General features: G+C 69.4%; 46 protein-coding genes and 1 riboswitch (1 of these 47 running past the window's edge). Of the genes, 33 read left to right on the plus strand and 13 right to left on the minus strand.

Annotated elements, in window-relative coordinates:
• The 3 genes from uvrA to VKV26_09895 form a co-directional block, all read left to right on the plus strand.
• Positions 1-2,881, plus strand: a 2,881-nt coding sequence (gene uvrA, locus VKV26_09885) for an excinuclease ABC subunit UvrA (GenBank protein ID HLZ70201.1), incomplete at its 5' end; no start/stop codon positions are given.
• Between the two features lie 38 nt (positions 2,882-2,919).
• Positions 2,920-3,942 (plus strand): phosphotransferase family protein, encoded by a 1,023-nt coding sequence (locus tag VKV26_09890; protein ID HLZ70202.1) that lies wholly within the window; start codon positions 2,920-2,922, stop codon positions 3,940-3,942.
• 89 nt (positions 3,943-4,031) lie between these two features.
• A complete protein-coding gene (locus VKV26_09895; protein HLZ70203.1) occupies positions 4,032-5,240 on the plus strand; it encodes a methyltransferase domain-containing protein in 1,209 nt (402 codons plus the stop codon).
• A gap of 25 nt (positions 5,241-5,265) precedes the next feature.
• Here the strand turns inward: VKV26_09895 and VKV26_09900 are convergent, their stop codons facing one another.
• The 4 genes from VKV26_09900 to aspS form a co-directional block, all read right to left on the minus strand.
• Complete coding sequence (locus VKV26_09900) at positions 5,266-6,261, minus strand: ABC transporter permease (protein ID HLZ70204.1); 996 nt, start codon at positions 6,259-6,261, stop codon at positions 5,266-5,268.
• A 23-nt stretch (positions 6,262-6,284) separates the two neighbouring features.
• Positions 6,285-7,229 (minus strand): ABC transporter permease, encoded by a 945-nt coding sequence (locus tag VKV26_09905; protein ID HLZ70205.1) that lies wholly within the window; start codon positions 7,227-7,229, stop codon positions 6,285-6,287.
• A 78-nt stretch (positions 7,230-7,307) separates the two neighbouring features.
• A complete protein-coding gene (locus tag VKV26_09910) occupies positions 7,308-9,017 on the minus strand; it encodes a peptide ABC transporter substrate-binding protein (GenBank protein HLZ70206.1) in 1,710 nt (569 codons plus the stop codon).
• Positions 9,018-9,088: 71 nt separating this feature from the next.
• Positions 9,089-10,879, minus strand: a complete 1,791-nt coding sequence (gene aspS / locus VKV26_09915; protein HLZ70207.1) for an aspartate--tRNA ligase — start codon at positions 10,877-10,879, stop codon at positions 9,089-9,091.
• A gap of 85 nt (positions 10,880-10,964) precedes the next feature.
• Here aspS and hemW point away from each other — a divergent pair, with 85 nt between their 5' ends.
• The 8 genes from hemW (at position 10,965) to VKV26_09955 (ending at position 22,095) form a co-directional block, all read left to right on the plus strand.
• Positions 10,965-12,203, plus strand: coding sequence for a radical SAM family heme chaperone HemW (gene hemW / locus VKV26_09920; GenBank protein HLZ70208.1), 1,239 nt, complete (start codon positions 10,965-10,967; stop codon positions 12,201-12,203).
• A 184-nt stretch (positions 12,204-12,387) separates the two neighbouring features.
• A complete protein-coding gene (locus VKV26_09925; GenBank protein HLZ70209.1) occupies positions 12,388-13,083 on the plus strand; it encodes an acetate--CoA ligase family protein in 696 nt (231 codons plus the stop codon).
• Positions 13,084-13,145: 62 nt separating this feature from the next.
• Positions 13,146-14,576 carry a CoA-binding protein gene (locus tag VKV26_09930; GenBank protein HLZ70210.1) on the plus strand — a complete coding sequence of 477 codons (1,431 nt, stop codon included), beginning with the start codon at positions 13,146-13,148 and terminating at the stop codon, positions 14,574-14,576.
• A gap of 80 nt (positions 14,577-14,656) precedes the next feature.
• Positions 14,657-15,835, plus strand: coding sequence for a cysteine desulfurase family protein (locus VKV26_09935; protein ID HLZ70211.1), 1,179 nt, complete (start codon positions 14,657-14,659; stop codon positions 15,833-15,835).
• A gap of 48 nt (positions 15,836-15,883) precedes the next feature.
• Positions 15,884-16,564 (plus strand): aminoacyl-tRNA hydrolase, encoded by a 681-nt coding sequence (pth, locus tag VKV26_09940; protein HLZ70212.1) that lies wholly within the window; start codon positions 15,884-15,886, stop codon positions 16,562-16,564.
• Positions 16,565-16,578: 14 nt separating this feature from the next.
• Positions 16,579-20,304: a transcription-repair coupling factor gene (gene mfd / locus VKV26_09945; protein HLZ70213.1), complete on the plus strand. Its 3,726-nt coding sequence runs from the start codon at positions 16,579-16,581 to the stop codon at positions 20,302-20,304.
• Between the two features lie 92 nt (positions 20,305-20,396).
• Positions 20,397-21,287 (plus strand): amidohydrolase family protein, encoded by an 891-nt coding sequence (locus VKV26_09950; protein HLZ70214.1) that lies wholly within the window; start codon positions 20,397-20,399, stop codon positions 21,285-21,287.
• 13 nt (positions 21,288-21,300) lie between these two features.
• Positions 21,301-22,095, plus strand: coding sequence for a hypothetical protein (locus VKV26_09955; GenBank protein HLZ70215.1), 795 nt, complete (start codon positions 21,301-21,303; stop codon positions 22,093-22,095).
• 17 nt (positions 22,096-22,112) lie between these two features.
• Here VKV26_09955 and VKV26_09960 read toward each other — a convergent pair whose 3' ends face one another.
• From VKV26_09960 to VKV26_09970, 3 genes are all read right to left on the minus strand, one after another.
• Positions 22,113-23,663 (minus strand): phosphoesterase, encoded by a 1,551-nt coding sequence (locus VKV26_09960; GenBank protein HLZ70216.1) that lies wholly within the window; start codon positions 23,661-23,663, stop codon positions 22,113-22,115.
• 125 nt (positions 23,664-23,788) lie between these two features.
• Complete coding sequence (locus VKV26_09965) at positions 23,789-24,253, minus strand: hypothetical protein (protein ID HLZ70217.1); 465 nt, start codon at positions 24,251-24,253, stop codon at positions 23,789-23,791.
• Complete coding sequence (locus tag VKV26_09970; protein ID HLZ70218.1) at positions 24,254-24,640, minus strand: hypothetical protein; 387 nt, start codon at positions 24,638-24,640, stop codon at positions 24,254-24,256.
• Positions 24,641-24,773: 133 nt separating this feature from the next.
• On the opposite strand from VKV26_09970, the gene VKV26_09975 reads away from it, so the two are divergent.
• A complete protein-coding gene (locus tag VKV26_09975) occupies positions 24,774-26,042 on the plus strand; it encodes an ISNCY family transposase (protein HLZ70219.1) in 1,269 nt (422 codons plus the stop codon).
• 340 nt (positions 26,043-26,382) lie between these two features.
• Here the strand turns inward: VKV26_09975 and VKV26_09980 are convergent, their stop codons facing one another.
• On the minus strand, positions 26,383-27,480 hold the full coding sequence (locus tag VKV26_09980) for a hypothetical protein (GenBank protein ID HLZ70220.1): 1,098 nt from the start codon (positions 27,478-27,480) through the stop codon (positions 26,383-26,385).
• Between the two features lie 355 nt (positions 27,481-27,835).
• On the opposite strand from VKV26_09980, the gene VKV26_09985 reads away from it, so the two are divergent.
• Positions 27,836-30,154, plus strand: a complete 2,319-nt coding sequence (locus tag VKV26_09985) for a xanthine dehydrogenase family protein molybdopterin-binding subunit (GenBank protein HLZ70221.1) — start codon at positions 27,836-27,838, stop codon at positions 30,152-30,154.
• Positions 30,155-30,262: 108 nt separating this feature from the next.
• Here the strand turns inward: VKV26_09985 and VKV26_09990 are convergent, their stop codons facing one another.
• Positions 30,263-31,207, minus strand: a complete 945-nt coding sequence (locus VKV26_09990; GenBank protein ID HLZ70222.1) for a cytochrome c oxidase assembly protein — start codon at positions 31,205-31,207, stop codon at positions 30,263-30,265.
• A 300-nt stretch (positions 31,208-31,507) separates the two neighbouring features.
• On the opposite strand from VKV26_09990, the gene VKV26_09995 reads away from it, so the two are divergent.
• From VKV26_09995 to VKV26_10005, 3 genes are all read left to right on the plus strand, one after another.
• Positions 31,508-32,182 carry a hypothetical protein gene (locus tag VKV26_09995; protein ID HLZ70223.1) on the plus strand — a complete coding sequence of 225 codons (675 nt, stop codon included), beginning with the start codon at positions 31,508-31,510 and terminating at the stop codon, positions 32,180-32,182.
• 235 nt (positions 32,183-32,417) lie between these two features.
• The gene (locus VKV26_10000; GenBank protein ID HLZ70224.1) at positions 32,418-32,957 is read left to right on the plus strand and encodes a MarR family transcriptional regulator; all 540 of its coding nucleotides are present in this window, start codon (positions 32,418-32,420) and stop codon (positions 32,955-32,957) included.
• A 69-nt stretch (positions 32,958-33,026) separates the two neighbouring features.
• Positions 33,027-33,620, plus strand: coding sequence for a hypothetical protein (locus VKV26_10005; GenBank protein HLZ70225.1), 594 nt, complete (start codon positions 33,027-33,029; stop codon positions 33,618-33,620).
• A 29-nt stretch (positions 33,621-33,649) separates the two neighbouring features.
• Here VKV26_10005 and VKV26_10010 read toward each other — a convergent pair whose 3' ends face one another.
• The 3 genes from VKV26_10010 to VKV26_10020 are packed head-to-tail and all read right to left on the minus strand — an operon-like array spanning position 33,650 to position 35,632.
• On the minus strand, positions 33,650-34,417 hold the full coding sequence (locus VKV26_10010) for a methyltransferase domain-containing protein (GenBank protein HLZ70226.1): 768 nt from the start codon (positions 34,415-34,417) through the stop codon (positions 33,650-33,652).
• A 48-nt stretch (positions 34,418-34,465) separates the two neighbouring features.
• Positions 34,466-35,041, minus strand: coding sequence for a glycosyl hydrolase (locus tag VKV26_10015; protein HLZ70227.1), 576 nt, complete (start codon positions 35,039-35,041; stop codon positions 34,466-34,468).
• A gap of 9 nt (positions 35,042-35,050) precedes the next feature.
• Positions 35,051-35,632 (minus strand): hypothetical protein, encoded by a 582-nt coding sequence (locus VKV26_10020; protein HLZ70228.1) that lies wholly within the window; start codon positions 35,630-35,632, stop codon positions 35,051-35,053.
• 378 nt (positions 35,633-36,010) lie between these two features.
• A riboswitch (cyclic di-GMP riboswitch) is annotated at positions 36,011-36,105 on the plus strand.
• A 142-nt stretch (positions 36,106-36,247) separates the two neighbouring features.
• Between VKV26_10020 and VKV26_10025 the strand changes: the two genes are divergently transcribed.
• The 4 genes from VKV26_10025 to VKV26_10040 all read left to right on the plus strand — a co-directional run bounded on the left by VKV26_10025 (position 36,248) and on the right by VKV26_10040 (position 41,788).
• Positions 36,248-38,329, plus strand: coding sequence for a glycosyl hydrolase (locus VKV26_10025; protein ID HLZ70229.1), 2,082 nt, complete (start codon positions 36,248-36,250; stop codon positions 38,327-38,329).
• A gap of 211 nt (positions 38,330-38,540) precedes the next feature.
• Positions 38,541-38,783 carry a hypothetical protein gene (locus VKV26_10030; protein HLZ70230.1) on the plus strand — a complete coding sequence of 81 codons (243 nt, stop codon included), beginning with the start codon at positions 38,541-38,543 and terminating at the stop codon, positions 38,781-38,783.
• A gap of 295 nt (positions 38,784-39,078) precedes the next feature.
• Entirely contained in the window at positions 39,079-40,998 is a 1,920-nt protein-coding gene (locus tag VKV26_10035; protein HLZ70231.1) for a hypothetical protein, read from the plus strand.
• Positions 40,988-41,788, plus strand: coding sequence for a DUF1616 domain-containing protein (locus VKV26_10040; protein ID HLZ70232.1), 801 nt, complete (start codon positions 40,988-40,990; stop codon positions 41,786-41,788). The genes VKV26_10035 and VKV26_10040 overlap by 11 nt, the downstream gene beginning before the upstream one ends.
• Positions 41,789-41,808: 20 nt before the next feature.
• On the opposite strand, the gene VKV26_10045 is transcribed toward VKV26_10040, so the two are convergent.
• Complete coding sequence (locus VKV26_10045) at positions 41,809-42,504, minus strand: methyltransferase domain-containing protein (GenBank protein HLZ70233.1); 696 nt, start codon at positions 42,502-42,504, stop codon at positions 41,809-41,811.
• 270 nt (positions 42,505-42,774) lie between these two features.
• Between VKV26_10045 and VKV26_10050 the strand changes: the two genes are divergently transcribed.
• The 13 genes from VKV26_10050 to VKV26_10110 form a co-directional block, all read left to right on the plus strand.
• Entirely contained in the window at positions 42,775-43,752 is a 978-nt protein-coding gene (locus VKV26_10050) for a PIG-L family deacetylase (protein ID HLZ70234.1), read from the plus strand.
• Positions 43,753-44,427: 675 nt separating this feature from the next.
• Positions 44,428-45,144 carry a glycosyltransferase family 2 protein gene (locus tag VKV26_10055; GenBank protein ID HLZ70235.1) on the plus strand — a complete coding sequence of 239 codons (717 nt, stop codon included), beginning with the start codon at positions 44,428-44,430 and terminating at the stop codon, positions 45,142-45,144.
• Positions 45,145-45,217: 73 nt separating this feature from the next.
• Positions 45,218-46,213 carry a glycosyltransferase gene (locus tag VKV26_10060; GenBank protein HLZ70236.1) on the plus strand — a complete coding sequence of 332 codons (996 nt, stop codon included), beginning with the start codon at positions 45,218-45,220 and terminating at the stop codon, positions 46,211-46,213.
• Positions 46,213-47,370, plus strand: coding sequence for a glycosyltransferase family 4 protein (locus tag VKV26_10065; GenBank protein ID HLZ70237.1), 1,158 nt, complete (start codon positions 46,213-46,215; stop codon positions 47,368-47,370). Before VKV26_10060 ends, VKV26_10065 begins: the two co-directional genes overlap by 1 nt.
• The gene (locus VKV26_10070) at positions 47,358-48,623 is read left to right on the plus strand and encodes a glycosyltransferase family 4 protein (GenBank protein ID HLZ70238.1); all 1,266 of its coding nucleotides are present in this window, start codon (positions 47,358-47,360) and stop codon (positions 48,621-48,623) included. The genes VKV26_10065 and VKV26_10070 overlap by 13 nt, the downstream gene beginning before the upstream one ends.
• Positions 48,624-48,672: 49 nt before the next feature.
• Positions 48,673-49,524, plus strand: a complete 852-nt coding sequence (locus tag VKV26_10075; protein ID HLZ70239.1) for a glucose-1-phosphate cytidylyltransferase — start codon at positions 48,673-48,675, stop codon at positions 49,522-49,524.
• A gap of 98 nt (positions 49,525-49,622) precedes the next feature.
• Complete coding sequence (locus VKV26_10080) at positions 49,623-50,654, plus strand: SDR family oxidoreductase (GenBank protein HLZ70240.1); 1,032 nt, start codon at positions 49,623-49,625, stop codon at positions 50,652-50,654.
• 53 nt (positions 50,655-50,707) lie between these two features.
• Complete coding sequence (rfbC, locus tag VKV26_10085; GenBank protein HLZ70241.1) at positions 50,708-51,256, plus strand: dTDP-4-dehydrorhamnose 3,5-epimerase; 549 nt, start codon at positions 50,708-50,710, stop codon at positions 51,254-51,256.
• Positions 51,253-52,572, plus strand: coding sequence for an NAD(P)-dependent oxidoreductase (locus tag VKV26_10090; GenBank protein ID HLZ70242.1), 1,320 nt, complete (start codon positions 51,253-51,255; stop codon positions 52,570-52,572). Before rfbC ends, VKV26_10090 begins: the two co-directional genes overlap by 4 nt.
• A 64-nt stretch (positions 52,573-52,636) precedes the next feature.
• Positions 52,637-54,406 carry a carbamoyltransferase gene (locus VKV26_10095; protein HLZ70243.1) on the plus strand — a complete coding sequence of 590 codons (1,770 nt, stop codon included), beginning with the start codon at positions 52,637-52,639 and terminating at the stop codon, positions 54,404-54,406.
• A 52-nt stretch (positions 54,407-54,458) separates the two neighbouring features.
• Positions 54,459-55,619, plus strand: a complete 1,161-nt coding sequence (locus VKV26_10100; protein HLZ70244.1) for a glycosyltransferase family 2 protein — start codon at positions 54,459-54,461, stop codon at positions 55,617-55,619.
• Positions 55,613-57,304 (plus strand): GMC family oxidoreductase, encoded by a 1,692-nt coding sequence (locus tag VKV26_10105; protein HLZ70245.1) that lies wholly within the window; start codon positions 55,613-55,615, stop codon positions 57,302-57,304. The genes VKV26_10100 and VKV26_10105 overlap by 7 nt, the downstream gene beginning before the upstream one ends.
• Positions 57,301-57,671 carry the beginning of a hypothetical protein gene (locus tag VKV26_10110; protein HLZ70246.1) on the plus strand. The gene runs 952 nt beyond the window's last position, so only the first 371 of its 1,323 coding nucleotides appear in the window; its start codon is at positions 57,301-57,303; its stop codon lies beyond the right edge, outside the window. The genes VKV26_10105 and VKV26_10110 overlap by 4 nt, the downstream gene beginning before the upstream one ends.

Consider the following 57,671-nt stretch of genomic DNA (forward strand, 5'->3'; position numbering starts at 1 on the left):
CTCCGGCAAGAGCTCCCTGGCCTTTGATACTGTCTACGCCGAGGGCCAGCGCCGCTACGTCGAGTCGCTCTCCGCCTACGCCCGCCAGTTTTTGGGCCAGATGGAGAAGCCGGACGTCGACTACATAGAAGGACTCTCGCCGGCGATCTCGATCGACCAGAAGGGCACCAGCCGCAACCCCCGGAGTACGGTCGGCACGGTCACCGAGATCTACGACTATCTGCGCCTGCTCTTCGCCCGCATCGGCGTGCCGCACTGCCCCAACTGCGGCCGCGTGATCGAGCGCCAGACCGTGCAGCAGATCGTGGACGCAATCCTTTCGATCGAGCCGGGCAAGCGGCTGATGATCCTCGCGCCCGTGATCCGCGACCGCAAGGGCGAGCACCAGCACGTTTTCGAAGACGCGCAGCAGGCCGGCTTTGTGCGGGTGCGCGTGGACGGCGTGGTGCGCGACGCCTCCGAAGGGATCGCGCTCAACAAGCAGAAGAAGCACTCGATCGAGGTCGTGGTCGACCGCATCGTCACCGAAGACCCGGCCGAGCGGCTGCCTGAAGAATCGTCGCGGCTGGCCGACTCGGTGGAGACGGCGCTGAAGCTCGGCGGCGGCATGGTCCTGGTCGCAATCGAGGGCGAGAGCGAGCGCATCTTCTCCGAGAACTTCGCCTGCCCCTACGACGGCTTCAGCATGGGCGAGATCGCGCCGCGCAACTTCAGCTTCAACAGCCCGCATGGCGCCTGCCCGGCCTGCACCGGCCTGGGCGTGAAGATGGAGCTGGACCCGGCGCTGGTGATTCCCAACCGCGAGCTGTCGATCAGCGAGGGCGCGGTGCAGCCCTGGGCGCGCTCCGGCACGATCAGCCCGTGGTACGGCAAGATCCTGGAAGCCGTGGCGCAGAGCGGCGGCTTCTCCGTCAACACGCCGGTCAAGGATCTGAATGAAGACCAGATCAGGCTGATCCTCTTCGGCAACGGCGGCAAGCCCGTGGCCGTGAAGTACACCAATCAGTACGGCCGCACCCACACCTACGAGACGCAGTTCGAGGGCGTGATCCCGAATTTAGACCGCCGCTACCGCGAGACGGACTCCGAGTGGTCGCGCGCCGAGATCGAGCGCTATATGGCGGCCACGCCCTGCCCCGTGTGCAAGGGCAAGCGACTGAAACCGGAAACGCTCGGTGTCACGATCGAAGCGATGAACATCGTCGACGTGACGGCGCTGGGCATCGTCGAGGCGCTGGCCTGGGCCGAGCGGCTGGCCGGGCCGGGCACGCCGCTCTCCGAGCGCGACCAGTTGATCGGCTACCAGATCTTCAAGGAGATCCGCGCCCGGCTGACGTTTTTGGTCGACGTCGGCCTCGACTACCTGGCACTGGACCGCGCCACGGGCTCACTCTCCGGCGGCGAGGCGCAGCGCATCCGCCTGGCGACGCAGATCGGCTCCAGCCTGATGGGCGTGCTCTACGTCTGCGACGAACCCTCGATCGGCCTGCACCCCGCCGACAGCTCGCGCCTGATCGCCACGCTGGAACGGTTGCGCGACCTGGGCAACACGGTGCTGGTGGTTGAGCACGACGAGGCGATGATGCGCGCCGCCGACCACATCATCGACATGGGGCCGGGCGCGGGCGAGAACGGCGGCTACGTCGTCGCCACGGGCGACATCGACGAGATCATGGCGAACGCCGCCTCGCTCACCGGCGACTATTTGAGCGGCCGTAAGCAGATCCCGATGCCCGCGGTGCGCCGTCCCGGCAACGGCAAGGCGATTACGATCCGCGACGCGCGGGAAAACAACCTCAAACACGTGGACGTCTCGATCCCGCTGGGCAAGTTCGTCTGCGTGACGGGCGTCTCCGGCTCGGGCAAGAGCACGCTGGTGGAGGAGATCCTCTACAAGAAGATCGCGCAGGTGCTGAACGGCGCCCGCGAGCGGGCGGGCGAGTCGGGCCCGATCGAAGGCTTGCAGCAGATCGACAAGGTCGTCGACATCGACCAGACGCCGATCGGCCGCACGCCGCGCTCGAACCCGGCGACCTACACCGGCCTGTTCACGCCGATCCGCGAGCTGTTTTCGACGATGCCGGAAGCGCGCATGCGCGGCTACACGGCGGGGCGCTTCAGCTTCAACGTCAAGGGCGGCCGCTGCGAGGCCTGCAAGGGGGAGGGCTACATCGAGATCGAGATGCAGTTCCTGCCCGACGTGACCGTGCCCTGCGAAGTCTGCAAGGGCAGCCGCTACAACCGCGAGGCGCTGGAAATCCATTTCAAGGGCAAGACGATCGCCGACGTGCTCAACATGACCGTGGACGAGGCGCTGGCCTTCTTCTCCGCCCAGCCGCGCATCCGCGTCAAGCTGGAGACGCTGGCCTCGGTGGGGCTGGGCTACATCCGCCTGGGCCAGCCGGCGACGCAGCTCTCCGGCGGCGAGGCGCAGCGCGTCAAGCTCAGCACGGAGCTCTCGCGCCGGTCTACGGGCCGCACCTTCTACATCCTCGATGAGCCGACCACGGGCCTCTCCTTCGAGGACGTGCGCCACCTGCTGGAGGTCCTGCAGCGGCTGGCGGACGGCGGCAACACGGTGCTGGTGATCGAGCACAATCTCGACGTGATCAAGGCCGCGGACTACATCATCGACATGGGGCCGCTGGGCGGCGACCGCGGCGGCCGTATCATCGCCACCGGTACGCCGGAGGAGGTGGCCGAGGTGCCCGGCAGCCTCACCGGCGATTACCTGCGTCCGCTGCTGGCGGCGGTGCACGCCGGCCGCAACGGGACAAACGGCTCTACCAACGGCCACAGCAACGGATATACTCGCCCCGCGCGGCTGCGCAAGGTCGCCGAGGAGCGCGGCGTGCCGGCCGGCGCGGCGGGCGCCGACTGAGGGCAATGCCCAGGCGCTGACTCCCCGCGGTGAGATCAATGCAGGCAGACGAGCTGCTGGCGCATCTGCCGGCCTTCCTGCGCGAGCAGACCGGCGCCGCCGAGGTGACGCTCGCCGACGTGCGGCTGATGACCGGCGGCGCCGTGCGCGAGACCTGGCGGCTGGACGCGGCGCTGCGCTTCTCCGACGGGCGCGAGCAGGCACAGCAGCTCGTGCTGATGAGCTACCGGCCCAGCGAGTCGCGCGCCTTCGGCGCCGCGGAAGAGTTCCGCCTGCTGCGGGCGGCGCGGGCGGCGGGCGTGCCCGTGCCCGAAGCCCTGTACGTGGGCGAGCACGCGCTCAGCCAGCCGTTCTATGTCATGCAACGGCTGCAGGGCGAATCGATCGGACGACGCATCGTCAAGGAGGCGTCGTTGGCCGGGGCGCGCGAAGCTCTGCCGCGGCAACTCGGTCGAACCCTGGCGGCGATTCACCGGGTCGAGTGGGACGTGCCGGAGCTGGCCTTCTTACGCCGTCCGCCCGCCGGCGCGTCGCCAGCGCTGTTCGAGCTGGACGCGATAGAGCAGACCTTCCGCGAGGCGGCGATCGAGCCGCACCCGGCCTTCGAACTGGCGATCCGCTGGCTGCGCCTCAACGCGCCGGCCGCGCCGGAGATCAGCTTCGTGCACGGGGACTTCCGCAACGGCAACGTGCTGGTGGGCGAGGAGGGCCTGCGCGCCGTGTTCGACTGGGAGCTGGCGCACGTGGGCGACCCGCTGGAAGATCTGGGCTGGATCTGCGTGCGCTCCTGGCGCTTCGGCGTGGACGCGCTGCCCGTGGGCGGCATCGGCCCGCGCGAGCCGTTCTACGACGCCTACGCCGAGGCCGCCGGCCGCGCCGTGGGCCGGGAGGCGGTGCGCTGGTGGGAGGTGTACGGCAACCTGCGCTGGGGCGTGTTCACCCTGCTGATGACGCGCCCCTTTCTGGACGGCCAGACGGCGAGCATCGAGCTGGCCAGCATCGGCCGCCGCACCGCCGAGACGGAGATCGAGCTGCTGGCGCTGATCGAAGAGCAGAGCTGAGCCCGATTCACGGCCCGGCACGGTGACGGTCACGACGGCCGGCGCTGCCGGCGCAGGCGGGCTGACCCGGTTCAGAATTGAGGGCGAGGATGGACACGGGACCGTGGATCGAGCGGCTGGCCGGCGCACTGAAGCAGGCCGGCGCCATCCGCACGCCGGCGGTGGAAGCGGCGTTCCGAAACGTGCCGCGGCATCGGTTTATTGAGACCTTTTACATGCGCGAGTCCCAGGGCGAAAACATCATTCCCGACGCAAACACGGACTGGACGGCCGTGCGCGTGGATCCGGCGAACCCCGAGGCGGAGCAACTGGACCGCATCTACTCCTCCGCGGCGCTGCCCACGCGCCTGACCGACGGCCGGCCAACCAGCGCGACCTCGGAGCCGGCCCTGATGGCCTACATGCTGGAGGAGCTGCAGGTCGCGCCAGGCATGCGTGTGCTGGAGATCGGCGCGGGCACCGGCTACAACGCGGCCCTGCTGGCAGAGCTTGTGGGAGAAGGCGGCCGCGTGACCTCCATCGACGTTCAGCCGGACGTGGCGGAGCAGGCACGGCGGCTGCTCGCTGGCTGGCGCCCGGGCGCTGCGACGGTGCTGGCGCAAGACGGCTTCGCAGGCGCGCCGGAGGCCGCGCCCTTCGATCGCGTGGTTGCCACGGTCGGATGCCCGGACCTTTCGCCGCGCTGGGTCGAGCAGCTGCGGCCCGCGGGCTTCATGCTGCTGCCGTTAACGCACGGCGGTTTCTGTCCGCTGACGCGCGTCTGGCGCGACGGTGAACGGCTGCTCGGCCGCGTGATCGGCTTCTCCGGCTTCATGCTGATGCAGGGCGCCCTTGCCATCGACGGCATGTCACACTTCGGACGGTTCCGTCCGCCGGCGGCGGGGGACGCCTCCGCACAGGGCCGTATGCTGCCGGCGCTGGCCGGGGTGGTGCCGCTGCCCGATGAGCGCAGCAATGCCGCCTCCAGCTCATCACGCGGTTTCTGGTACTTTCTCGCGCTGCGCGATGCACGGCCGTTCAACGCGGTCGGCCCCTGCACGACCGGCTACGGCCTGCACGACGATGCCCTGGGCGACGTATTCGTGGACACGCAGGGCGGGCGGGTTGTGCTGGACGGCGACGACGCCCTGTATCAGCAATTGCTCGCGCTGCACGCCGAGTGGCAGGCCGCCGGCTCACCTGGATTGGACGACTACCGGCTGGAGTTCACGCCCCGCGCACAGCGTGAGCACGGCCCACGTCCGGCGGGCTGGCAGGTGGAGCGCCGATTCTTCGACCAGTGGGTCACCGTCGCCTGAGTCTGCGGCCCCGCCTGCACGCCGCTCAGCGCGTGCGCGGGTTGAGGATGTCGTTCAGCGCGTCGCCGAACAGCGCGAACGAGATGAAGAAGAGAATCGCGATCGTACCCGGCACAAACAGCAGATGCGGGTGCGCCAGCACCTGTCTCGGCCCCGATCCGTCGTAGATCATGTCGCCGAAGCTCGGCGTGGGTGCGCGCACGCCGAGGCCGAAGAAGGTCAACGAGATCTCCGAGAGGGCGATGGCGCCGATGCTGGTGGTGATGCCGAGCACCACGAGAAAGCGAATGTTGGGGAAGATATGGTGCCAGAGAATGCGGGCGGTTGAGGCGCCCATCGACCGCGCCGCCAGCACGTACTCCTGCTGACGGACAGCGAGCACCTGTGAGCGGATCAACCGCTCATCGTCTACCCAGCCGATCAGCGTCAGGGCGAAGAAGACGAAGGTAATGTCGGCGATACCCGTACGCAATGGGCTCCCGATCAGCGGCCAGCCGTAGGCGTGCCGTATCCAGGCGTCGATGCGCGGCCGGACCGTCGCCGCGAGGAGCAGCAGTAATAACAATGCGGGAATGCTGCCCAGCGCTTCACCCAGGCGGTTGATCAACGAATCCACGATGCCGCGCCGGTAGCCGGCGAGCAACCCCAGGCCAACACCCAGAAATAGGCCACCGGTAATTGCCGTGGCCACCGTGATCAACATCGTCGTGCGCGTGGCGTAGACGACGCGGCTGAACAGGTCGCGGCCAAGCCGATCGGTGCCGAAGAGATGCTTCCAGCTCGGGCCTTGCAACACGTTCTCTTTGCGCAGATCGTGGCTGCTGCCCTCGTAGCTGTACGGGGCGATCGCCGGCGCGAAGATCGCGGTGCCGTAGAAGAGGACGATGTAACAGAGTGCAGCACAGGCCAGCTTGCGCTTCAACAGGCTGCGAGCGAACGCCCGCCACGCTGGAACGGGCGGTCGTTCCAGTGCGTACGTATCCGCTGCGGTGGGCAGCAGTGCGGCGGTATTGGCGGTCATGCTCTATCCGTGTTCGTGCAGCGCTACTGGGTAATCAGACGAATTCTTGGATCAATGAAGGTGTAGGCGATGTCCACCGCCATGTTCGCGATTACGAACGCGACGGTGCTCACGATCGTGATCGCCATGATCTCGTCATAGTCGCGTGCGCCAATCGTCGCGATCGACTCTGCACCAATTCCCGGAATGCCGAACAGCGTCTCGACGAAGAACGAGCCAGCGAACAGAAAGAACAGCGAACCCACGATCGCTGTTGTCATCGGCAGCAATGCGTTCCTGACGATGTGGCGCATGATGACGATTCGGTCCTGCAGACCCTTCGCCCTCGCGGTTCGCACAAAGTCGTCATCCATCACCTGTACCATGCTGATGCGCATCAGTCGAGCGATACCTGCCAACCCGGGCACCGTCAGGACCACGGTCGGCAGAACAATATTTCGGCTGAAGATACCATGCCAGCCGGAGACGGGCAGCAGCTTCCACTTCGCCGCGAACAGCACCTGGAGCGTCGGAATTAGAATCACGACCGGAATCGCGGTCAGCACCAGCAGTACCGTCGTGACCGCCGGATCTTGCCAATGACCACGGCGTAAGGCGAGATAGATGCCGATCGGCATTCCGATGAGAAAGGTGAGAAAGAACGGATAGAGGTTCTCCTGCAGCGAGATCCACATCTTGGGGAAGATGATGCTGGAGACGCTCTGATTTACGTGGCGCTGGCTGGTGCCGAAGTCGCCGCGCAGTACCTCGCCCATGTAGCGCACATACTGCACCGCCACGTTGTCGTCCAGGTGTAGCTGGTGCTTCAGCCGCGCGACGGTCTCTGGCGAGGCCTTGCCCTGCGTACGCGCGGTGATAGGGTCGCCGGGGGCGTAGCGGCCGAGATAGAACGTCGCGACCGTGACGAGGAAGATCACCGGAATCGCGGCCAGCAGGCGACGCACGATAAAGGGGAAGACACCGGTCACGGCAGCCTCGCGACGCGCAGCCGCGCGAGCGCGGCGCCGGCCCGACCGCAGGTGGCCGGCCGGCGCCCGGCGATCGCGTTACTTCTGGATCGAGACGTAGCGGTAGATCGGGATGATCATGCCCACGATGTCGAAGCCCTTCACATAGGGCTTCACCAGCAGGTTGTCCTGCTCATAGAAGAGCGGGATCCAGGGGGCGTCGTCGAGGATCATCTGCTCGGCCTGCTGGTAGTCCTGGTAGCGCTTGGTCGCGTCCTGCTCGGTGCGCGCCTGCCCCAGCAGGGTATCGACCTGTGGGTTGCTGTACTTGGCGTCATTGCCGTTGCTCTGACTGTAGAAATTGAGGTCCAGGAAGTTCTCGGGGTCGGGATAGTCGGCGGCCCAGCCCGCGTCCCAGAACTGGTAGGCGCCCTTCTTCACGTCGCTGAAGAAGGTCGCCGTCTCCACCTGCTGCACCTCGACCGTGACCCCGAGGTTGTCCTTCCACATCTGCAGGATCGCCTCGTCTACCGGGCCGACGTTGGCGCCCTGTCCCGAGGTCGTGAAGGTGATCGGCGGCAGCTTGCCCGCGTACTTCGACTGCTGCAGCAACTGCTTGGCGTCGTTGGCATCGAAGGGGATGCCCTTCACGTCTTTGTTGTAGCCGGGCATGCCCGGCGGTAAGATGCCGTTCGCCGCCGGCACCACATCCTTGAGAATCACGTCGACAAGCTGCTGTTTGTCGATCGCCTCGCCGAAGGCGCGACGCACCTTCGGATCGTCGAACGGCGCCTGCTTGGTGTTGAAGCCGATGTAGAAGGTCGAGAGTCCCGGCTTGGAGACGTACTCCTTGTTGAGCGGCTCGTTCTTGTCACGGATGCGCTCAATGTCGTTGATGCCGACGCCGGAGATATCGATCTCGCCGTTCTCGTACTGCGTCAGCGCTGAGCCGCCGGCGATATCGAACGTAATCTGGCCGAGCGGCGGCGCGCCGAGGTGGTAACGGTCGTTCGGAACGAGCGTCAGGCTCTCGCCGATCTTCCACTCTTTCAGCTTGAACGGCCCCGTGCCGTTAGGATGGCGTGTCCAGTTACGCTTGTCCTGGTCGATCTGCGTCTTATCCACGACGAAGGCCGTGGGGTAGGTCATCTTCGAGAGGAAGTAGGACTTGGGCGCGTCGATATCGATCTCCAGCGTCTGGTCGTCGATCACCTTGATGCCCGAGATCGAGCTGGCCTTGCCGCGGATCATGTCCTTCGCGCCGACGATGTCGCCCAGGTACTGGTCGGCCGTTGATGAGCCAGTGTCCTGGCTCGCCGCGCGCTCCATCGAGTACTTGAAGTCCTGCGCCGTGACCTTGCGGTTGCTGTTCTGGAAGACCACATCGTCGCGCAGCTTGAAGGTGTAGGCCTTGCCGTCCGGGCTGACCGTCGGCAGATCCTTGGCGATGTCGGGGATGATTTTCAGGTTCTTGTCGAGCTGCACCAGCCCGCCGAAGATCTCGACGATGTACTCGGCCGAGGTCGTGTCGAAGGCGAGCGCCGGGTCGAGCGTGAGCGGGTCATCGCCGGGCACACGCAGCTCGCCGCCCTTGATGTTACTGCTCGGCGCCCTGCCGCTATTGGTGTTGGTGTTGGCGCTGCCCTTGGCGCCAGGAGTGCTGTTGCCAGCGGCGCTCAGCTTCGCCGTGTTCTTCGAGCCGCTCGAGCTGCCGCCCGAACTGGCGACGATCGCCACGGCCAGCACGATAATGCCGATCACCAGCACACCAACGGCGCCGGCCAGTCCCGCGAGCAGTTTATTGCTCATCCCGCAACCTCCTCACCACCGCACCAGAACAGACCGGTCGACGGCAGCCATGCACCGTCAAAGCGGGGCGATCATACCAGATCGACCTTGATATGCAGATCGCGCAGCTGTTTCTCCTCGACGGGCGATGGGGCGCCGGTCATCGGATCGGCGGCGCTCTTCGTCTTGGGGAAGGCGATCACCTCGCGGATGTCCGTCTCGCCCTGCAGCAGCGCCACCATGCGGTCGATGCCGGGCGCGATGCCCCCGTGCGGCGGCGCGCCGTACTCGAACGCTTCCAGCATGTGGCCGAAGCGTTCTTGTTGCGCCTCCGGCGAAATGTTGAGCAAGTCGAAGACGCGCCGCTGCATGGCGCGGTCGTGGATGCGGATGCTGCCGCTGGCCAGCTCCCAGCCGTTGCAGACGAAGTCGTAGGCGCGGCTGCGCGCGGCGCCGGGGTCCGAGTCGAGCAGCGCCAGGTCTTCGTCCAGCGGCGCCGTGAAGGGATGATGCAGGGCGTCCCAGCGGCCTTCGTCCTCGTTCCACTCGAACATGGGAAACTCGGTGATGAAGGCGCCGGCCAGCACGTTCGCGTCTTCGAGGCCAAGCTGCTTCGCCAGCGTGCGCCGCAGCAGATCGAGCGCGGCGTTAACCGTGGCCGGCTTGTCGGCGGCGAGCAGGATCAGGTCGCCGCGGCCCGCGCCGCCGCGCCGCGCCAGCGCCTGCACTGCATCGACGCGCAGATAGCGGGCGGCGGACGAACGCACGTCGTCCATCGTCAGAGAGTCGAGGTGCCCATCGCCCTGCAGGGCGATGGGCACCAGCCCTTTGGCGCCGCGCGTCTTCACCAGCTCGATCAACTCGTCCGTCTGCCGGCGCGTGTAGCCCGCGCAGCCCGGCGCCACGATGCCGCGCACCTGGCCGCCGCTCTCGATGGCGGATCGGAAGACGCCGAACTCGCTCCCGCGCAGCAGGTCGGAGGCGTCGAACAGCTCAAGACCGTAGCGCAGGTCTGGCTTATCGGAGCCGAAGCGACGCATCGCCTCGGCGTAGGTGAGGCGTGGGAAGGGCGCCGGCACGGCCAGCCGCGGCGTCAGCTCGCGCGTGAGGCGCAGGAAGAGCGACTCGATCAGCTCGAAGATATCTTCCTCTTCCACGAAGCTCACTTCGAGGTCAAGCTGGGTGAACTCGGGCTGGCGGTCGCCGCGCAGGTCTTCGTCGCGGAAGCAGCGGGCGATCTGGAAGTAACGCTCCATGCCGGCGACCATCAGCAACTGCTTGAGCTGCTGCGGCGACTGCGGCAGCGCGTAGAAGTCGCCGGGATGCACGCGGCTGGGCACCAAATAGTCGCGGGCGCCCTCCGGCGTGCTCTTCAAGAGGATCGGCGTCTCGATCTCGATGAAGCCGCGCTCGGTCATGAAGTCGCGGATCAGCTTCACGGCGCGGTGGCGCATGACGATGTTCTCATGCATGCGCGGCCGGCGCAGGTCGAGGTAGCGGTACTGCAGGCGCAGCAGCTCGGAGACGTCGCTCTCCTCGTTGATGTAGAAGGGCGGCGTCTTCGAAACGTTGAGGATCTTCGCCGCGCTCACCGCGACCTCGACCTCGCCGGTGGCCAGCCTCGGATTGACCCAGCGGGCCTCACGCAGCGCCACGGCGCCCTGTACCTGCAGCACGTACTCCGGCCGCGCCTCGGCGGCAACGCTGTGCGCTTCGGGATGGGTGGAACGGTCGAATTTCACCTGCACAATGCCGCCGGCGTCGCGCAGGTCGATGAAGATCAGCCCGCCCTGATCGCGGCGATTGTGCACCCAGCCGGCCAGCGTGACCTCGGCGCCGTCGTCCTGCGGGCGCAGCTCGCCCGCGCTGCGCGTCTTGAGCACCGTCGCCTCCAGCGCCGCCGCGCATGCCGGCCGCAGCCGGGGCGCGACGCTGCAAAAATGCTAGCATGGGCGTACGGAAGGCTCCATGCGCGATCCGGCTTCTGCCTCGTCCTTGCGGCCGCTCGGCCTCTACCTGCACCTGCCTTTCTGCGACCACAAGTGCGCTTACTGCGACTTCAACTCGTACGCCGGGCTGGATCATCTGATTCCCGCGTACACCGAGGCGCTCGTGCGCGACATTGCCCTCTGGCGCGAGCTTGCGGCCGGCTACGAAGTCGTCACGGTCTTCTTCGGCGGCGGCACGCCCAGCCTCACGCCGCTGCCGCAGCTTGAGCGCATCTTCGCCGCGATCCACGGCTCGTTCGCGCTGGCCGCGGACGCCGAAATCACGCTGGAAGCGAACCCGGGCACGGTGGACCAGGCGTATCTGCGCGGCCTGCGCGGACTTGGCGTGAACCGCTTGAGCCTCGGCGTGCAGAGCTTCGACGACGGCGAGCTGCAGCGGCTCGACCGCATCCACAGTGCCGAGCAGGCGGTGGCGGCGTACGGCGCCGCGCGCACTTCAGGCTTCGAGAACATCAATCTTGACCTGATCTTCGGGCTGGAGGGCCAGGAGCTGGCAGGCTGGCAGGCAAATCTGCGCCGCGCCGTGGCGCTTGCGCCCGAGCACCTCTCCCTGTACGGCCTTACGGTCGAACCGGGCACGAAGCTCGCCTGGCAGGTGGAGCAGGGCGCAGCGCCGGCGCCCGACCCCGACCTGCAGGCGGATATGTACGAAGCGACGACCGAGCAGACGGCCGCCGCGGGCTACGCCCAGTACGAGATCTCGAACTGGAGCCGGCCGGGCCGCACCTGCGCCCACAACCTGATCTACTGGCGCAACCAGCCGTACCTGGGCCTCGGCGCGGGCGCCCACTCCTGCTTCGCCGGCCGTCGCTTCGCCATGATCCGGCCGCCCGCCGGCTACATCGCCCGTCTACGCACGGCTCCTGGCGGCATGCCGGTTCTGGGCGACAACCTGCAGACGATTTTCCCGCAGATTACGGAGGAGACGGCGATCGAGCCGCTGACCGACGCCTCCGACACGGCGGTCCTGGGACTGCGCCTGAACGAGGGACTCGACCTGGACGCCTTCGCCGCGCGGCACGGCATACGACTGGCAGCGTTCGCCGGCCCGGCGCTGGAGGAACTGGAAGGATGGGGGCTGCTGGAACACGCCGGTGGCCGCCTGCGCCTGACACCACGCGGCCGGCTGCTCTCCAATGAAGTGTTCCTGCGGCTCTTGCCCTCGGAGCTTGAGGCGCCGGGATTGCCGGGCGGCTGAAGCCGACCCTACGGCCTTTGCCCTACGCCCTGTGCTCTTCGTTGACACTGCTTTCGACGCGAACCTACCATAGCCACGCCCGCGGCGGGGTGACTCAGCCCGGCTGCCACCGCCGCGAAGCAAGCGCAATTGCACCTCCTATGCGACCGATACGACCTGTACGACCTGGACGGCGGAGCGAAGCATGACCAACGCGATCATCGACGCGGCGCGCGGCGAGGGCCGCACGCTGCTCAACGAAGTCGAGTCCAAGCAACTGCTGGAAGCGGCCGGGATCAGCACTACCCGCGCCCGGCTCGCCACCAGCCGCGAAGAGGCTGTGAGCGCGGCGCAGCAGATCGGCTTTCCCGTGGTGCTCAAGGTCGTCTCGCCGGAGATCGCCCACAAGAGCGACGTCGGCGGCGTGGCGCTGAACCTGCCCGACGCGGGCGCCGTGGGCGCCGCCTACGAGCGGATCATGGCCGCGGTGAAGGCGGCGCAGCCGCACGCACGCGTGCAGGGCGTGGCCGTGCAGACGATGGCGAAGCCGGGCACGGAAGTGATCGTCGGCATGACCAGGGACCCGCAGTTCGGGCCGGTGCTGATGTTCGGCCTGGGCGGCATCCTGGTCGAAGTGCTCAAGGACGTCTCCTTCCGCATCGTGCCCGTGAGCGAGCGCGACGCCGGCCAGATGATCCACGAAATCAAGGGCTTTCCCGTGCTGGAAGGCGTGCGCGGCCAGCAGGCGGCGGACCTGCCCGCGCTCCAGCACCTGATTGCGCGGGTCTCCGGCTTCGTCGAGCAGCACCCCGAGATCGAAGAGCTGGACCTGAACCCCGTCTTCGCCTATGCCGACGGCGTCCTGGCCGTTGATGCGCGCATCGTGCTCGGTGCGGCGTAGCGCCGGCCGGTGGCGGGGATCGCGGCCCGTCCTTCCTTCAGCGCTCTGCAAGGTTCGAATTCATGAAGAACGTCGTCGCGCGGCTCGAACGCGTGCTCAATCCGAAGGTTATGGCCGTGGTCGGCGACAAGCGGGCCGGCGGCGGCTACATGTGGCTCAACAACATGAAGCCGTTCACCGGCAAGCTCTACTCGGTGCAGGTCGATCCCAAGGAGATCCCCGGCATCGAGGCGCTGGGCGTCAAGAACTACACCAGCCTGCTGGACATTCCCGAGCCGGTCGACCTGGTCGTCTGCGCCGTGCCGCGCCAGGTCTCGCCGCGCGTGATCGCCGACTGCATCAAGAAGCAGGTCGGGGGCGTCGAGATGTTCACCAGCGGCTTCGCCGAGACCGGCGAAGAGCTGGGCATCCGCCTCCAGGACGAGCTAACGCGCACCGCGCGCGACAACGATCTGCTGATCGTCGGTCCCAACTGCATGGGTATCTACAATCCCAAAGTCGGCGTGCGCTTCAACGCCGAGCAGCCGGCCGGCGTCTCCGGGCAGATCGGCTTCATCTCGCAGAGCGGCACGCACGGCATGAACTTCTCGCTGCTGGCCGCGGCGAACGGCATGCTGATGAGCAAGGCGATCAGCATCGGCAACTCGATCGTGCTCGACGCCTCGGACTACCTCGAATACTTCGCGCAGGACGCGGAGACCGAGGCGATCGCGATGTACGTCGAGGGCGTGAAGGACGGCCCCCGCTTCGTGCGCGTCCTGCGCGAGACGGCGGCGAAGAAGCCGGTGATCGTCTGGAAGGGCGGACGCACCGTCGCCGGCGGCCGCGCCACGATGTCGCACACCGGCTCGCTGGCATCGTCGCAGCGGGTGTGGGACGCGCTGGTGAAGCAGGCCAATGCCATCCCCTCGCGCAGCCTGGATGAAACGGCCGATCTCTGCCAGGTGCTGCTGCGGGCGAAGCCGAGCGCCGGCACTCGCGTCGGCCTGATGGCGATGACCGGCGGCCAGTCCGTCGTCTTCACCGACGCCTTCGAGAGCGAGGGCATGGAGGTGCCGCTGCTGACGGAGAAGTCGTACACGGAGCTGGCGAGCTTCTTCAACATCGTCGGCGGCAGCTATCGCAACCCGTTCGATATGGCCGGCACGATCGGCGGCGATCAGAAGAACCTCGACCGTCTCTTTCGCATCCTCGACGCCGAGCCAAACATCGACGCGATCGCCATGGAGATCTCGGCCACGTTCATGTCGCGGCGCTGGGCCAACCACCCGGAGCAGCTCGACGAATTCATCGACCGGCTGGCGGCGCACAAGGAGCGCTCGGCCAAACCGTATGTCACGATCATGCACCCCGGCCACTCGGAGCTGGAGGTGGCGCAGCAGCGGCCGCGCTTCCAGCAGGCCGGCCTGCCGGTGTTGCCCAGCTTCGAGCGCGCCGCGCGCGCCATGAGCCTCTGTGCGGAATATCACCGCACGCGCGCCGCGATCGGCTAGCATAGAAGGACGCGCCGGGTTCGGCTCCGATCCGTACGGCGTGTCAGCCTGCCGATCCGCTGCGGAGCCCTACCAGCCGTATGCCAGAGTTCATCTATCTCGACCACGCCGCCCTTTCGCCCATCGATGCGCGCGTCGCCGCGGCGATGACGCCCTGGCAGACCGCGCGCTTTGGCAATCCGTCGGCGCTCTACCGCGCCGGCCGCGAGGCCGCCGAGGCGGTGGAAACGGCGCGCGAGGCCGTGGCAAGCGCGCTGAACTGCCGGCCGGCCGAGATCGTCTTCACCAGCGGCGGCTCCGAGTCGGTGAACGCGGCGCTGAAGGGGATCGCCTTCGCGCAGCAGTTCGCGCGGCTGGGCAACCACCTCGTGGTCAGCGCCGTCGAGCACCACGCCGCGCTGCACACCTGCCAATACCTCGATCGCTTCGGCTTCGAGACGGAGTACGTCGGCGTCGATCGCGCCGGGCGGGTCGATCCGCAGGCCGTTGCCGCCGCGGTGCGCGACGACACGGTGCTGGTCAGCGTGATGCTGGCGAACAACGAAACCGGGACGATCCAGCCGATCGCGGAGATCGCCGCGGCCCTGCGCGAACGCGGCAGAGCGATCGGCCGCCACATTCCCCTGCACAGCGACGCCGTGCAGGCGCCGCGCTGGCTCTCCGTCGATGTCGAGGCGCTGGGTGTGGACGCGCTCAGCCTCTCGGCGCACAAGTTCGGCGGGCCGACGGGCGCCGGCGCCCTGTACCTGCGCCGGGGCGTGCCCTTTCTTGCCCAGCAAACCGGCGGCGGGCAGGAGCGCCAGCGCCGCGCCGGCACGGAACACGTGGCGGGCATCGTCGGCCTCGGCGCGGCGATCGGGCTGGCCGAAGTCGAGCGGGCGCAGAATGTGCGCCACGCGCGGGCGCTGAGCGAGCAGCTGATCGCCGGCGTGCAGGCGCGCTTTCCCGGCGCCGTCTTCAACGGCGACCCCGAGGCGCGCCTGCCGAACATCGTCAACTTCGCCTTTCCAAGCGCCGACGGCGAACAGCTCGTGCTCGAGTTGGACGCGCGCGGCGTGGCGGCATCGAGCGGCGCGGCCTGTGCCTCGGTCTCCTGGGAGCCGTCGCACGTGCTGCTGGCGATGGGCCTGCCGATCGAGCAGGCGACGGCGGCGGTGCGCTTCTCGCTCGGGCCGGAGACGAGCGCGGCGGAGATCGAGCGCTTACTCGCCGTCCTGCCCGAAGCGGTCGCGGCGGCCAGCGGCATCGCGGTAAGCTGATCGTACGATGAATGCTCGAATGGCGGCGCGCCGCCGGGGAGCGCGCTGATGCCGTTCGGCCTGCGCCGCGGCGGAAAAACCGAAGAGACGTTGCTCAACGGCCTGCCCGAACCCGCGGGCGAGGCCGCGTCCGCGCGCCCGCCGATCGAGCTGATCGTCGGCCTCGGCAATCCCGGCGCGGCCTACGCGGGCAATCGCCACAACGTCGGCTTCTGGGTAATCAACCGCCTCTCGAAGCGGCTGGGCATCCCAGTAGAGAAGCACAACCGCACCGCCAGTGTGGGCGAAGGCGCGTTCGAGGGGCGCCGGCTGGTGCTGGCCAAACCACGCACCTTCATGAACGACAGCGGCAACGCTATCCGCGAGCTGCTGCGCAAGTACAAGCTGCCCGCGGGCCGCATGTTGCTCATCTACGACGAGCTGGATCTGCCCGTGGCGCGCGTGCGCGTGCGCGAGACGGGCGGCAGCGGCGGGCAGAAGGGGATGAAATCGATTCTCGCCGCCGCCGGCACGCAAGACTTTCCGCGCATCCGCATCGGCATCGGCCGTCCGGTTGTGGGCGACAAGCCGTCGTGGGATCCCGAGCACGTCGCCGGCTGGGTGTTGGGCAACGCGCCGGCCGAGCAGCGCCGCCTGCTCGAGGCCGCCGCCGACACCGCCGCCGATGCCGCCATTTGCTGCCTGAAAGAGGGCGTGCAGGCGGCGATGAACCGTTTCAACCGCGACTGAAGGCGGGAAGACGCGTGCGGCTCAACGGCCTGCTTTCGCTGATCCGCTCGGAGCCCGCCGTCGCGCTGCTGGGGCAGCGCCTCGCGGCGCCGGCCGCGCGCCTGACCGCCGGCCTGCCCGATGCGGCCAAGCCTGCCTTGCTGGCGGCGCTGCTCGACGGCGCCGAAGACCCGGTCCTCATCGTCACGCCGCGGCCGGACCGCGCCGCGCAGATGCACGAGGAGCTGCTGCTCTATCTCGGCGATCCCGGCCGCGCCCTGCTCTTCCCCGAGCTGGACACGATCCCCTACGAGCGCGTCACGCCAGACGTGGAAGCGGCGGAGGCACGGCTGCGCGTACTCGAACGGCTGGCGCAGCCGTTTGAGACGGCGCCGATCATCGTCACCTCCGGCATGGCCCTGGCGCAGCGCACGCTGGCGCCACGGGCCGAGCGCGAAGGGCGGATCGTACTGGAACCCGGCTCGCGCCTCTCGCTGGCCGGCATGCTGGAGCAGTTGCAGGCGCTCGGCTACGAGACGGTGAGCCTGGTCGAGGCGCCGGGCCAGGTCAGCCGGCGCGGCGGCATCATCGACGTCTTCCCACCCGCCGCCGAGCTGCCCGTGCGCATCGAGCTGCTGGGCAGCACGGTTGAGAGCCTGCGCAGCTTCAGCCCGGCCACGCAGCGCACGGTCGCCGTGATGGCGCGCGCCGAGTTCGGTCCCGCCCGCGAGGCCAGCGCCGACCTCGCCGCCGTGCAGGCGCTGCTCGACGGCCTCGATCCGTCGAACCTGGGCGAGGATGCGCTCGCCCGCTTCGAGGACGAGGCCGATCGGCTGCGCGGCGGCGATCTCGCCGCGGCCGGCGGCTTCTATCTGCCCTTCCTCACACGGGCGTCGCTGTTGGAGCATCTGCCGGCCGGCGCACTCGTGGTCGTGGACGAACTGGCGGAGACCTTGCACGCGATCGACGAGCTGGACACGCAGGCGGCCGAGGCCCGCGCCGATCTCGAAGGCCGCGGCCAGATTCCGCTGGGCCTGCCGCTGCCGCAGGCGCCGCGGGCGCGGGTCGTGGCGGAGCTGAGCGCCCGCCCGCGCCTGCTGGACCTGCACCGCTGGGCCACGCCGGAGCTGACAGAACAGGCGGCGGAGAGCGGCGCGACCGAGGTGATCGCGCCGCCGTTCGCGCCGCCCGGCGGCTACGGCGGCCGCCTGCGCGTGGCGATGCACGACGTGCTCGACATCGCCCGGCGCGGCGAGCGGGCCGTCGTCACCTCGCAGCAGAGCGCCCGCCTGGGCGAGATCTTTGCCGGCGAGGGCCAGGACGGCATCGCCGCAGAGGAGCTGGCCGAGCCGCCCGCGCCGGGTTCGTTCCAATTGCTGCACGGCTCGGTGGGCAACGGCTGGGTGCTCGATCTGCCGGACGGGGCCTTGCACCTGCTCACCGACGCCGAGCTGTTCGGTTTCACTAAGCAGCGCCGGCCGCAGCGCACGCGCCCGATCGACCACGAGGCGTTCCTCGCCGATCTGGCGCCCGGCGATTACGTCGTGCACGTCGAGCACGGCATCGCCGTCTTCCAGGGGCTGGTACGCCGCTTCGTGGACGGCGTCGAGCGCGAGTATCTAGAGCTGCGCTACGCCGAGGGCGACCGGCTCTATGTGCCCACCGACCAGGTCGATCGCGTCAGCCGCTACGTGGGGCCGAGCGAGCGCACGCCCTCACTCAGCCGCCTGGGCACGCTGGAGTGGGCGCGGACCAAGGACCGCGTGCGCCGCGCCGTCACCGACCTGGCCAACGAGCTGCTGCAGCTCTACGCCCAGCGCGAGGTGAGCGAGGGCCACGCCTTCAGCCCCGACCAGCCCTGGCAGCAGGAGCTGGAAGCATCGTTTCCCTACGTGGAGACGCCCGACCAGCTCCACGCGATTCAAGACGTGAAGACCGACATGGAGAACGTGCGGCCGATGGACCGCGTGATCATCGGCGATGTGGGCTACGGCAAGACCGAGGTCGCGCTGCGCGCCGCCTTCAAGGCGGTGCTGGACGGCTTCCAGGTCGGCGTGCTGGTGCCGACCACGGTGCTGGCGCAGCAGCACGGCCAGACCTTTCGCGAGCGGCTCTCCGGCTTCCCGACGAAGGTCGAGGTGCTCTCACGCTTCCGCAGCGACAAGGAGCAGAAGGAGGTGCTGGCCGCGGCCGCCGAGGGCGAGGTCGACATCCTGATCGGCACGCACCGCATCTTGCAGAAGGATGTGGGCTTCAAGAACCTCGGCCTGGTGATCATCGACGAGGAGCAGCGCTTCGGCGTGGCGCACAAGGAGCGTCTGAAGCAGATGCGCCAGCAGGTGGACGTACTCACGCTCTCCGCCACGCCGATCCCGCGCACGCTGCAGATGTCGCTTTCCGGCATCCGCGACATGTCCACGATGGCGAACGCACCGCAGGACCGGCTGCCGATCAAGACCTACGTGGCCGAGTTCGACGAGCGGCTGGTGCGCGAGGCGATCCTGCGCGAGCTGGACCGCGGCGGCCAGATCTACTTCGTCCACGACCGCGTGCACAGCATCGAGCGCGTGGCCGCCGATCTGCGCCGCATCGTGCCGGAGGCCGAGATCGCGATCGGCCACGGCCAGATGCCCGAGGAGCAGCTTGAACAGGTGATGATCGACTTCCAGCGCGGCCAGTACGACGTGCTGGTCTGCACCACGATCATCGAGTCGGGTCTGGACATTCCCAGCGTGAACACGATCATCATCAACCACGCCGATCGTTTCGGCCTCTCGCAGCTCTACCAGTTGCGCGGGCGCGTGGGCCGCGGCGCCAACCGCGCCTACGCCTACCTGCTCTACGAGCGCAACCGGGCGCTGAGCGAGACGGCGCAGAAGCGGCTGCAGACGATCTTCGAGGCGACGGAGCTGGGCGCCGGCTTCCAGATCGCGCTGCGCGACCTGGAGATCCGCGGCGCCGGCAACCTGCTGGGCGCCGAGCAGAGCGGCCACGTCGGCGCCGTGGGCTTCGACCTCTACAGCCGCATGCTGGCCGACGCGGTGACGCGGCTGCGCGCCGTGGCCCGCGGCGAGCCGCCGCCCGTGCCCAGCACCTCGCAGACCGCCGTGCAGCTCGACCTGCCGCTCACGGCCTACATCCCCGAGAGCTACGTCGCCGACCTGAACGTGCGGCTGGCGCTCTATCAGCGGCTCGGCCAGGTGACGACGCCTGAAGAAGCGCAGGCGGCGTATGAAGAGTGCGTCGATCGCTTCGGTCCGCCGCCGCCGGCGCTGCGCGGCCTGCTCTACGCGCTCGCGCTCAAGGGGCTGGCGCGCGAAGGCGGCCTCGTCTCGATCACGCTGGAGGAGGGCGAGTTCGTGCTGCGCTCCGGCGGACCGCTCAACCGGCGCGACGATCTGCTGCGCGCGCGGCTGGTGGGCGTGAGCGTTGGCACGGCGCAGGCGCGAGTCACCTCGGCGCCAGGCTGGCCGGCGCGGCTCTACGCCGTCGTCGCGATCGCCGCGGGCCGCGACGAGCGCGAGCTGCCGGCCTACGCGCGGGAGATCGAGGGCACGGCCCTGCGCAGCGCGGCGCGCGATGCTGGTGCGGCGCCGACCTCACCCGCCGCGGACGCCGGCGTCTGGCAGCGCGCCACGCCCTTCCCGCGGCCGGCAAGCGGGAACGGCCGAGAGCAGGCGGGCGGCGCGGGAGGGCAGGACCGGCGCGGCTTCGGCCGTGGTGTGGGCCGCGGCCGTCGGCGGCGCGGGCGCGGCACATAAGACGCGCGGCCATTCGGGCCAATTTGCTACAGTGAAGGATGAGGGCCGCCGCCACGGAAGCAGAGGGCGGCGTGCGCCCGGTGAGTGATCGCTTGGAACCACGCATTTTCGATACGCACGTGCATTTTCCCGCGAACTGGGAAGACCCCGCGGCAGACCCCACGCCCCTGGTTGAGAAGCTGTTCGAACGGCTGCACGAAGCCGGCATCGTCAAGGCGGCGCTGCTCAGCGGCGGCCGCTGGGGCATGGACCACGCCCGCGCCCTGCGCCATCTGCGTCCGTTTGCAGACGTGGCGATCCCGGTCGCCGTGGTCGACCCCGAGGAAACCGACCGGGCGCGCGTCTGGCAGCTGTACGAGCTGGGCTACCGCGGGCTGAAGATGATCGGCGTGCGCCGCGCCTACGACACGCCGGACTACTTCCCCATGTACGCGGCGGCGGAGGCCCTGGAGCTGCCGATCGTGCTGCACCTGGGGGTGATCGGCGGCGGCATCGATTACTCACGCACGCACCCGCGCCGCGACCCGGAGGCCGCCCGCCGCCTGCAGATGATGCAGACGATGCGCAGGCGTTTCCGTGGCCCGCGCGACGTCTCCGCCACGCGCATGCACCCCTTTCACCTGGACACGATCGCCAACAACTTCCCGGCGCTGAAGCTGATCGGCGCCCATCTCGGCGGCACGGGCAACTACGACGCCGCCGCCTCGGTCGCTCGCTGGCGCACCAACGTCTTCTTCGACCTCTCCGGCGGCGAGACGATCGAGCGCCACGCGGTGGAGCGGCGCATGATCGGCTACGAGATCGGCGTCGAAAAGCTGACCTTCGGCTCCGACTGCGGCGCAGACGAGATCCGCGAGCACGTCGATCGCTTCGCGCGGATCTTCGAGGAGATCGGCCTGAGCGAGGACGAGCAGGAGCGGATCTGGTACCACAACGCCGCGGAGATCTTCGGCCTGGAGCCGCCGGCGCTGGCCGCCGAGTAGACAGGACGCCGCCATGGCCGTTCGCGACCTGACCCTCCTGCACTTACGCCGGCTGCGCCCGCTCGACCTCGTCAACCTGCTGGCGATCGCCGTGACCGTGCTGGCGGGGCTGTTTATCCTTACGGGCACGGCGCCGATCCTCTTCGTGCTGCCGGTGGTGGCGGCGCTGGGGCTGGACGGCATTCTGCGCAGCCACCCGCTCGGACGCCTGCGCGGCGGCGCGGGCACGGCGACGGCCTTGCTGCTGCCCGCGGCCTTCGTCGTGGCGGCGGCGCTCTTCTTCCGCTACGCCTCGGTCGGCTACTGGGGCGTGCTCGCCTCGCTGGCCACGGGCGTGATGTTCGCCGGCGTCTGCTACGCCGAGTACGCCGTGCTCGACCACGAAGATGCCAACGCCCTGCCGCGCACCATCTTGCTGATCGCGGCCTTCATCGGGCTCTACGGCCTGCTGGCGGCGCTCTACGCGTACAACCTGAGCGCGCCGGCGGCGGCGCTGCTCTGCGGCCTTGCCGCGGCCATCTTCGCCGTGGAGCTGTTCCGTGATGCTGAGCTGAGCGCCGGCGACCAGGCGCTCTACGGCCTGGTCAGCGGCATCGTCGTGGCGCAGGCGCGCTGGGCGTTGCAGTTCGTGCGCCTCGACGGCCTGCTCGCGGCGATGCTGCTGCTGCTCGTCTTCTACACCGTCACCGGCGTGGCGCTGGCGGCGATCGTGCGGCGGCTGGACCAGCGCACGGCGGCGGAGTACGCGCTCGTCGCGGTGGCCGGCGCGGTCGTGATCGTCGCGGCCCGGCTGATCGTGGCCGGCTGAGGCTGGATAGGCCGGCGCTACACCGATCCGGTGATGTATGCCTGTGCCCGATCCCAGACCTGCGCGCCGACCAGCCGGCCGGTGCTCCTGCCCACCAGGTCGCCCTGCTCGAAGTGAATGCCGCCGTAGCGGCGGGAGAGTCCGGCCTCGTCGGCCGCCTCGGAGAAGGTGTCCCACGAAAGCGTGACATCCTCGGCCGGCACGGCGCCCGCCTCGAACTTCGAGCTGCCCGCCGGGGCCGTCACCGAAGCGCCCAGGGCATCGCTGCCCGTGAAGCGGCGCAGGATCTCGGCCCCGGCGGCGCTGAAGGTGCTGTGCCCGGAGATGAACTCCGGGAAGGGCGGCGTCACGACGTTCGCCGCCTGGTAGGGTTGCCAGTCCTCGCCGCGGATCGTGCGTGTCCCTTGATACGGTCCGCCCCAGGCCTGGATTTGCTGCCCGCGGTAGAGATAGTGGACGGCCGTTACGGGGCGCACGGAATCATAGGCGCGCTTGGCGTCCCAGGCGGCGATGCCCGCGTCCATCACCGCGTTGGCCAGCGCGAAGAAGAGCTTGACGTCCGTGTCCAGGTCGTGGCCATCGCGGCGCGAGACAAACCCGCCGAACAGGCACCAGTGACCCGGCGGCAGCTCCGAGGCGGGCCCATCGGCCCAGTACTCGGCGATGATTTTCTGCCGGTCGCTGAGGTTGGCGCTGTAGCCGAGGATCTGCGCCGCCTGCGCCTGGTAGCGCTCACTGTCGTGGGTCGCCGGCCCCTCGGCGGGCCGGAACTGCGCCCCCGAGGTCAGGGCGAACGGCGTCACCAGCCCCCACTGCGCGCCGACGTAGGGCTGGACGCTCGAACCGCCCGTGCCGTTGGGCACACGCAGCGGCTGCCAGCGGTCGGGGTCGACGATGCTGTCCGGGGTGTTGACCGATTGGTAGCCCGTGTAGTCGGAGTAGGCGCCCTGGTGCAGATCGCCCTGCTGGTTGGCGCCGTCCGCGTGGCGGAAGTCGATCACCGCCTGGGCGCAGCGGTTGCCGACGCCGGCCGGCGATCCGGGATCGATCGAGGTGTCGGCCGGACTGTAGCCGAGGCTGGTCATGAGCCGGACGAACGAGGGAATCTCCGTGGGAAAGAGATCCGCGAGCGCGCGGTAGGCGGCGAAGCTGATCGCCTGACGTACGTTCTCCGGCGTGCGCGCCGCGGCGGGCTGGCGCAGCTCGCCTCCAGTCGCCGTCGCCTGCGCCACGGGGTCATACATCGCCCAGGCGTCGTAGATGCAGGTGTGCACAAACGCCAGTGCGCGGGCCACCATCGGCGGCCCGGGCTTGGTGTCGCGGATCGCCTGGAGGGCAGCTTCGTCCCACTGCAGCACGAGGCTGTCGCCGGCGCCGGCGGTCCGCTTTGGACGGCGCGGCGCGGAGAACGCCGTGGCGCCGGCGCGAACGGCGATCGCCCGCCGCGACCCGAGGGCGGCGGCCGTGGCGCCCAGCGTCCCGCGCAGGAGAGCTCGCCGGCTGAGGCGGCCGCTCTCAGAAGGCGGCGTGATCGCCGCTCGACCGAGCACGATTCGACGGGGTTTCATGGCTCGCTTCCGTCCTGTGACCGAACGCGGGGCGTGTCGACCACCGGTGGACGGCCCGGCCGGTCGCAGCTGCGCTGTCTGGCGGCGGTCGACGTCAAGACATCATGGCTGGCGAAGCGCGGCAGCTACATCTGCCCATCCCCGCCCGCGCCCGGCAGGAACGAGCCGTTGCGCTCGCTGCCGACGACGGCGTACTCGGTCATGGTCGTGGAGACGTCATTGCTGAAGCTGAAGCCCGTGCTCGGCGTGCTGGCCGAAGCCGTGACGCTGACGGTCGTCTTGCGCAGCCGCGCCTCGAAGTTGTCGGTTTCGGAATGGAAGACCTGCTCCTCCAGCGCGTTGCCGCTCCACTCGATGCGCAGGTTGAGCGTCGAGGGGATGCTCGGCTTGCCCATGAAGAAGTTGGCGACGGTGCCGTAGTCCGCGAGGGCGACGTTGCTCAGGTCCAGGACCACGGAGCCGTCCTCCGGGTAGGCGCGCAGGTTTTCCCGCGCGATGGGAATCGTCCAGAACAGGCCGAGGGCGTCGTTGCCGGGGTTGAAGTCGTGCACCTGGTTCGCGGGCTCAACTGAGCCCTTGTAGAGGTCCACTCAGATGAAAGCGAAGGCGCCACGCTTGCGCGAGCCGTCGCTGGCGATGTACTCGCCCGCCATCGCCCGGCAGTCGCTTTCCAAGATCAGCGTGTTGCCGGCGTTGTCGGTCGCGGGCGACTGGTAGTGTGCGAGGGCGATCAGGCCATTGAAGTTGTAGATCAGGCTAGGCTCGTCGCCGGGGTTGGGCAGGAAGAAGTGTGTACCGGGCGGCGGGCCGACGCCGGTGTTGGGAATGGGCACCGGCCCGGCGGCGGTCTGGGCGAACGCTGGCCGTGCGATATGCCAGCGGTGGGCGCAGAGCGCCACACCGCCGATGGCGGCGCCGGTGATCAGCCGCCGCCGAGAGATGGGTCCGCCTGCGTAGGATCTGGTCCCGCCGTCCATGCGACCCCCTTATGCTCTACCGACCTCCCTGCTGCCGGGGGTACGATACCTATGCAGTATACAGCGCATGTCAAGGCTTGTGTCATGAGTCTCGGACTCCGTCACCACGAACTGTCCAGTGAAAATGTCAGTCATGAAGGACCTGACATTGACTGCCCAGGACCAAGCGCGACTGCAGATTCTGAACCATGTCGTCGCCGGCGAGTGCACTGCCGTGGAGGCAGCCGGCCTCCTCGGGCGCAGCGTGCGCCAGGTGTGGCGCTTGCTGGCCGCCTACCGGGTGGAGGGGGCTGCGGCCCTCGTGCATGGCAACCGCGGGCGGGCACCGGCACACACCCTCAGCGAGCCGGTTCGCCAGCGGGTACGCGAGCTCGCCGCCACCACCTATGCCGGCCTCAACTACAGTCACCTCACCGACCTGCTGGCAGAGCGTGAGGACCTCCGCCTGTCCCGATCCACCGTCCGTCGGCTGCTCGTGGCGGATCAGCGACCGAGCCCGCGGACACGCCGCCCACCCCTGCATCGGCTGCGCCGCGAACGCATGGGCCAGGAAGGCATGCTGCTGCAGCTCGATGGCAGTCAGCACGCCTGGCTGCAAGACCGCGGCCCGCGCTTCACCCTGCTGGCCGCCATCGATGACGCCACCGGCACGGTGCCCGCCGTGTGCGTGCGCGAGCAGGAGGATGCCCACGGCTACTTCCTGCTGCTCCAGACGATTCTCGCGAGCAAGGGGATTCCCCTGGCGCTCTACAGCGACCGCCACGGCATCTTCCAGCGCTCGCCCCGCGAGCCCGAGACGCTGGACGAACAACTCGACGGGGTGCGGCAGCCGACCCAGTTCGGCCGCGCCCTGCGGGATCTGGCGATTCAGCCCATCCTCGCCCAGTCACCGGAGGCCAAAGGACGCATCGAACGCCTCTGGGGCACGCTGCAGGACCGGCTCGTCGGCGAACTGCGCCTTGCGGGCGCGAGCACCGCTGCCGAGGCCACCGCGCTGCTCACCGCGTTCCTGCCCCGCTTCAATGCCCGCTTCGGCGTGCCGCCTGCCCTGCCGGGTTCTGCCTATCGACCGGTCGCCCCCGGACTCTGCGTGGAAGGCATCCTGTGCTTCACCTATCTCGCCACCGTTGCCCGCGACAACACTGTCCGCTTCGCCGGGCAGACGCTGCAGCTGCTGCCGAGTCGCACCCGGCGGACGTACGCGCACCGCCGGGTCGAGGTGCAGGAGCGGCTGGATGGCAGCATCATTGTCGTGGCGGATGGCGAAACGCTGGCCAGCCGTGCCGCACCCGCCGAGCCTGCTGCGCTGCGTGCCCGCGATGCGCCACGCGGCACCGGCCTCGGTCCGATCAAGCAACCCAAGCCCCCAAGCGCTCACCCGTGGCGTACCTACCGCTCGTGACAAACTCACGGGACGATTACCCTGACCTTTTCACTGAACCGCGACATCTTGCCGCGGCGCCGCGATTCGCGCATCGGCACGCGAGGCGCGCCGAAAGCCGCGGCTCGGCGATGCGGCGCCGGGTGCACGAGGCGGCACGGCAAGATCAACGAGACGCCCGAGCGAATTCGCGGAATCGGAGTGGGCGTTGCTGGTGGAAATCCCCGGCCCACGCAGTCCCGAACGCCTGCAGCGATCGGGCGGGCAAGAAGGCGAGAAGACACCAGCGCGAGCCCCACGGTTGTGGCCCTGGCGGAACGCCGGTTTGAAGCATGCGGCGCTGCGCGAGCGCGATCGCCGGCTAATGCCCGCCGCTCACGAAGACCGCGATGCCCGTGCCGAAACCGGGGTCGAAGATGTGGTTGTTGCCCGCGTAGGCGGCGACGGAGTGGCTGCCCCTGCCGCTCAGGATCTGCACGAGCTTGTCGTTGTCGGCGTTCACCACGCCCAGCCTGGCGCCGGCAAAGATCGCGAGATAAAAGTTGTCGTCGCCGGGGTTGAACCAGATCTCGTCGGCGCCGCCCACCTCGGGGATGAAGGCGTGGATGCGCCCGCTGCGCAGCTCGACCGCGACCGCGCCGTTGCCGCAGGCGCCAAGGAAGCGCTCGTTCTCACCGAGGGCAAGCCCCGTCGGCCCCCCGTCGCAGCCCGGCACCGGATAGCTCGCGACAAGCCTCTCGCTGACCGGATCGAACACGTCGATGAAGCCGGTTGTGCCTCCGGCGGGCACCGCCTGGTAGAACAGCCCGGTCTGCGCGTCCCACACCGACTGTTCGAGGCCGCCGCCGGCCGTCGCGTGGCCGGCAACGCTCTCTGGCTGGCCGAGCGTGTTATCGGCATAATAGAAGTGGCCCGCGACCGAGCGTGTGCTCACATCAATGAAGGTGAGAAACCCTTCGGCATCGTTGGCGATCAGAATCAACTGGTCGCGCGGATCGAACGAAAGCTCATCGGCTCGGCACTTGCCGCCGGTGCCGATCGAAGTTACGACGTTCGTGCCGGCCACGGGGTTCAGCACCTTGATCGTGCTGTTGCCGTCCCCCGCCCAGACCAGGCCGCTGCTGTCGGTCACCACGCCGTCGGGTCCAGCCCCGGCGAAGGGATCGCCGTTGCAGGCGCCGTTGCCGGTGAACTGCCCCTGGCCGATGAAGCCGGTGAAGGTGTCGGTCCTGGCGTCAAACAGGTCGATCGCCTTGTTCGAGCGGTCGGCCAGGAAGTAGCGCCCGCTGGAATTCTCGACCCAGCTGATGTCCACGCTCGCCGGCGACGGCGGCGCGATCGTCGTGCTGAAGCGGACCAGATGGTCCTTCGGGGCGGCCAGCGCGGTGGTGGCGGCGAGTAGCAGGGCGAGAGCGAAGACCACTGAACCCGGTAGGGCGCGGCGCGGCAGCCGTGACATGGGCGACCAACCTTCCTGCAGTCCGAGCCTATCTGCCGAAGCAGCCCGCGGCGGCAGGCGCCGCGCGGCGCCTGCACTTTCCTGCTGCCGGCGGCAAAAGGCAAGATCCCACGGCGGTACTTGTCGGCTTCAACCGGATTCTCCAGGCCGACCGCAGCCGGGTGGGAGTCTGAGCACTTCTGCCCCGCCGCCCCCGTAGAACTGCGCCGGCTATGAAGTAAGCACTAGCGTTGGTGGTAGATGGACGCCCACGCCGGCACAAACGCGCTAAGATAGCCGCGGCGGCCGCGCAGGGCCGCGCACGCGCACATCGACTTCGCCCGCAGCGAAGCAGAATGCCACGGAGACGATCACGATGACGACGACCGCCGACCGCGAGACTGCAACCGGGACCGGGAACGGCCGCGCCTACCGGGTGCTGGGCACGCGCCCGATCCGCCACGACGGGCTGGACAAGGTCACCGGCCGCGCCAGGTACGGCGCCGACATTCACCTGCCCGGCATGCTCCACGGCAAAGTGCTGCGCAGCCCCTACGCCCACGCCCGCATCAAGCAGATCGACGCGAGCAAGGCGCTGGCGCTGCCCGGCGTGCGCGCGGTGATCAGCGGCGTCGACTTCCCCATCCTGCACGATCGGCAGATCGACTTCGGCGAGACACTGGGCAACGTGCGCGTCGTCGCCGAGAACGCGATGGCGAAGGGCAAGGCGCTGTACAAGGGCCACGCCGTTGCCGCCGTTGCCGCCACCAGCCCCAGCATCGCGGAAGAGGCGCTGAAGCTGATCGAGGTTGAGTACGAGCCGCTGCCCGTGGTGCTCACCTGGCGCGAGGCGATGGCCGAGGGCGCGGCGCTGTTGCACGACGATCTCACCACGCGCACCACGGCCGAGCGCTTTGGCCGTGGCACCGACACCGGGGTGCAAAGCAACATCGCCAGCCACCTGATCTTTCAGGGCGGTGACCTGGAGCAGGGCTTCAAGGATGCCGACGTCGTGCTCGATCGCGAGTACAGTACCAGCACCGTGCACCAGGGCTACATCGAGCCGCACACCAGCACGGCGCGCTGGGGTGAGGACGGCCGCGTCACCGTCTGGACCAGCTCGCAGGGCCACTTCGGCATGCGCGACCAGACCGCCGCGATCCTCGGCCTGCCGAACGGGCAGGTCAAGGTGATCCCCATGGAGATCGGCGGCGGCTTCGGCGGCAAGACCGTCACCTATCTCGATCCGCTGACGGCGCTGCTTTCGAAGAAGACCGGCGCGCCGGTCAAGATCACGATGAGCCGCACAGAGGTCTTCGAGGCGAGCGGCCCCACCTCCGCCACCTTCATCCGCGTCAAGCTCGGCGCCAGGCGCGACGGCCGGCTCACCGCGGCGCAGCTCTACCTGGTCTATGAGGCGGGCGCCTTCCCCGGCTCGCCGATGGGCGCCGGCGCGGGCTACGGCCTGGCGCCGTACCGCATCGAGAACTTCCTTGTCGATGGCTACGACGTGGTGGTCAATAAGCCGAAGGTCGCGGCATACCGGGCGCCGGGCGTGCCGCAGGCCGCCTTCGCGATCGAGAGCGCCATGGACGAGCTGGCGCAGCAGCTCGCTCTCGACCCGCTGGCGCTGCGCCGCCTGAACGCCAACGGCGAGGGCGACCGCCTGCCCAGCGGCGTCAAGCTCGGCCCCGTGGGCAACGTCGAGATCATCGAGCGTATGCAGAAGCACCCGCATTACAACGCGCCGCTCGAGGGGCCGAACAAGGGCCGCGGCATTGCGCTCGGCTTCTGGGGCAACGGCGGCAACCAATCATCGTGCACGATTAACGTCAACGCCGACGGCACGATCGCGGTGATCAGTGGCTCGGTGGATATCGGCGGCACGCGCCCGGCGGTGGCGATGCAGGCGGCCGAAGTGTTGGGCCTGAGCGCCCAGGACGCGATTCCGAGCGTGGGCGATACGGATTCCGTGGGCTGGACGGGCGTCACCGGCGGCAGCCGCACCGCCTTCTCTACCGGCATCGCCGCGATCACCGCGGCCGAAGAGGTCAAGCGGCAGATGATCGGCCGCGCCGCCCTGCTCTGGGAAGGCGAGCCAGCCGACGTGGAGTTCAACGACGGCGTCTTCATCTCCAAGAAGAACCCGGAAGTCAAGATGACGTTCAAGGAGCTGGCAGGCAGGCTGGCGCGCACCGGCGGCCCGGTCAGCGCCTCCGCCGTCTCGAACCCGCGTCAGGTCGGCCCCGCGTATGCGGGCCACATCGTGGACGTGGAGGTTGACCCCGAGACGGGCAAAGTGCAGATCCTGCGCTACACCGCCTTCCAAGACGCGGGGCTGGCGGCGCACCCGAGCTACGTGGAAGGGCAGGTGCAGGGCGGCGCGGCGCAGGGCATCGGCTGGGCGCTGAACGAGGAGTACGTCTGGTCGAAGGACGGCGCCATGCTCAACGCCAGCTTCCTCGACTACCGCATGCCCACCGCGCTCGACCTGCCGATGATCGACACCGTGATCGTGGAGGTGCCGAACCCCGGCCACCCGTTCGGCCTGCGGGGCGTGGGCGAAGTCGCGATCGTGCCGCCGCAGGCCGCCGTGGCCAACGCGATCCAGCGTGCCACCGGCGCCCGTCTCTACCACACCCCCATGTCGCCCGGCGCGATCGTGGAGGCGATGGAGGCGCAGGCGAAGCGATAGCCCACGGCGCGGCCTCACCCCCATCCCCTCTCCATGGAATGGAGAGGGGTGCCTGAGGAGTCTCGGCTTCAGCCGCAAGCCTTCGCCTATCGAACTCCCCTTCCCCTGCTATCGGGGGAAGGGGGCCGCGCCCGCCTCGCGGCGCCGGTCCTCCGCCTCGACCGCGCTCAGCCAGGCGAGGAACAGCCCGCAGGCCGCCAGCAGATAGCCCGCGCCGGCCGGAATCCACATGATGAGTCCGGCGAGCTGCTGGTCGTCGAGCGGACTGAGGCCGTAGGCCGCCGTGTTCGCGGCGTAGGCCGGATACCAGGGCGCGGCCGAGAAGGTCAGCAGCGCGCCGAGAGCGCCGCCCTGCAGCGCCATCGCAAACACGGCAACGATGCCGGCGCCCATGCGGCCGTGTGTGCCGCGCCGAAGCAACGTCCACCAGAACAGGCAGCTCGTCAGCAGGAAGCTGGCATGTTCCAGCACGTGCAGCGGCTCGCTCTTCAGCGCCGCCTGATAGAGCGCCGGCGCGTGCCAGGCCCACAGCGCAGCCGCGGCGATCGCCCAGGCCGCGCCGAGGCGGGTGCAGGCGTGCCACAGCGCCCGTGCCCAACGGCTCTGCTTCCACCAACGACCAACGCCGCGCCGGCCCACAAGCGGCAACGCCCAGAGCAGCGCCGTGCCCGGCGCGCCGAGCATGAGCAGTGGCGCCGCGACGAGGATCAGCAGCATGTGCTGTGCCATGTGCGCAGAGAAGAGCGCCGCGCTGAGGCCATCCAGCGGCGAGATCAGCGCGATGACCAGCGCCAGCATGCCCGCCGCGAAGCAAGCGACGCGCCAGCGTTCGATGCCGCCGCCTGCGCCCGCCCGGCTCCAGAGCACGCGCACGCCGACGGCGTACGACCAGCCGGCCAACACCAGCACCGCGAGCAGCAAAGGCTCGAAGCTCCAGCTCGACCAGACGCTGTTCGGCGTGGGCGCTGGTCCCGTGTGTGCCAGGGCGGCCGGTGCGTAGACGGCGAAGACGAGCGCGGCAAGCGTGGCAGCGCGGCGAAAGCTTCGCGTCATGCCCTCTCACCCACGTCCGGCAGGGCGGCTGTACTCCGGGGCCGATGTCCGCGCAGCGGATCATCGCGATGCGCCACGCGATCGGCAGACTGTCGCCGGTGTGGCAGACCGGCCCGATGCTACCTTCGCCACGCGCGCAACCACACTACCGGCGGTGGTAGAAAGATGCGGAAACGTCTGCATTTCTCGGGCTTGACAGGAAATCTTCGCACCAGGGCTGCAACGTGAGCGGCTGCCCATCGTTTTACAACTGTGCGCACTCCTCGCCGGCGCAACGACGTGGGGTGGTGTGGATGGCGGATGGGCTGTCTGCGGCCGCGCCTCGTGGAGGGGCATGTGCATATGGCGCTGGAACGCTTCCTGGCACACCTGCCGGAGGAAGAAGCGAAGGTCTGGCTCACGCTGAGAGAGATTGAGGCGATCGAGGGCGTCCCCCTGCCTGCGTCCGCCGGGCGATCGGCGTACTGGTCGAGGCGGCGCACCCGCGGCTACGCGGCCTGGCTGCGACAGGGTTTCGTGGCCCGTCTCGATCGCCAGGCCGCGGCCGTCTGCTTTTCGCGCCGGGCGTGTGCGAATCCCAGTGCTGATCAAACAGCTGAGCCGCTGATGCCGGCGGCCGAGCAAACTCCCGTCGAGGGGCCGGGCGCGGCGCTTGACCGGGGCAAGTACGCGCCGCTGATCCGCCTGCTGCAGTCCACGCCAGGCGAGCAGGCGATCGTACGCGTGACGATCGCCGAGCTGGAGGCGATCCTGGGCGAACCGCTGCCGGCGAGCGCCCTGCGCCCCGGCTTCTGGAGCAGCCGCGGCCTGAACGCCAGCCGTGCCTGGAAACGGCTCGGTTTCGTCGTGCGCCTCGATCGGGAGTGCCGGCTCGTGCTGTTCATCCGCAGGCCGGCGAATCCGGCCGCGGCGTGTCCGCCGCGGGGCGCCGTCGGACTGTTCGCGGGCGCGCCGGGGCGAAAGACCGGCGGATGAATCCTCGACCCGCCCGCGCTCCGGTTTCCTGCCGGTCTGTGGCCGTGTCAACGGGGCCTGTGGGAACTCTTGCTATCTTGCGACAGGGGCGTATCCATATGTATCGTGTAAGCATCCAACCCGGACCGGCGGTCAAGACCCGACCGGCACGGCCGAGTCGTGCTCGCGCCGACTGCCAGCGGCGAACCTTGACTCCGTTTGTGTCCATCGGTTGCACGAAGGCCGCGGAGCACGTATGCGTCGCCCGCCCGCTGATCTGGAGAACGGCGCCACGGCCGGCGAGGGCGAAGACCCGCCTGCCGAAGAGTTCTGGTGGCTGCTGATGGAGGTGGCGAACCTCAGCCGGCGGCTCAGCGAACGGCGGCTGGCGCGCATTCACACGACGCCGGATCAGATCCACGCGCTGCACATCATCACGCTGCGCGAACAGATGACGGTCGGCGAGCTGGCGGCAGCGCTGGGACTGGAACAGAACAGCGGCTCGCAGTTGGTGGAACGGTTGGTCCAGCGCGGACTCGTGAAGCGCGACCGTGCGCCGGAGGATCGTCGCCAGTCGCTGATTACCGTCAGCGACGAGGGGCGCGCCTTGTTGCTGGCGGGCGAGCCGGATGCCGAGCTGCTGATGGAAGAGCTATGCTCGGAACTGCCGCCGGAGCAGATCCGGCAGTCCGCGGGCCTGCTGCGCCGCATGCGCGCCAACGCGAATCGCACCGCCGCAAGCCGTCCGCCCCGCTCCGATCGACGCGCCGTCCCGGGCCGCCGCCGGCGCGCCTAACCCCGTCCGCCTTCGTCCCCCGTCCCCGCGTTCCCGCAGCAATCAAGACAGGCGAGACAGGGTACGCAGATGAGCAGCGATACGTTCGCGGGCGGAAGCGAACGCGCGCGATTGCGCACACATCGGCGGGCCACGCGACGAGCGCCTGCCGCGGAGCATGTGCGTGCTCGGCGCCGCATTTCCCCCCGGCGGACACCGGCGGCGCAGCAGCTCCACGACGGTTACGAGGTGACATGCAGGTCAGGCGGCGCTGCGGCACGACGTGGCCAGACGCGTAAACAGGCGTGGCCCCGTGGCGCACTCGCGCGCTTGCGCTGCGCCGTGATCGCGGCAGCCGTGGATGGCACACTGCTGGCAGCCAGTGCGGCGGCGGCGCGGCTGCTTGGCTACCGCTCGCCCGCGGCCTTGATCGCCACGGCCGGGCATGTCGGCGCGGTTTTCGTCCCGCCCCGGGCGCGCGAGACGGTGCGGCTGTTCGGCGATGAGTGGGGAATCAGCGACTTCCGCTTCGATGCCGCCCTGCGCCATCGCGCAGGCAGACAGATTGCGGCGACCGTCACCGTGCGCCTGTTGCCTGATGCGCGGTCCCCGGTCGGCGGCGCCGAGATCGTGCTCGTGCCGAAGCGAGGACGGCGTGCGCGGCGGCGGCGCCGGCCGGGCTAGTTCCGGCGCCGGTGTGCAGCTGGCCCGTCTCAGGCGACGAAGCCGCTCGCCAGATAGCGGCGGTAGTCGCGGGTCCAACGTTGCGAGAGCGGCATTGCCCGGCGCAGCGTGGCATCGAGGCGGCATAGCTCCAGCGCGCGAACGCGCCGCAGGCCGGCCTCGGCGAACGCCGCCTGCACCGGCGCCGGCTCCAGGGGTCCGTTAAGCGGAAAGCCCGCGGCCGGCGCGGTGACGCTCCGCCGCGCGCCCGCGCCCGAAGGGGTCCGGCGCAGCAGGCGCGCGGCGATCGTGGCGATCGGCGCCAGGGCGCGGCCTCGCGGCGCCAGGCTGTCGATGGCGATCACGCGGCCGCCCGGGCGGATGACGCGTATCCACTCACGCAGCGCCGGCGCCGGCTGGGGCAGGGTCCAGATCAGGTAGCGGCTCACGACCGCGTCGAAGGCGCCGTCCGCGTACGGAAGGCGACGGGCGTCGCCAAGATCGTAACGGATGGGCAGCCGCCCGCGTCGCGCCTTGCTGCTTGCCTGTTCGAGCATGCGCGGCGACAGATCGATGCCGGTCAGCTCGTGGCCCGCCGCGGCAAGCAACAGCGCGACTACGCCCGTGCCGGTGCCGAGATCGAGGATGCGCAGCGGCGGCTGCGCGGGCAGCAGACGCAGCAGCAGGCCGCTCCAGGCTGCCCGCTCGGCCTCGCTCGACGGTGCGTGCCCGTACTGAGCGTCGTAGGTGTCTGCCGCCGCGTCCCAGGCCGCGCCGATGCGCTCCAGGATCGGCGCATCCGCTCGCGCTGCGGTCATTCTGCACTCCTTCTGGACGCCCCGATAGGTCCGTCGGGCGAGAGGGACCTACGGCCAGTGCGAGAGGTAGTAGCTCGATGCGACCGCGGCCGCGAAGGCCCGCTGCGCCGACGCCGATGAGGCGATGCGCCAGTCGTTGCCGTTGGCTTCAAGGTTGGTTTTGTCCTCGTTGAACCAGACGACGGCGCGGATGCGCGGATAGACGTGGGGGATCTCGTCGGTGAAGGCATCCGCGATCCACTTCGCCTTGGTGTCGCCCTCGGCGGCCTGATTCGGCTGCTCGTTGGCGCTTGCCATCTCCGCGATCATCAACGGCCTGGCGGAGAGGGCCGTGATGCGGTCGTACGACGCGCCGAACAGTTGCTTGAACCAGAGCCAGCCGCTGGGGGCGAAGTTGTAGCCGTCCAGCGCCAGCCAGTCGACGTAGGCGTCGCCGGGAAAGTAGGGCTCGAAGGGAACGGTGGCGGCGCCGACATCGCTGTCCAGCACGTTCGGAGACCACACCCACTGCACGTTGGTGGCGCCGGCCGCGCTGAACAGGTCGTGCAGGCGCTGCCAGGCCGCGACGTACTTCTCCGGCGTGTTGGCGCCGTTCCGCCCCCAGGGATACCAGGAACCGTTCATCTCGTGCGCTCAGCGCAGCAGCACCGGCCGGCCGTATGTCGCGAGTTGCTGCGCCCAGCCCTGGATGTAGCTGTCGAACCTGCCGGCAATGATGTTGTCGAGGCCGTACGGCGTCTGGTCGGCGCCCGTGCGGAAGTCCGCCGGCGACCAACTGATGAGCGGCACCGAGCCGTGCTCTGCGATATTGCAGAGCCAGCTCGAATCAAGGGCGCCAGCGTCGGCGGCAAAGTCGCGCCAGAGCATGACGATGGCGACGTGCTTGCCGGCCTGCCGCTCGAAGTCCGCCAGCCGGCTCATATCCTCCGGAGCGCCGGGCTGCCAGACACCGAGATAGGCGCCTGGCGCCTGCGCTGTGGCGTCGGCCGAAGGATGTTTGTAGGCCTCGTTCAGTGGGCTGTGCGCCTCCGCACCGGGCGAGCACGGATCACCGGTGTCCTGCGCGACGTGCGCAGGGCTTTCCTCGTCGCCCAGTGAACTGCTCGGTCGCCGCCAGGCGAACGTCAGCAGCAACAGGCCGACAGCCACGATCGCGGCCAGGGCCAGCAGCGCGGCGGAGACGGATCGCGGCAGGCGCACGGCGCGCGGCAGCATGAGCTCACGCTCTCACAGACGGCTTCGACAGCGGCGATCCGGGGTCCGCAAACGCTCAGGCGAGAAGAGCGAGCCACAGGCGAAGCCATCTCCCCGGATGCGGCGTGCGAGGCCGCGGACAACCCGGATCAGGCATCTATGTAGAGATATCACGAGACGGCGCGAGCGACAATATCCCCTCTGCCGTCAGCAGCGAATTGGAACGCGGCCCGCCGGCGGCGTCGCGCCCTCGCCGGCGTCGCCCCGTTGCTAATGCGACTCCTGCAGAGACGAAACCGTTACTGCGCCGCGATCATGGCATTTTTCGTACACATACATGTCAACTCTGCGTAGATTGCACCGATGCTGAATTCGGCGGCCGGCGGGAGGGCGGTTGCAAGGACGAAAAGGCAAACCCATCGCGAGGTGGGGACGCAAAGCCACGGGTCCACCGCGCGGGCGCCTGTCCGCCGGGGGATCGCCGGGCTGCCGAAACGCTGCGACAGGCCGAAGCGGCGCCACCGGCGCACGATTCCGCCTGCACCCGCACACCAGCAACGTTTTCCAGATCACAGAAGGTGATGCATGGCGCAATCTGTGCGCGCCGCGCCCAATGCGCGGCGGCTTCAGGCATTCATGGCTCTTGCAGCAGCGCTGGTGGCGCTGCTGCTGGCGAGCGGCGTCGGGCGCCAGACTCCATCCGCCCAGGCGGGCGCGGGCGTCTTTCTCGGCGTCTGGCAGCCCGATCCCACCAAGGGATTGACGACGCTGCAGCAGTACGAAACGGATGCGGGCAAGCATGCGGCGATCGTGATGTTCTGGCGCGACTGGGCGGCGGACGCCGGTTCGCTGGATCCGGCATGGTTGACGGCGATCGCCGCGCACGGCTCGCTGCCGCTGATCACGTGGGACCCGGCGAACTGGAGCGGTGGCGACCAGACGCCGTACTCGCTCGGCGCGATCGTTGCCGGCGGACAAGACGGCTACATCAGCGGCTGGGCGCAGCAGCTCGCGGCCTACGGCCAGCCGGTGCTGCTGCGCATGATGGAGCAGATGAACGGCGCCTGGAACGCCAACTGGAGCGGCAATCCCTCGGCGTTCATCGCAGCCTGGCGGCACATCCACGACCTCTTTGTGCAGGCAGGCGCCGGCAACGTGCGCTGGGTGTGGAGTCCGAACGTGTGGTACCAGTCTTCGCTGGCCACGGACGGCCGCGCCTATTACCCCGGTGGTGCCTACGTGGACTGGATCGGGCTGGATGGCATGAACATCTCCAGCCAGAGCTGGCAGACGTTCACGCAGCTCTTCCAGTACGCCTATTCCGCGTTGACGGCGTCGTATCCCGACAAGCCCCTCATCGTCTCGGCGACGGCAAGCGCTGAGGCGACGGCGGCGCAGGCCGCGCAGCGCCTGAGCAAGTCGAGCTGGATCAGCAGCGCCCTCTCCACGGAGATTCCCCGCAGCTTCCCGAAGCTTCAGGCGCTGATCTGGTTCAACGAGAAGACGATGAGCTCGCCGGCAGCCGCGTGCTGCGACTTCCGCATCGAGTCCTCGGCCGCGGCGCAGAGCGCCTACCGGAAGGCGGTCGCGAAGAGTTACTACATCGGGACGGCGCCCACCTTCCCGGCGGTGGTGTCCAACCCGACGCCATCTCCGACCGCCTCGCCCACGGCGAGCCCGACGCCCAGCCCCACGCCGAGCCCGACGCCTTCACCAACGCCTCCGCCAAGCGCAAGCCCCATGCCCAGCCCCACGCCGAGCCCAACGCCTTCACCTGGCCCCTCGCCTACCCCAAGTCCCACGCCGCAGCCGCAGCAGGGTGTCTACATGGGCGTGTGGCAGCCGGATCCGACCACGGGCTCGCTGTCGACGCTGCAGCAGTTCGAGGCCGACGCGGGTAAGCATGCGGCGATCGTGATGTTCTGGATGGACTGGAATCCGCTGGACAAAGGCACGCTCGATCCGAACTGGTTGACGCTGATCGACCAGCACGGCTCAGTGCCGCTGATTACCTGGAACCCGGCCGACTGGAGCGGCGCGGACCAGACCAACTACACAACCGCAGCGATCGTGGCCGGCGTGCAGGACGCCTACATCACGAAGTTCGCCCAGCAGCTCAAAGCCTTTGGCAAGCCGGTGTTGCTGCGCACCATGCACGAGATGAACGGTAGCTGGTACACCAACTGGTCGGGCAATCCCAGCGCCTACATCGCGGCCTGGCGGCACATCCACGACCTCTTTGCCGGGGTCGGCGCCAGCAACGTGCAATGGGTCTGGTGCCCGAACTACTGGTTCCCCGGCGAGCCGGATGCCACCCTCTATTATCCGGGCGACGCCTACACGGACTGGGTCGGCGTCGACGTCTACCAGGACGCCAACGCGGGCTATGCCAACCTCGACGGCGAGCTGGATTACAGCTATCAGCAGTTGACGGCGAAGTTCCCTTCGAAGCCGCTGATTATCCCCGAGATCGGCGCGGCCGAGCCGACGGCCCAGCAGGCTGCGGCGGGCTACAGCAAGGCCGCCTGGATCAGCAACGCCTTCGCGACGGAGATCCCGCAGCGCTATCCGAAGATCCGGGCGTTGCTCTGGTTCAACGAAAACACGCTGGTCACGCAGGGGAACGGCGCTGACTGGCGCATCGAATCCAGCCCGGCGGCGCAGCAAGCCTACAAGCAGGCGGTGGCCTCGGGTTACTACCTGCCGCAGATGCCGTAACCCGCGGGAAGCCGAGCGTGGGGACCGCCGGAAACCGTTTCCGGCGGTCCCTGTCTGCGTGCCGCGGACGACGCTGTCTCGCGGCGTAGGCGGTCAGAGACGGCGTGGATCACTGGCGTAGCTGCCCGCCGCGGTTATACCATTACTGTTACACCGGGATGGCCAGCCGGCGACGATCGTTCGCGCGCAGCCGGCGAAAGGACCGAGCACGATGGCGGCTGCGCTGAAATTTAGCCGCGTGCGTCGTTTCGCCTGGCCGGTGTTTGCCGTGTCTCGCGGCGGTGAGACGGTCGGGTTCGTCGCGCAACTGCCCGACGGCTGCTGGATGGCGTACCGGCAGGCGGGCACGCTGGCGGATCGCTTTGCCTCGCGGGAGCTGGCCGCCGAGGCGCTGGCCGGCGCGCCGTCGTCGCAGCCGGAGGGCATCCCTCGGCAGGGTCCCGTGGTGCTGTAGGCGTCGCCGCGCCTCGACGGGCGCAGGCGGGCCGGCCGCGAAGCTCGACCTTCACCGTGCGGCGGCCGTACCGCGTCCATCGCGTGATGGTGTATTTCCTTCGCCGCCGCCGTCTGGTAGGAACAGTGCAACTCCTGGCGGGCGTGATCCGGTCGGCTTCTCAGGGTGCGGGCGAGAAGCGTGTAGGCTGGATGCGAGGATTGCTCCCGCGCTCCCGCCCGGACCACCTCGCCCGCGACCGAGCACCCGCCGGTTCATTCAACCGCCCCGCTACCGTGCCCTGGAGGATCGGCGCATGAGACGGCCCAGGCTGGTGCCTGAAGGACCGGCCGCAGGCGAGGCTCTCGCGGCAACGGCGGCCTTGACCCCGGCGCGCGCGAGGCCGGCGCTGGCCGTCGGCGAGCCGCACGACGCCTGGGGGCGGCTGCCGGAGCTGAGCCTGGTCGCGGCCTGCGGGCTGCTGCTGGTCGCGGCGGGGGACACCGCCGCCTGGCGCGGTGAACGTTTCGGCGCGGCGCTGTTCTGGGCGGGGCTCGTCGGCCTGCTGCTGCCGTTCTCCGCGCGCTTGCTCGCCTACGGCCCGTCCCGGCGCGAGCGGCTGGGCCTCGTCTTGGTGCTGGGACTCGGCCTGTACCTGGTCAAGGTGTTCCACAGCCCGCTGCACTTCACCGACATCGACGAGTTGAGCCACTACCGCACCATCAACGACATTCTGCGCTCGAACCACCTCTTCCACGAGAATCCGTTGCTCACCGTAAGCCCGTTCTATCCAGGGCTCGAGATCGCGGTCTCGGCGGTGGCCCGCATCTCCGGGCTCGGCCTCTATCCATCCGCGGTGGTCGTCGTCAGTTGCGGCAAGCTGCTGCTGCTGCTCTCGTTGTTCTTGTTCTTCGAGCGGGTCGGCGGCTCGTCGCGCGTCGCCGGCATCGCCTGCCTGATCTACACGCTCAATCCGAACTTCGTGTTCTTCGATTCGAACTTCTCGTACGAGTCGCTGGCGCTGCCCCTGGCCGCGCTAACGCTATACCTGGCGGCGCTCGTGGCCAGCGGTCAGCTCCGCCTGCGGGCGCCCGCTATCCTTGGCATCTTCGGCCTGGCCTGGGCCACGGCGGCGACGCACCACATGACGTCGTACATCCTCCTGCTCTTCCTCGCCCTCTGGACGCTGCTGGCCGTGCTCGGGCCGGAGCCGGACGCTGGCCGTGCTGAGGCGAAACGTGTCGGCCTGGTCACGCTGCTGGTGCTGGTCGCCATCGCGATCTGGACCGACCTGATCTCCGGACTGGCGATCGCCTACCTGAAACCGGTGCTGGGGAACGCGGCGCTCGGCCTGGTGCGGCTGGCGCTGCGCGAGCAGAGCGCAAGACAGCTCTTCCATACCGGATCGGGCTACGTCGCCGCGGCCTGGGAACGGGATGTCGCGGTCGCGGCGGTGGCGCTCACGCTGCTCAGCCTGCCGTTCGGCCTCTGGCAAGTGTGGCGCCGCTACCGTGCCCGCGCACTGGTCGTCGCGCTCGCGCTCGTGGTGTGCATCTATCCGCTCACGCTGGGCCTGCGCCTTACCTCGGTGGGCGCGGAGACGTCGAACCGCGCCGCGGAGTTCCTCTTCGTCGCCATCGGCTTCGTCGCGGCGCCGGGGCCGGCTGCACACCGGCTGCGCGGCCGGCTGGGCACGCTGATGCGGGTATCGGTGCTCGCGCCCTGCGCCACGGTGATGTTCGTCGGCGGGCTGATCATCGGCTCGGCGCCCTGGGCACGCCTGCCCGGTCCCTACATCGTCGGCGCCGACGATCGTTCCATAGACAGCGAGGGTATCGCCGCCGCCGAGTGGACGCTGGGCGCCCTGGGCCCGGACAACCGCATCACCTCGGACCGCTACGGCACCTTGCTGCTCGGCTCGATCGGCGAACAACGCTCCGTGACCGGACTGATCGACCGCATTCCCACCGGCCTGATCGCCCTGTTCACTTCGCCCACGATCGGGCTGGACGAGCTCAACACGATCGAGCACGGCGATATCTGGTACATCGAGATCGACCGGCGCATCAGCATGTCGCTGCCGCGCACCACGTACTTCGACAGCGACCCGCCGCGCAGCTCGCCCGTCAACCCCGCCGCGCTGGCCAAGTACGACAACCTGGACGGTGTCAGTCGCCTCTACGACAGCGGCAACATCATCCTGTACGACATCAACGGTCTGCGTTATGGCCCGTAAGTCAGCGGTCCGGTCACTGCTGCTCGCGGCCACGATCGTGGCGGTGCTGTGTGCGGCGTTGCCGGCGCTGCCGGCGCCGCTGCGGGCGCTCGGCGCCGTACCGCTGGCGCTGTGGCTGCCGGGCTACTGGTTGAGCGAGGGCGCCCTGCCCGATCAGATCCGCGGCGCTGCGGAGCGGACGGCGCTGCGCCTCGGGCTGAGCCTGAGCGTGTGCATCCTGGCGGGGCTGGGGCTCAACCTGACGGCCGACGGATTGACGCTGAACGGCTGGGTGTTGACGCTCGGCGGCACCGCGCTGCTGGCCAGCGCGGCGGCCTTGCTGCGCGGGCGCGGCGCGCCCGCGGTGCCACAAGCGCGAGAGCCGGCGACCTCGGCGGCGTCGCCGGAGCGCAGGCTCTGGCCCGGCCAACGAGGTGCGCTGCTCTTCGCCGCGGCCGGATTGGTTGTCGCCGGCGCCTTCGTCCTGGTTCATGGGGAGGCCGCGCGGCAGAACGCGACGGACTTCACCCAGTTGTGGATCCTGCCGGAGACGAGCGGCAGCACACATGCGGCGCAGCTCGGATTTCGCAATCTGGAGTCTGCCAGCCGCAGGTACACCCTGGAGTTGCGGCTGAACGGCGACCTGGTGAACCGCTGGGGGCCGATCACGCTCGCACCGCGGCAGAGCTGGCAAACGGAGGTATCCTCGCCTGGCGGGGGGCCGTTTGCCGGGCCGTTGGAAGCGGTGTTGTATCGAGCCGATGCGCCCGGCAGCGTCTATCGTCGGGTGTTGCTGCGGCCCGCCTCGTGACAGGCGCGGCGCGGACACCATCACGCTCGCCGGAAGGCAAACTGCCAGGCCCAGGGTATGGCGTTGATCAGGCCGGAAAAGCGGCGATAGCTGGGGCGCAGCCGCGCCGGAATCACCGAGGACGGGTAATGGTAGCGACGGATCTCGACCGGGGCGAAGCCGGCTCGCCTGGCACGGCGCTTCAGGTCGGCGATTGTCACGACATAAAAGTCGTGCTCCCACTCGACCGGAGCCAGGCGCCAGTAGGGCCGTTGCCACGCGGCAGGGAGCCAACCCATGAACGGCAGGCGGCTATGCGACTCGATCGGGAAGTACGGATTGGGCAACTGGCCGACGAGCAGGCCGCCGGGCCGCAACACGCGCCGGATCTCCGTGAGCGAGGCAAGCCGCAACTCCGGCGCGATGTGCTCGTAGACATTCGCCAGCACCGCGCAATCGAACGCGCCGTCGCCAAAGGGCAGTTCGTGCGCCCAGCCGTGCAGCATGGGGAAGCCGTCGGGCGACGGCTTGCCGCTGGCGATCGCCGGATCGACGCCGCACCAGGAGAGGCCGGTCAAGGCCGACAGGCCGTCGACCAGCCGCCCATCCTGGCAGCCGATATCGATGCCGTTGCGGCTCGCGACCGGCGCGTGCGCCGCGATCAGGCGCCGCATCGAGCGTGCGAGCGCCTGATTTCGCGCCGCCCATTCCCCCGGCGTTTGCAACAGGTTCTTCAAGCCAGCTCCTGCCACGGCTTCCCCTCTCCTGCCCCACGCCACGGCCGCACGGGTCCGTTCGGGACGGTTGATCGTGCAGAGCGGGGTAGGCTTGCGCGGGGGGACAAGCGCACCGTACCACGCGGTTCGGCCCCAGACGACGACCCGGCGATTGTACTGCTCTAGCGGACTTTCCATCGAAATGTGTATCTGTCATGATGCAACGCGTTCACCGGTTGCGGTCGGGTGAATCGGACGGCCTGGCTGGTTCGGCGAGGGAGGCCGATACGGATGCAGCGGTCGAAGCGGGTGGACCTGTTCTCGGCGATGGCGAGCAGCGCCCTGCTGGCGATCGGCGGTGTGGTGCGCCTGCCTCCGGCGGAGAGCCAGAGCGAGCGGGGCTCGCGCGGTGGGCCGTCCGTCCGCTGGCCGGCCCACGCGGTGGATACCCGACCCTTCCCACGGCCGGCCGCTGTGCGACGGACGGGCGCGGTGCTGGTGGCGGTGGCACATCCGGACGACGAAACCTTGATGATGGGCGGCACGCTGGCGCGCCTCGCCCATGAAGGCCGCCGCGTGGTGGTCGTCTGCGCCACGCGCGGCGAAGCGGGCGCGATCGCCGATGAGCACCTTGCCACGCGCGCGACCCTGGGCGAGGCGCGTGAGCAGGAGCTGATTCGAGCCTGCCAGAGCCTGGGTATCGCGCGCCCGATCGTGCTCTCGTTTCCGGACGGTGGCCTGCAGGACGTCGACCCGCGCGACCTCGCCGAGCGCTTCGGCGAGGCTATACGCGGGGTAGGACCGTGTGTGGTCGTGACCTGGGGTGCGGACGGAGGGTACGGCCATCCCGATCACATAGCCGTGCACGCGGCAGCCACCACGGCCTTCTTTCGCACCACGACCGAGGTCGGTGGCCCGGGCGCGCTCTACTACGTCCTGGTGCGGCAGCCACGCCTGGTGCGGCTCGTACGGCGGGTGAAGCGCCTCGCCCTCGCGCGTGGCCGAAGCGTGCGCCCGAACGCGGCGTCGCTGCGGCCCACCACGTACGTGGATGTCGCCTGTTTCAGCAAGGCGCGTCTGGCAGCCATGCGCGAGTACCGCAGCCAGCTTCCGGCCGACCTTTGGCTGCGCGGCGTCAGCGGGCTGCTGTCGCCGCGCAACAACTTCGCCTTCTCGCGCGTCGAGCGCTTCAGCCGCGCCTACCCCGCCTTGCGGCCCGATGAACCGGCGGAGCAGGCGCTCTGGACCGGCTCCGCGCCCCCGCGCTAGCGTGCCGACGGCCAAAATTCAACAGGCCAGAGCCGTGCAAACACGCCTGAGTCACCGCCCCCGCGTCGGAAGCATGTGCATGGCGGTCGGGATCGGCGCTCACACCCGCGCCGCCGCCGATCGCCCGATGGGCGTGGCGTCACGATCCGGCCTTCGATAGCAGTTCTTTAGCATCTACGTAGAGATGACACTAAACTGAAAGCACTTAACACGGTACGTCAGGCGCATCCCCGCTATCCTGCCCCTGTGCCGGTAACGCCGCGCAGCCGCGTCGTGTCGTGGAAGGGCCGCCGGTCTGCCGCCGATCCGGCCCCCCTGCCGACGCTGCCGTTAATATCTGCCGTTGGCGCATACAGCAGTAGCTAACGCACGAATATACCGCATATGGGGTATCGCAAGCTCGCTTTCGTGTAGACAACACGGACTCGTTCGTGTTCCTGTGAACGGTCGCCGAAACTATTGACAAATACTTCAGGTATCGTCGATTGATATAAAAATCCCGCCACACAGTGTCCATTCCCCGTAATGGCCAGGTATCTCCCAGCGCGAGCCGTGCGTAGAGACCAAGCGAAGAGTTTAAGGTTGCGCCTCACATCTTGGTGCGACAAAGCGAGAGGAGGTTCCGCTGTGCAAGCCAGCCCTCCGCACGTACATACTCGTGCCGGTGAAGAGACGTTGCCCAGCGTCAGCGTCGTGATTCCGGCGTTGAACGAGGCCGAGAACCTGCCGCACGTTCTGCCCCGCATCCCCGCCTGGGTGGACGAGGTGCTTGTGGTCGACGGCCACTCGACGGACGGCACCGCCGAGGTCGCTCGTGCGCTGCGGCCGGGTGTGACGATCGTGACGCAGGAGGGCAAGGGCAAGGGCGCGGCCCTGCGCAGCGGCTTTGCGGCGGCCAGCGGCGACATCGTGGTCATGCTGGATGCCGATGGCTCGATGGACCCGGCGCACATTCCCGCCTACGTCGGCCTGCTGCGCACGGGCGCCGACTTCGTCAAGGGATCGCGCTTCTTGCAGGGCGGTGGTACGTCCGACATGCCGCTCTACCGCCGCATGGGCAACTCGGGCTTCGTGCTGCTCGTGCGCCTCGCCTTCGGCGGGCGCTACTCCGATCTCTGCTACGGCTACAACGCCTTCTGGCGCTGCCACCTGGACGTACTCGAACTCGACGGCGACGGCTTTGAGATCGAGACGATGATGAACGTCCGCGCCCTGCGCGCCGGGCTCCGAGTCGCAGAGGTGCCGAGCTTCGAGGCGAAGCGCGTCTACGGCAACAGCCGCCTGCGCACCATTCCGGACGGCTTCCGCGTGCTGCGCACCATCCTGCGCGAGCGCTTCCGCCGCCAGCAAGCCGCGTCGCAGCCGCTCGAGCCAAGGCGATCCGACGCGTAAGCCGGCGCCCGATCGGCGCCGGATCCTCTTGCCAGCGCCCCGCCGTACCGGCCACCTCGCAAGGAGGCCCAGCTTGACGGAAACCTCGGTTGTGATCTGCACGTGGACCGAAGATCGCTGGAACCAGCTTGCCGCCGCCGTCGCCTCGGTGCAGGCGCAAACCGAGCCGGCCAGCGAGTTGATCGTCGTCGTGGATCACAACGCCCCCCTTTACGAACGGGTCCGCCGTGAACATCCCGGCGTCGTCGCGGTGCAGAGCAGCGAGCCGCGGGGCGCGGCCGGCAGCAAGAACAGCGGCATCGCCCATGCCCGCGGCGAGTTCGTCGCCTTCCTCGACGACGACGCCGCGGCCGAACCCGACTGGTTGGCCAGGCTGCGCGAGCCGTTTGCCGATCCGCGCGTGCTCGGCGTAGGCGGCACGGCGGCGCCGGTCTGGGAGAGCACGGAGACCCGCTGGTTCCCGCCGGAGTTCAACTGGATCGTCGGTTGCAGCTACGCCGGCCTGCCGCGCGGCAGCGCCTCCGTGCGCAACGTCTTCGGCTGCAACATGGCGTTCCGCGCCGAGACGTTGCGGTCGCTCGGCGGCTTCCGGCACGAGCTTGGCCGGGTCTGCGCGGATCCACTCGGATGCGAGGAGACGGAGTTCTGTATTCGCCTGGTGCAGCGCTGGCCCGGCAGCCTGCTGATGCACGAGCCCCGCGCTCGTGTGCGGCACCAGGTGCCGGCGGCGCGCAGCACCTGGCGCTACTTCCGGCAGCGCTGCTACGCCGAGGGGATCTCCAAAGCGCACGTCATCCGGCTTGTCGGCGCCCGCTCCGGGCTGGAGAGCGAGCGCCGCTTCGCCGCCTCGGTGCTGCCTGCAGCGGCCCTGCGCGCCCTCGCTGAGGGCCTTCGCCGCCGCGATGGCGCCGCCCTGGCGCGCTCGGGCGCCATCGTCGCGGGCCTGACAATCACCACTGCCGGCTTTCTCACCGGCGCGGCTACCGGGCGGCTGTCGCGCCGGTCAGGGCCGCGGCAAGCAACGGCGCCATCGCTGCCCGGCGGGCTGCAGCGCCCGGAGCGATCGTGATGGCCACCGTGCTGGAGAGACCGCGTGCAGCCGAGATCGCGCGGCGCCCCTTGCGGCTGCTGGTGGTCACGGCCAACTGCTTCCCGCACATGGGCGGCATCGAGACGCATGTCTACGAAGTGTCGCGCCGGCTCGTCCGCGACGGCGTCGACGTGACCGTGCTGACGACCGACGCCTCGCATACCCTGCCGGCCGCCGAAGCGATCGATGGGGTGCAGGTGCGGCGGGTGCCGGCCTGGCCGGCCCACCGCGACTACTACTTTGCGCCGGGTATCTATCGCACGCTCGGTGAGGGCAGCTGGGATCTCGTCCACGTGCAGGGTTGCCATACGCTGGTGCCGCCGCTGGCGATGCTGGCCGCGCGCCGCGCCGGCATCCCCTATATCGTCACCTTTCACACCGGCGGGCACTCATCGCGGCTGCGGCAGGCGCTGCGCGGGGCGCAGTGGGCGGCGCTTGGCCCGCTGCTGCGCCGCGCCGACCGGCTGATCGGCGTCTCGCGCTTCGAGGCGGAGCTGTTCCGCCGGCGCCTGCGCCTGCCGGCCAGCCGCTTCGCCGTGATCCAGAACGGCGCGGAGCTGCCCGATCCCGGCCCGGCCGCGGCGCCGCCGCAGAACGACGCGCCGCTGATCGTCTCCTTCGGGCGGCTGGAGCGCTACAAAGGCCACCAGCGGGCGGTGCAGGCGTTGCCGCTGTTGCGCGAGCGTCTGCCCGGCGCCCGCCTGCTGATCCTCGGCTCCGGTCCCTACGAGTGCGAGCTGCGCCGGCTGGCCGCGCGGCTGGGCGTGGCCCGCGCGGTCGAAATCACGAGCATTCCCCCGGCTGAGCGCGGCCGCCTGGCAGCGACGCTGCGCCGCGCCAGCCTGGTCACGCTGCTCAGCGAGTACGAGGCGCACCCGGTGGCGGTGATGGAGGCGGCCGCGCTGCAACGCCCCGTGCTCGTGGCCGACACGAGCGGTCTGCGCGAGCTGGCGGAGCGCGGCCTGGCGCGGGCCGTGCCGCTGCACAGCTCACCCGCGGCGCTGGCCGAGGCGATGGCGCAGCAGCTCGATCGGCCCGCGGCCGCGACGCCGGCGCTGCCGACCTGGGACGGCTGCTCCCGCCGCCTGCTGGCGCTCTACCGAGACGTGCTTGAGGAGCGGCCGTGCGCATCCTGATGTTGGCGCAGTTTTACCCGCCGACGATCGGCGGCGAGGAGCAGCACGTGCGCGCCCTCAGCGCCGAGCTGGCCGCGAGGGGCCATCGCGTGGCCGTGGCGACGCTCTGGCACGAAGGGCTGCCCGATTTTGAACGCGACGGCGCGGTGCGCGTCTACCGCATCAAGGGCACCGTGCAGCGCCTGCACCGGCTGTTCACCGACCAGGGGCGCCGCCACGCGCCGCCGCTGCCGGACCCGGAGCTGACGCTGGCGCTGCGCCGCGTGGTTGCGGTGGAGCGGCCGCAGATCGTGCACGGGCACAACTGGCTGGTGCACTCCTTCCTGCCGATCAAGCGACAGAGCGGCGCGAAGCTGGTGATGACGTTGCACGACTTCAGCATGGTCTGCGTGCAGAAGAACCTGCTCTACCGCGACACCGTGCTCTGCAGCGGGCCGGCGTTGCGCAAATGCCTGCGCTGTGCCGCCGACCACTACGGCGCGGCGAAGGGACTGGTTACCTTCGCCGCCAACCGGGCTGCGGCGCGCTTCGAGCGCGGCACGGTGGATAAGTTCCTGGTGGTCAGCCAGGCGACGGCGACGGGCAACAGCCTGCCCGCGTGTGGCGTGCCATACGAGGTCATCCCCAACTTCCTGACCGACTCGGATGCCGCGGCGGCCGGCGACTATGCCGAATATGAGCCGTATCTTGAGCGCCTGCCCGACGAGCCGTACCTGCTGTTCGTCGGCGATCTGCGCCGCTTCAAGGGCATCGAAGTCCTGTACCGAGCCTATGCGCTGCTCGACGACGCCCCGCCGCTGGTGATCATCGGCCGTGAGGCGCCCGACACACCGGCGTATCTGCCGCGCAACACGCGCTGGCTCGGCGGTTGGCCGCACGGCGCCGTGCTGCACGCCTGGGGCGGGGCGCTCTTCGGCCTCGCGCCCTCGATTGGCATCGAGACCTTCGGCCTGGTCGCGCTGGAGGCGATGGCGCGCGGCCGGCCCGTGATCGCCTCGAAGATCGGCGGCCTGGCGGACATCGTGGTGGACGGCGAGACCGGGCTGCTGCTACCGCCGGGCGACGTGCTTGCACTGCGAGACGGCATGCAGCGCCTGCTTGAAGACGCGCCGCTGCGCGAGCAGATGGGCGCGGCGGCGCGGCGCCGGGCGGCGTGCTTCCGCGCCGACCGGGTCGTGACGCGCTTTGAAGAGACTTACCGGGCACTGTTGAACGACGAGAGCGCGGCGCCGGCGCAGGTGCGCTCGGCCTGACGGCGTGGTTCGGCGCCCGTACGCACGCAACCGGGAGGAAAGGGAAGCGATGAGACGAGACGGACGCCACGATCAGCCGCCGGAGGTCGTAATCCTCTGCGGCGGCCGCGGCACACGCCTGGCCCCCGACACGGACGTGATCCCGAAGCCGCTGGTGAAGGTCGGCGGCCGGCCGATTCTCTGGCATATCATGGCGCACTACGCCGGCTACGGCCTCAACCGCTTCGTGCTCTGCCTCGGCTACAAGGGCGAGATGATCCGGGACTACTTCCTGAACTACCGCACGCACAGCAACGACTTCACCTTGCGGATGAATCACGGCGAGCCGCGGCTGACCACGCATCTCCAGGACGCCGTCGATTGGGAAGTGACCTGCGCTGAGACGGGCATCGAGGCGCAGACCGGCGCACGCATCCGCCGGGTCGAGAAGTACGTGCGCAGCCCCTACTTCCTCTGCACCTACGGCGACGGCGTCTGCGACGTGGACCTCGACGCGCTGATCGCCTTCCACCGGTCGCACGGGCGCATCGCCACGGTCACGGGCGTGCACCCGCCGGCCCGCTTCGGCGAGTTCATCCTCGGCGAGGAGGCGCGCGTCGCCCGCTTCGCGGAGAAGCCGACGCTGAATCCGCGCACGGGCCAGGGCTATGTGAACGGCGGCTTCTTCGTCTTCAACCGCGCCATGTTCGAGTACCTCGACTGGGACGACGGTTGCGTGCTCGAGCGCGGCCCGCTGGAGCGGCTGGCGACCGACGACGAGCTGCGCATCTTTCAGCACGAGGGCTTCTGGCAGTGCATGGACACGCCGAAGGACCGCGAAATGCTGGACGAGATGCTGACGATGCGGCAGCGCATGCACGCGGCAGGGATCGGCGGCGTGCGCGCGGCAAGCGGCGTGTAACAGCCGGCCGCGAAGCCGGCGAACGAGTGCCGTCGGGCGCTTCCCGGCCGGAGCGCCCGACGGCTCTGGCTGGTTGATTCATCGTGAAGGACGGGCGCATGCGAGTTCTGGTAACCGGCAACCTCGGCTATATCGGTCCGGCGATGGTCTCCGCGCTGCTGGCGGCGGGGCACGACGTGCGCGGGCTGGACAGCGGCCTGTTCGTCGAGGGTCGCCTCGAAGAAGGGCCGGCGGCGCCCACGCTCGAGCGCGATCTGCGCGACGTGCAGCCGGGCGATCTGGCCGGCATCGAGGCAATCGTGCACCTCGCCAACCTCTCCAACGACCCGCTCGGACAGCTCGACCCGAAGCTGACCCACGCGGTGAACGTGGATGCCACCGTGCGGCTGGCGCGGCTGGCGCGCGAGGCCGGCGTGCGGCGCTTCCTCAACTCCTCCTCGTGCAGCGTCTACGGCGCGGCCGAGGAGGACTGGGTAGACGAGACGTCCGAGCCGCGACCGGTGACGGACTACGGCATCTCCAAGATCCGGGCGGAGGCACAGCTCGCGGCCCTGGCCAACGACGCGTTCTGCGTCGCCTCCTTCCGCAACGCCACGGCCTTCGGCTATTCGCCAAGCCTGCGCACCGACCTGGTCGTCAACGACCTGGTCACCGGCGCGCTGCTCAACGGGCAGATCCGGCTCAACAGCGACGGCTCGGCCTGGCGTCCGCTGGTGCACATCGGCGACATTGCGCAGGCGTTCACCCTGGCGCTGGCGGCGCCCGCCGCCCGCCTCAACCGGGCGATCGTCAACGTGGGCGCGGACGAGCAGAACTACCAGATCATCGATGTGGCGCGGGCGATCGCCGAGCTGACGCCGGGGGCGCGGCTGAGCAGGGCCGAAGGCGCCGGCCCGGACAAGCGCAGTTACCGCGTGCGCTTCGGTCGCATCCGCGAGCTGCTGCCCGGCTTCGCCTGCGCCTTCGACCTGCGGCGCGGCGTCCAGGACCTCGTCGCCAACCTGCAGCGGGTCGGTTTCCGCAGCGCCGACGGCTGCGTGCGCCTGGCGCAGCTGCAACGCCTGCGCGACGCGGGCAACGTCGACGAGAGCCTGCGTTTCGTCGCGGGGGTACGGCCCGCCCCGCACTGATCGGCCGCGGCGCAGCCCGCGTCTCTTACCAAACCGCGTATACGGAGTAAAGCGTGCAGTTTACAGAGACGGCCCTGGTGGGCGCCTTCATCGTCGGGCTGGAGGAGCACGGCGATGAACGTGGCTTCTTCGCCCGCAGCTTTTGCGCGGAGGAGTTCCGCGAGCACGGCCTGCAGTCAGCGGTGGTTCAGTGCAACACGTCGTTCAATTACCAGCGCGGCACCCTGCGCGGCATGCACTATCAGTTGCCGCCCTCGGCCGAGGTGAAGCTGGTGCGCTGCACGCGCGGCGCGATCTACGACGTGATCGTCGATCTGCGTCCCGGTTCGCCCAGCTACATGCAGCACATCGGCGTCGAGCTTTCGGCGGAGAACCGGCTGGCACTCTACGTGCCCGAGCTGTTCGCGCACGGCTACGAGACGCTGGCGGACGGCAGCGAAGTCGCCTACCAGGTGAGCGAGTTCTACGCGCCGGGCCGAGAGCGTGGCCTGCGCTTCGACGACCCGCGGCTCGCCATCGCCTGGCCGCTGCCGGTGCAGGTGATTTCGGAGAAGGATGCCGGCTGGCCGCTGCTGCCACAGCCGGCGGGAGCGCGATCGTGATCATCGTGGACAGCGCTCTGCGCGCCCGCGAAGAGGCGCACGACCCGATCAAGGTGGGCATGATCGGCGCCGGCTTCATGGCCCGCGGCCTGGCTAACCAGATCGTCAACTCCGTACCGGGCATGACGCTGGCCGCGATCGCCAACCGCACCGTGGCCAAGGCGCGCCGCGCCTACGTTGAGGCCGGCTTGGATGAAGTCGTGGAAGTCTCCAGCGTCGCCGCCCTCAACCGCGCGATCGAAACCGGCATTCCGGCGGTAACGCAGGATCCGCTGCTGCTCTGTGAGGCGGGCCGGATCGACGCGCTGCTTGAGGTGACGGGCACGGTCGAATACGCGGCGCAGATCGTGCTGAAGGCGATCGAGCACCGCAAGCACGTCGTGCTGATGAACGCTGAGCTGGACGGCACGGTCGGCCCGATCCTCAAGACCTACGCCGACCGCGCCGGCGTCGTGCTCAGCGCCTGCGACGGCGACCAGCCCGGCGTGGAGATGAACCTCGTCCGCTTCGTGCGAAGCATCGGCCTGCGGCCGCTGGTCTGCGGCAACATTAAGGGCCTGCAAGACCCCTACCGCAATCCGACCACGCAGGAGGGCTTCGCCAAACGCTGGGGGCAGACGCCGTCGATGGTCACCAGCTTCGCCGACGGCAGCAAGATCTCCTTCGAACAGGCGATCGTGGCAAACGGCACGGGGATGTGCGTCTCGCAGCGCGGCATGATCGGCCGCGACTTCGCCGGCCACATCGACGAGCTGACCCAGACCTACGACGTGGCCGAGCTCGAAGCGCTGGGCGGCATCGTCGATTACGTCGTCGGAGCGAAGCCGAGCCCCGGCGTGTACGTGCTCGCCGCGCACGACGACGCGAAGCAGCGGCACTATCTGAACCTCTACAAGCTGGGCGAAGGGCCGCTGTACAGCTTCTACACGCCCTACCACCTCTGCCACTTCGAGGCGCCGCTCTCGCTGGCGCGTGCCGTGCTCTTCCACGACGCGGTGCTCACGCCGCTCGCCGGGCCGCGCGTGGAAGTCGTGGCCACGGCGAAGATCGGCCTCAAGGCCGGCGAGACGCTGGACGGCATCGGCCAGTACATGACCTACGGCCAGTGCGAAAACGCCGACGTTACCGCGCGGGAGCGATTGCTACCTATGGGCGTGGCCGAGGGCTGCCACCTGCTGCGCGATATCCCACGCGATCAGGTACTCACCTACGCCGATGTGACGCTGCCGCAGGGCCGGCTCTGCGACTGGCTGCGGCATGAGCAGCATCGCCGTTTCGGCGCCGGGACGCGGGCAGCGGCCGGGAGCGTCGCCTGAGCGCGCCGACCGCGTGATCACGGTTCACTCCGGGTGGAGGCTGGTGAGGAGGTGGCCCCAACACATGCTTGTCTTAGGGATTAACTGCTACTCTCACGACTCGTCGGCCGCGCTGCTGGACGGCGAGCGTATCGTCTTCGCCGCCGCTGAGGAGCGCTTTTCACGCATCAAGAAGGACCGCGGCTTTCCCGTCCAGGCCATCCGCGCCGCACTTGACCATGCCGGTGTCGAGCTTCGCGACCTGGACGCGGTCGCCTTCGGCTGGAACCGGCCGGGGGCGACGCCGCTGCACAGCTTCCGCCAGGCGCTGCGCGGCGAGATCGCACGCAGCGCCTACTGGACCTGGTTTCAACTGCTGGAGGCGGCGCGTGAGCAGGTGCATGGCTGCGGCAGGCGCCGGCTGCGCCGCGAGTTCGGGCGCGAAGCGGCACCGCTGCTCTACATCGATCATCATGAGGCGCACGCCTGGAGCGCGTTCGCACTCTCCGGCTTCGACGATGCGCTGGTGCTGGTGCTCGATGGGCGCGGCGGCTGGCAGGCCACGACCATCTACCACGGCCGCGAGGGGCGGCTGCTGCCGCGGCGCGTTTACCCCTATCCGCAATCGCTGGGCCTGTTCTACGAGGCGTTCACCGATCTGCTCGGCTTCGAACGGCTGGCGGACGAGTGGAAGGTGATGGGACTCGCCGCCTACGGCCGGCCCACGGTCGATCTGCGCGCCTACTGCCGCCGCACCCGCCATGGCTACCGCGTGAACGGCAAGGAGCTGGTTGGGCGGCACTGGAGCGACCTTTCCTACCTGCTCGAACGCTTCGGGCCGCGGCGCAACCCGGAGGAGCACATTTCCCAACAGGACAAGAATCTGGCCGCCGCCGTGCAGCAGGCGACCGAGGAAGCCCTGTTCAGCGTCGTGCATGAAGGCGTGCGGCGCACGGGCAGCCGCAACCTCTGCCTGGCGGGCGGCGTGGCGATGAACTCCAAGGCCAACGGCAAGCTGCTCACCTCCGGCCTGATCGACCGCATCTTCGTTCAGCCGGCGGCCACCGATGACGGCACCGCGCTTGGCGCGGCCCTGGGCGCCTACGCGGCGCTGGGCCAGGCGGTGCCGCGCGCGGTCATGGAGGATGCCTACTTCGGACCGGAGTACGGCGAGCAGGAGATCGAGGCAGCGCTGCGGGCCTACAAGCTGCCTTGGCGCCGGGTGTGTGACGTAACGCGCGTGACCGCCCGGTTGCTCTGCCAGGGGCAGATCGTGGGTTGGTTCCAGGGCCGTGTGGAGTTCGGGCCGCGGGCGCTCGGCAACCGCTCGATCCTGGCGGACCCGCGTAGAGCGGAGATGAAGGATCGCGTCAACGAGAGCGTGAAGTTCCGCGAAGGCTGGCGGCCGTTTGCGCCCTCGTGTCTCGAAGAGCGGATGGCCGAGTACTTCACGCCGGCGCATCCCTCGCCCTTCATGATCCTCACCTTCGACGTGCGCCCCGACAAGCGCGACGTCATCCCCGCGGTGACGCACGCCGATGGCAGCGCCCGTGTGCAAACGGTGGGACGTGAAGTGAACCCGCGCTACTGGGAGCTGATCGCGGAGTTCGACCGGCTGTCCGGCGTGCCGGTGCTGCTCAATACCTCGTTCAACCTGCGCGGCGAGCCGATCGTCTGCTCGCCGAAGGACGCCATCCGCACCTTCTACTCGTCTGGGCTGGACTTTCTCGTCCTCGGCGACTTCGTCGTGACGAAGGGCGGCCGCGGCCACGATCTGCTTGATCAGGCGCTGACCGCGGAGCCAGCGGTCGGGCCAAGACCCCGCAAGAAGGCCGTCGCGGCGGCCCGACCATAACACGGCCGGCGCGCCGCGCCCCCGCCCTGGGCGTGCCGTGTGGAGACGGATTGTGACCCCTGCGTTCTCGGTCTTTATCCCGGTGTGGAACGACGCCGAGTGGCTGGGCGGCGCGATCGAAAGCGTGCGCGCCCAGACGTACCCACACTGGGAGCTGGTGATCGGCGACAACGACTCGAACGACGACCTGCGCGCCCTGGTCGCGGCCTATCCCGACCCGCGCATTCGTTATAAACACTGGCGCACCCACGTCGACACCTACAGCAACTTCAACCGTACAGCGCTGCTTTGCGACTACGACTGGCTGCAACTGCTCTCCGCCGACGACCGGCTGCATCCTGCCTGCCTGGAGCGGATGGCGTCGCGCATCACCGCGCCGGCGGTAAGCGGACGACGGCTGGCCCTGGTGGTCACGGCCTGCCGGCGGGTGACGCCGGAGGGCACGCCGGCCGAGCGCCGGTACTACGGCTCGCAGCGCGTCAAACGCGGCTGCGACGGGCGCTACACCGCCCGCTCCTGGCTGAAGCTGCTGGCCGAGCCGGGCATGCCGGAGTGGAACATCGGCTCGATCGCCGTGGCGCGCGACGTGCTGGCCGAGATGGGCGGCTTCTTTCGCCCCGAGGTCGGCCTCTGCTCGGACCACGACTTCACGCTGCGCGCCGCCGCCTACGGCGACGTGGCCTACATCAGCGCGCCGCTGCTGGAGTACACCGTGCGCGGCCGCTCGGACGGCAACCAGCGCTTCATGCAGAACCGCACCAGCGGCGAAGCGTCCACGCCGATGGGAGCGGCGCTGCTCTCCGGTCTGGCAACGCACCGTTCGCGCCGCCCGGTCGCGCCGGCCGAGCAGCGCATGGTGCGTGCCGCCGTCGCCCGATCACACCTGCAGCGCGCCGGCCAGCATCGCATCCTGCCGGGCGGCCGCGGCCGTCGGGGCGCCGTGGCTGACGTGGCGCGTGCCGTCGTTTGCAGCCCGCGCACCCTGCTCTCGCCGGAGCTGTTGCTGACCGCGGCGGCCTCCGTCGTTGCGCCGCGCGTCGCCGTCCGTTGGGGCAGCGCCGCCCTTGCCTGGCGCCGGGGCAGAGAGCACGAGCGCGCCGCTCAGGCGGGGCCGATCCCAGGGGCAACGGCAGCGGCGCAGAAGCAGCCGGCACTCAACGGCGCATGTTCGGCGCCGGCCGGCGCGCCCTCGGCGCGAGCCGCGCGATGCTGATCGATGCTAATGCGCTGCCGGACGGCGCGACGCTATCGGCCGATGTCTGCATCATCGGCGCCGGCCCGGCCGGCATCACCGTGGCGCGCGAACTGGCGGGCGCCCGGCTGCGCGTCTGCCTGCTGGAAAGCGGCGGACTCGACGCCGATGACGGAGCGCAGGATCTGGCCGGCGGTGAGATCGACGGCGACTGGCAGCAGCCGCTACGCGACACCCGCCGGCGCCGGGTGGGCGGCACGGCGCACGGCTGGGCGGAACGGATCGGCTTTCGCAAGCCCGGCGGGCGCTTCCTGCCGCTCAGCCCGCTCGACTTTGAGCGGCGCGACTGGCTGCCGCACAGCGGCTGGCCTTTCGGCGTCGAGACGCTGCTGCCGTACTACCGGCGGGCGCAGCGTGTCTGCCGGATCGGCCCCTTCGCCTACGACGGGCGGGCCTGGCAGACGCCGAAGACACCGGCATCGCCGCTGCCTGAGGCAACTATCGAAACGCGCGTCTTCCAGATCGGGCGGCGCTCGGTGTTCACCTCGTCATACCGCGACGAGCTCGTCGCTCACCAGTTCGCCACGCTGTACCAGCACGCCACCGTACTGGAGCTGCAGACCAACGACGCCGGAACCGCGGTAGAGCGGGCAAGCGTCGCCGCAGGCAACGGGCGCCGCTTCACGGTGGCGGCGCGGACGTTCGTGCTGGCGCTGGGCGGCATCGAAAACGCCCGCCTGCTGCTGCTCTCGCGCCGGCGCCACGCGGCCGGGCTGGGCAACGGGCACGACCTCGTCGGCCGCTTCCTGATGGAGCATCCGCAGGTGCGCAGCGGCCTGCTCGTGCCCTTCGCCGCGCAGACGTTGCGCCACGCGGGGCTGTACGACGTGCACCATGCCTTCGGCACGCCGGTGATGGGCCACCTCGCGCCTTCCGAGGCAGCCCGGCAGCGCGACGCATTGCCAAACCTCGGTATGATGCTCTTCCCCGTGCCTCGGCCGGCGGCGATCGCGGCGACGGCGGCTGCCTGGCGAGTGCTCCGGCGCCCGCGCCTGCTGCTGCGCGGAGATGCGCGGGCCTGCCTCTGGACCGCGAGGCAGGCCGGAGCAGACCTGGCGCCGCCGCTGCTGCGCCTGCTGACCCGGCCGCAGCCGTTGTTGCCGGCGTTGGGCTGGGGCGGCTGGTCGGCGGGGCCGTTCGGTGGGCGCGGCTTCGTCGCCTACGACACGCTCTGCCTGACGGAGCAGGCGCCATGTCCCGAAAGCCGCGTTACGCTGGCGGCCACGCGCGATTCACTGGGGCAGCCGCGGGCGCGGGTCGAGTGGCGCTGGCGCGAGGCCGACAGGGAGCGTGTGCGGCGCGTCCTCGATCTGTTCGCCGGCGAATGCGCGAGCGCCGGCATCGGCTACTTTCGCCCCTCGCCGGACCAGGTGCCGCCCACCCTCTCGCACCACCACCTGGGCGCCACGCGCATGCACGCCAGCCCGCGCTGCGGCGTGGTAGACGCCGATTGCCGCGTGCATGACCTCGCCAATCTCTACGTGGCCGGCAGCTCGGTCTTCCCGACCGGAGGATATGCAAGCCCCACGCTGTCCGTGATCGCGCTGGCCCTGCGCCTGGCCGATCGAGTCAGAGCAGGGCACAGGGGCACGGTCACGATGCCCATCGCTGCCGCGGCCAGTCGCCAGGGGGTGCTCGTGCCATGAGGGCGCAGCGCCTGCTCGACGGGCCGGTGGTGCGTCTGCCATGGCTTACCAGCCGCCTCACGCATCTGCGCGCCCCGCTGTTCCGCAACGGCTACATCCTGCTGGTCAACGCCGGCGTCACCTCTGTGCTCGGGTTGCTTTACTGGGCGCTGGCGGCCCGCCGCTACCCGGCGGACGTAGTCGGCGCCAACTCGGCCGCGATCGCGGCGATCAGCCTGCTGGCCGCGCTCTCCCGCTTCGAGTTGAACGCCACGCTGATCCGCTTCGTGCCCCGCGCAGGGCGGCACACGGCGCGGCTGGTGCTCGGCTGCTATGCGGCGATCGTGCTGCTGGCCCTGGGCATCGGCACCCTCTTCATCGCCGGGGC

The sequence above is a fragment of the Dehalococcoidia bacterium genome, assembly GCA_035310145.1.
GTDB lineage: Bacteria > Chloroflexota > Dehalococcoidia > CAUJGQ01 > CAUJGQ01 > CALFMN01.

Coding starts and splice junctions, on each gene's coding strand:
- VKV26_09890 (HLZ70202.1), top strand. CDS start 2,920: ATGCAGGCAGACGAGCTGCTGGCGCATCTGCCGGCCTTCCTGCGCGAG.
- VKV26_09895 (HLZ70203.1), top strand. CDS start 4,032: ATGGACACGGGACCGTGGATCGAGCGGCTGGCCGGCGCACTGAAGCAG.
- VKV26_09900 (HLZ70204.1), bottom strand. CDS start 6,261: ATGACCGCCAATACCGCCGCACTGCTGCCCACCGCAGCGGATACGTAC.
- VKV26_09910 (HLZ70206.1), bottom strand. CDS start 9,017: ATGAGCAATAAACTGCTCGCGGGACTGGCCGGCGCCGTTGGTGTGCTG.
- hemW (HLZ70208.1), top strand. CDS start 10,965: ATGCGCGATCCGGCTTCTGCCTCGTCCTTGCGGCCGCTCGGCCTCTAC.
- VKV26_09925 (HLZ70209.1), top strand. CDS start 12,388: ATGACCAACGCGATCATCGACGCGGCGCGCGGCGAGGGCCGCACGCTG.
- VKV26_09930 (HLZ70210.1), top strand. CDS start 13,146: ATGAAGAACGTCGTCGCGCGGCTCGAACGCGTGCTCAATCCGAAGGTT.
- VKV26_09935 (HLZ70211.1), top strand. CDS start 14,657: ATGCCAGAGTTCATCTATCTCGACCACGCCGCCCTTTCGCCCATCGAT.
- pth (HLZ70212.1), top strand. CDS start 15,884: ATGCCGTTCGGCCTGCGCCGCGGCGGAAAAACCGAAGAGACGTTGCTC.
- VKV26_09955 (HLZ70215.1), top strand. CDS start 21,301: ATGGCCGTTCGCGACCTGACCCTCCTGCACTTACGCCGGCTGCGCCCG.
- VKV26_09960 (HLZ70216.1), bottom strand. CDS start 23,663: ATGAAACCCCGTCGAATCGTGCTCGGTCGAGCGGCGATCACGCCGCCT.
- VKV26_09970 (HLZ70218.1), bottom strand. CDS start 24,640: ATGGACGGCGGGACCAGATCCTACGCAGGCGGACCCATCTCTCGGCGG.
- VKV26_09975 (HLZ70219.1), top strand. CDS start 24,774: ATGAAGGACCTGACATTGACTGCCCAGGACCAAGCGCGACTGCAGATT.
- VKV26_09980 (HLZ70220.1), bottom strand. CDS start 27,480: ATGTCACGGCTGCCGCGCCGCGCCCTACCGGGTTCAGTGGTCTTCGCT.
- VKV26_09985 (HLZ70221.1), top strand. CDS start 27,836: ATGACGACGACCGCCGACCGCGAGACTGCAACCGGGACCGGGAACGGC.
- VKV26_09990 (HLZ70222.1), bottom strand. CDS start 31,207: ATGACGCGAAGCTTTCGCCGCGCTGCCACGCTTGCCGCGCTCGTCTTC.
- VKV26_09995 (HLZ70223.1), top strand. CDS start 31,508: ATGGGCTGTCTGCGGCCGCGCCTCGTGGAGGGGCATGTGCATATGGCG.
- VKV26_10000 (HLZ70224.1), top strand. CDS start 32,418: ATGCGTCGCCCGCCCGCTGATCTGGAGAACGGCGCCACGGCCGGCGAG.
- VKV26_10005 (HLZ70225.1), top strand. CDS start 33,027: ATGAGCAGCGATACGTTCGCGGGCGGAAGCGAACGCGCGCGATTGCGC.
- VKV26_10010 (HLZ70226.1), bottom strand. CDS start 34,417: ATGACCGCAGCGCGAGCGGATGCGCCGATCCTGGAGCGCATCGGCGCG.
- VKV26_10015 (HLZ70227.1), bottom strand. CDS start 35,041: ATGAACGGTTCCTGGTATCCCTGGGGGCGGAACGGCGCCAACACGCCG.
- VKV26_10020 (HLZ70228.1), bottom strand. CDS start 35,632: ATGCTGCCGCGCGCCGTGCGCCTGCCGCGATCCGTCTCCGCCGCGCTG.
- VKV26_10025 (HLZ70229.1), top strand. CDS start 36,248: ATGGCTCTTGCAGCAGCGCTGGTGGCGCTGCTGCTGGCGAGCGGCGTC.
- VKV26_10030 (HLZ70230.1), top strand. CDS start 38,541: ATGGCGGCTGCGCTGAAATTTAGCCGCGTGCGTCGTTTCGCCTGGCCG.
- VKV26_10035 (HLZ70231.1), top strand. CDS start 39,079: ATGAGACGGCCCAGGCTGGTGCCTGAAGGACCGGCCGCAGGCGAGGCT.
- VKV26_10040 (HLZ70232.1), top strand. CDS start 40,988: ATGGCCCGTAAGTCAGCGGTCCGGTCACTGCTGCTCGCGGCCACGATC.
- VKV26_10050 (HLZ70234.1), top strand. CDS start 42,775: ATGCAGCGGTCGAAGCGGGTGGACCTGTTCTCGGCGATGGCGAGCAGC.
- VKV26_10065 (HLZ70237.1), top strand. CDS start 46,213: ATGGCCACCGTGCTGGAGAGACCGCGTGCAGCCGAGATCGCGCGGCGC.
- VKV26_10075 (HLZ70239.1), top strand. CDS start 48,673: ATGAGACGAGACGGACGCCACGATCAGCCGCCGGAGGTCGTAATCCTC.
- VKV26_10080 (HLZ70240.1), top strand. CDS start 49,623: ATGCGAGTTCTGGTAACCGGCAACCTCGGCTATATCGGTCCGGCGATG.
- VKV26_10095 (HLZ70243.1), top strand. CDS start 52,637: ATGCTTGTCTTAGGGATTAACTGCTACTCTCACGACTCGTCGGCCGCG.
- VKV26_10105 (HLZ70245.1), top strand. CDS start 55,613: ATGCTGATCGATGCTAATGCGCTGCCGGACGGCGCGACGCTATCGGCC.